General features: G+C 39.2%; 55 protein-coding genes (2 of these 55 cut by a window edge). 1 reads left to right on the top strand and 54 read right to left on the bottom strand.

What is annotated here, in order from left to right; all coding sequences use genetic code 11:
* From IE199_RS02595 to IE199_RS02420, 36 genes are all read right to left on the bottom strand, one after another.
* Positions 1–321 carry the 5' end (the start) of a type II secretion system F family protein gene (locus IE199_RS02595; RefSeq protein ID WP_189767142.1) on the bottom strand. 882 nt of this gene lie to the left of the window's left edge, so 321 of the gene's 1,203 nt are visible here — the first part of the coding sequence; its start codon is at positions 319–321; its stop codon lies beyond the left edge, outside the window.
* The gene (locus IE199_RS02590; RefSeq protein WP_189767141.1) at positions 321–1,976 is read right to left on the bottom strand and encodes a GspE/PulE family protein; all 1,656 of its coding nucleotides are present in this window, start codon (positions 1,974–1,976) and stop codon (positions 321–323) included. Before IE199_RS02590 ends, IE199_RS02595 begins: the two co-directional genes overlap by 1 nt.
* Entirely contained in the window at positions 1,976–2,371 is a 396-nt protein-coding gene (gene gspG, locus IE199_RS02585; protein WP_189767140.1) for a type II secretion system major pseudopilin GspG, read from the bottom strand. Before gspG ends, IE199_RS02590 begins: the two co-directional genes overlap by 1 nt.
* A 66-nt stretch (positions 2,372–2,437) precedes the next feature.
* On the bottom strand, positions 2,438–3,511 hold the full coding sequence (wecA, locus tag IE199_RS02580; RefSeq protein ID WP_229854493.1) for a UDP-N-acetylglucosamine--undecaprenyl-phosphate N-acetylglucosaminephosphotransferase: 1,074 nt from the start codon (positions 3,509–3,511) through the stop codon (positions 2,438–2,440).
* 124 nt (positions 3,512–3,635) lie between these two features.
* Positions 3,636–6,386, bottom strand: a complete 2,751-nt coding sequence (locus IE199_RS02575) for an SLBB domain-containing protein (RefSeq protein WP_189767139.1) — start codon at positions 6,384–6,386, stop codon at positions 3,636–3,638.
* 34 nt (positions 6,387–6,420) lie between these two features.
* Entirely contained in the window at positions 6,421–7,206 is a 786-nt protein-coding gene (locus IE199_RS02570; RefSeq protein ID WP_229854492.1) for an MlaA family lipoprotein, read from the bottom strand.
* A 130-nt stretch (positions 7,207–7,336) separates the two neighbouring features.
* The gene (locus IE199_RS02565) at positions 7,337–7,699 is read right to left on the bottom strand and encodes a DUF2802 domain-containing protein (protein ID WP_189767138.1); all 363 of its coding nucleotides are present in this window, start codon (positions 7,697–7,699) and stop codon (positions 7,337–7,339) included.
* Positions 7,700–7,846: 147 nt separating this feature from the next.
* Positions 7,847–8,338 carry a chemotaxis protein CheW gene (locus tag IE199_RS02560; RefSeq protein WP_189767137.1) on the bottom strand — a complete coding sequence of 164 codons (492 nt, stop codon included), beginning with the start codon at positions 8,336–8,338 and terminating at the stop codon, positions 7,847–7,849.
* 116 nt (positions 8,339–8,454) lie between these two features.
* The gene (locus tag IE199_RS02555; protein ID WP_229854491.1) at positions 8,455–9,252 is read right to left on the bottom strand and encodes a chemotaxis protein CheW; all 798 of its coding nucleotides are present in this window, start codon (positions 9,250–9,252) and stop codon (positions 8,455–8,457) included.
* On the bottom strand, positions 9,253–10,035 hold the full coding sequence (locus tag IE199_RS02550; protein ID WP_189767136.1) for a ParA family protein: 783 nt from the start codon (positions 10,033–10,035) through the stop codon (positions 9,253–9,255). It lies immediately after the preceding gene.
* 25 nt (positions 10,036–10,060) lie between these two features.
* On the bottom strand, positions 10,061–11,167 hold the full coding sequence (locus IE199_RS02545; RefSeq protein ID WP_189767135.1) for a protein-glutamate methylesterase/protein-glutamine glutaminase: 1,107 nt from the start codon (positions 11,165–11,167) through the stop codon (positions 10,061–10,063).
* A gap of 29 nt (positions 11,168–11,196) precedes the next feature.
* Complete coding sequence (locus tag IE199_RS02540) at positions 11,197–13,314, bottom strand: chemotaxis protein CheA (RefSeq protein WP_189767134.1); 2,118 nt, start codon at positions 13,312–13,314, stop codon at positions 11,197–11,199.
* A gap of 13 nt (positions 13,315–13,327) precedes the next feature.
* Positions 13,328–14,068 (bottom strand): protein phosphatase CheZ, encoded by a 741-nt coding sequence (locus IE199_RS02535; RefSeq protein ID WP_189767133.1) that lies wholly within the window; start codon positions 14,066–14,068, stop codon positions 13,328–13,330.
* A 30-nt stretch (positions 14,069–14,098) separates the two neighbouring features.
* A complete protein-coding gene (cheY, locus tag IE199_RS02530; RefSeq protein WP_189767132.1) occupies positions 14,099–14,482 on the bottom strand; it encodes a chemotaxis response regulator CheY in 384 nt (127 codons plus the stop codon).
* A gap of 47 nt (positions 14,483–14,529) precedes the next feature.
* Positions 14,530–15,249: an RNA polymerase sigma factor FliA gene (locus IE199_RS02525; protein ID WP_373304747.1), complete on the bottom strand. Its 720-nt coding sequence runs from the start codon at positions 15,247–15,249 to the stop codon at positions 14,530–14,532.
* A gap of 18 nt (positions 15,250–15,267) precedes the next feature.
* The gene (locus IE199_RS02520) at positions 15,268–16,110 is read right to left on the bottom strand and encodes a MinD/ParA family protein (protein WP_189767131.1); all 843 of its coding nucleotides are present in this window, start codon (positions 16,108–16,110) and stop codon (positions 15,268–15,270) included.
* A 32-nt stretch (positions 16,111–16,142) separates the two neighbouring features.
* Positions 16,143–17,615 carry a flagellar biosynthesis GTPase FlhF gene (gene flhF / locus IE199_RS02515; RefSeq protein WP_189767130.1) on the bottom strand — a complete coding sequence of 491 codons (1,473 nt, stop codon included), beginning with the start codon at positions 17,613–17,615 and terminating at the stop codon, positions 16,143–16,145.
* 64 nt (positions 17,616–17,679) lie between these two features.
* Entirely contained in the window at positions 17,680–19,782 is a 2,103-nt protein-coding gene (gene flhA, locus IE199_RS02510; protein WP_189767129.1) for a flagellar biosynthesis protein FlhA, read from the bottom strand.
* Positions 19,783–19,873: 91 nt separating this feature from the next.
* Positions 19,874–21,004, bottom strand: coding sequence for a flagellar biosynthesis protein FlhB (flhB, locus tag IE199_RS02505; protein ID WP_189767128.1), 1,131 nt, complete (start codon positions 21,002–21,004; stop codon positions 19,874–19,876).
* The gene (gene fliR, locus IE199_RS02500; protein WP_189767127.1) at positions 21,005–21,787 is read right to left on the bottom strand and encodes a flagellar biosynthetic protein FliR; all 783 of its coding nucleotides are present in this window, start codon (positions 21,785–21,787) and stop codon (positions 21,005–21,007) included.
* A 9-nt stretch (positions 21,788–21,796) separates the two neighbouring features.
* The gene (gene fliQ / locus IE199_RS02495; protein WP_189767126.1) at positions 21,797–22,066 is read right to left on the bottom strand and encodes a flagellar biosynthesis protein FliQ; all 270 of its coding nucleotides are present in this window, start codon (positions 22,064–22,066) and stop codon (positions 21,797–21,799) included.
* Entirely contained in the window at positions 22,066–22,806 is a 741-nt protein-coding gene (gene fliP / locus IE199_RS02490; RefSeq protein ID WP_373304754.1) for a flagellar type III secretion system pore protein FliP, read from the bottom strand. Before fliP ends, fliQ begins: the two co-directional genes overlap by 1 nt.
* A gap of 73 nt (positions 22,807–22,879) precedes the next feature.
* Positions 22,880–23,293, bottom strand: a complete 414-nt coding sequence (gene fliO / locus IE199_RS02485; protein ID WP_189767125.1) for a flagellar biosynthetic protein FliO — start codon at positions 23,291–23,293, stop codon at positions 22,880–22,882.
* The gene (gene fliN / locus IE199_RS02480; protein ID WP_189767124.1) at positions 23,294–23,695 is read right to left on the bottom strand and encodes a flagellar motor switch protein FliN; all 402 of its coding nucleotides are present in this window, start codon (positions 23,693–23,695) and stop codon (positions 23,294–23,296) included.
* Positions 23,696–23,707: 12 nt separating this feature from the next.
* Entirely contained in the window at positions 23,708–24,775 is a 1,068-nt protein-coding gene (fliM, locus tag IE199_RS02475; protein WP_189767123.1) for a flagellar motor switch protein FliM, read from the bottom strand.
* 24 nt (positions 24,776–24,799) lie between these two features.
* Positions 24,800–25,354: a flagellar basal body-associated protein FliL gene (gene fliL / locus IE199_RS02470; protein ID WP_189767122.1), complete on the bottom strand. Its 555-nt coding sequence runs from the start codon at positions 25,352–25,354 to the stop codon at positions 24,800–24,802.
* 88 nt (positions 25,355–25,442) lie between these two features.
* Entirely contained in the window at positions 25,443–27,347 is a 1,905-nt protein-coding gene (locus IE199_RS02465) for a flagellar hook-length control protein FliK (protein ID WP_189767121.1), read from the bottom strand.
* A gap of 103 nt (positions 27,348–27,450) precedes the next feature.
* Positions 27,451–27,900, bottom strand: a complete 450-nt coding sequence (fliJ, locus tag IE199_RS02460) for a flagellar export protein FliJ (protein ID WP_189767120.1) — start codon at positions 27,898–27,900, stop codon at positions 27,451–27,453.
* Positions 27,901–27,915: 15 nt separating this feature from the next.
* Positions 27,916–29,298 (bottom strand): flagellar protein export ATPase FliI, encoded by a 1,383-nt coding sequence (gene fliI, locus IE199_RS02455; protein ID WP_189767119.1) that lies wholly within the window; start codon positions 29,296–29,298, stop codon positions 27,916–27,918.
* A gap of 23 nt (positions 29,299–29,321) precedes the next feature.
* Positions 29,322–30,119: a flagellar assembly protein FliH gene (fliH, locus tag IE199_RS02450; RefSeq protein WP_189767118.1), complete on the bottom strand. Its 798-nt coding sequence runs from the start codon at positions 30,117–30,119 to the stop codon at positions 29,322–29,324.
* 27 nt (positions 30,120–30,146) lie between these two features.
* The gene (gene fliG, locus IE199_RS02445; RefSeq protein WP_189767117.1) at positions 30,147–31,196 is read right to left on the bottom strand and encodes a flagellar motor switch protein FliG; all 1,050 of its coding nucleotides are present in this window, start codon (positions 31,194–31,196) and stop codon (positions 30,147–30,149) included.
* Positions 31,189–32,913: a flagellar basal-body MS-ring/collar protein FliF gene (gene fliF, locus IE199_RS02440; protein WP_189767116.1), complete on the bottom strand. Its 1,725-nt coding sequence runs from the start codon at positions 32,911–32,913 to the stop codon at positions 31,189–31,191. The genes fliG and fliF overlap by 8 nt, the downstream gene beginning before the upstream one ends.
* A 50-nt stretch (positions 32,914–32,963) precedes the next feature.
* Positions 32,964–33,308 (bottom strand): flagellar hook-basal body complex protein FliE, encoded by a 345-nt coding sequence (gene fliE, locus IE199_RS02435; RefSeq protein ID WP_189767115.1) that lies wholly within the window; start codon positions 33,306–33,308, stop codon positions 32,964–32,966.
* A 163-nt stretch (positions 33,309–33,471) separates the two neighbouring features.
* The gene (locus tag IE199_RS02430; protein WP_189767114.1) at positions 33,472–34,812 is read right to left on the bottom strand and encodes a sigma-54-dependent transcriptional regulator; all 1,341 of its coding nucleotides are present in this window, start codon (positions 34,810–34,812) and stop codon (positions 33,472–33,474) included.
* On the bottom strand, positions 34,809–35,972 hold the full coding sequence (locus IE199_RS02425) for a sensor histidine kinase (RefSeq protein WP_189767113.1): 1,164 nt from the start codon (positions 35,970–35,972) through the stop codon (positions 34,809–34,811). The genes IE199_RS02430 and IE199_RS02425 overlap by 4 nt, the downstream gene beginning before the upstream one ends.
* A 133-nt stretch (positions 35,973–36,105) precedes the next feature.
* Positions 36,106–37,584, bottom strand: coding sequence for a sigma-54 dependent transcriptional regulator (locus IE199_RS02420; RefSeq protein ID WP_189767112.1), 1,479 nt, complete (start codon positions 37,582–37,584; stop codon positions 36,106–36,108).
* 278 nt (positions 37,585–37,862) lie between these two features.
* On the opposite strand from IE199_RS02420, the gene IE199_RS02415 reads away from it, so the two are divergent.
* A complete protein-coding gene (locus IE199_RS02415; RefSeq protein ID WP_189767111.1) occupies positions 37,863–38,537 on the top strand; it encodes a TylF/MycF/NovP-related O-methyltransferase in 675 nt (224 codons plus the stop codon).
* A 51-nt stretch (positions 38,538–38,588) separates the two neighbouring features.
* Here IE199_RS02415 and IE199_RS02410 read toward each other — a convergent pair whose 3' ends face one another.
* The 18 genes from IE199_RS02410 to IE199_RS02325 all read right to left on the bottom strand — a co-directional run.
* Complete coding sequence (locus tag IE199_RS02410; RefSeq protein ID WP_189767110.1) at positions 38,589–39,692, bottom strand: class I SAM-dependent methyltransferase; 1,104 nt, start codon at positions 39,690–39,692, stop codon at positions 38,589–38,591.
* A complete protein-coding gene (locus IE199_RS02405; RefSeq protein WP_189767109.1) occupies positions 39,693–40,409 on the bottom strand; it encodes a nucleotidyltransferase family protein in 717 nt (238 codons plus the stop codon).
* Positions 40,406–41,899, bottom strand: coding sequence for a PfkB family carbohydrate kinase (locus IE199_RS02400; RefSeq protein ID WP_189767108.1), 1,494 nt, complete (start codon positions 41,897–41,899; stop codon positions 40,406–40,408). Before IE199_RS02400 ends, IE199_RS02405 begins: the two co-directional genes overlap by 4 nt.
* Positions 41,896–42,957 carry a zinc-binding dehydrogenase gene (locus tag IE199_RS02395; protein WP_189767107.1) on the bottom strand — a complete coding sequence of 354 codons (1,062 nt, stop codon included), beginning with the start codon at positions 42,955–42,957 and terminating at the stop codon, positions 41,896–41,898. Before IE199_RS02395 ends, IE199_RS02400 begins: the two co-directional genes overlap by 4 nt.
* Positions 42,954–43,901: a phosphotransferase gene (locus IE199_RS02390; RefSeq protein ID WP_189767106.1), complete on the bottom strand. Its 948-nt coding sequence runs from the start codon at positions 43,899–43,901 to the stop codon at positions 42,954–42,956. Before IE199_RS02390 ends, IE199_RS02395 begins: the two co-directional genes overlap by 4 nt.
* Positions 43,888–44,508, bottom strand: a complete 621-nt coding sequence (locus IE199_RS02385; RefSeq protein ID WP_189767105.1) for an HAD family hydrolase — start codon at positions 44,506–44,508, stop codon at positions 43,888–43,890. The genes IE199_RS02390 and IE199_RS02385 overlap by 14 nt, the downstream gene beginning before the upstream one ends.
* Positions 44,501–47,881 (bottom strand): asparagine synthase (glutamine-hydrolyzing), encoded by a 3,381-nt coding sequence (gene asnB / locus IE199_RS02380; protein ID WP_189767104.1) that lies wholly within the window; start codon positions 47,879–47,881, stop codon positions 44,501–44,503. Before asnB ends, IE199_RS02385 begins: the two co-directional genes overlap by 8 nt.
* Positions 47,882–48,247 carry a nucleoside-diphosphate sugar epimerase/dehydratase gene (locus IE199_RS02375; protein ID WP_189767103.1) on the bottom strand — a complete coding sequence of 122 codons (366 nt, stop codon included), beginning with the start codon at positions 48,245–48,247 and terminating at the stop codon, positions 47,882–47,884. It abuts the gene before it with no gap.
* A gap of 4 nt (positions 48,248–48,251) precedes the next feature.
* Complete coding sequence (locus IE199_RS02370) at positions 48,252–50,138, bottom strand: glycosyltransferase (RefSeq protein WP_189767102.1); 1,887 nt, start codon at positions 50,136–50,138, stop codon at positions 48,252–48,254.
* 75 nt (positions 50,139–50,213) lie between these two features.
* Positions 50,214–50,945 carry an SDR family NAD(P)-dependent oxidoreductase gene (locus IE199_RS02365; RefSeq protein WP_189767101.1) on the bottom strand — a complete coding sequence of 244 codons (732 nt, stop codon included), beginning with the start codon at positions 50,943–50,945 and terminating at the stop codon, positions 50,214–50,216.
* Entirely contained in the window at positions 50,926–52,164 is a 1,239-nt protein-coding gene (locus IE199_RS02360) for a hypothetical protein (protein WP_189767100.1), read from the bottom strand. The genes IE199_RS02365 and IE199_RS02360 overlap by 20 nt, the downstream gene beginning before the upstream one ends.
* Positions 52,161–53,084 (bottom strand): transketolase family protein, encoded by a 924-nt coding sequence (locus IE199_RS02355; RefSeq protein WP_189767099.1) that lies wholly within the window; start codon positions 53,082–53,084, stop codon positions 52,161–52,163. The genes IE199_RS02360 and IE199_RS02355 overlap by 4 nt, the downstream gene beginning before the upstream one ends.
* On the bottom strand, positions 53,081–53,893 hold the full coding sequence (locus IE199_RS02350; protein ID WP_229854490.1) for a transketolase: 813 nt from the start codon (positions 53,891–53,893) through the stop codon (positions 53,081–53,083). The genes IE199_RS02355 and IE199_RS02350 overlap by 4 nt, the downstream gene beginning before the upstream one ends.
* 11 nt (positions 53,894–53,904) lie before the next feature.
* Complete coding sequence (locus tag IE199_RS02345; RefSeq protein WP_189767098.1) at positions 53,905–54,561, bottom strand: class I SAM-dependent methyltransferase; 657 nt, start codon at positions 54,559–54,561, stop codon at positions 53,905–53,907.
* Between the two features lie 8 nt (positions 54,562–54,569).
* On the bottom strand, positions 54,570–55,229 hold the full coding sequence (locus IE199_RS02340; protein ID WP_189767097.1) for a class I SAM-dependent methyltransferase: 660 nt from the start codon (positions 55,227–55,229) through the stop codon (positions 54,570–54,572).
* Positions 55,230–55,237: 8 nt separating this feature from the next.
* Positions 55,238–56,227, bottom strand: coding sequence for a GDP-mannose 4,6-dehydratase (locus IE199_RS02335; RefSeq protein ID WP_189767096.1), 990 nt, complete (start codon positions 56,225–56,227; stop codon positions 55,238–55,240).
* Positions 56,220–56,789, bottom strand: coding sequence for an SIS domain-containing protein (locus IE199_RS02330; RefSeq protein ID WP_189767095.1), 570 nt, complete (start codon positions 56,787–56,789; stop codon positions 56,220–56,222). The genes IE199_RS02335 and IE199_RS02330 overlap by 8 nt, the downstream gene beginning before the upstream one ends.
* 8 nt (positions 56,790–56,797) lie before the next feature.
* On the bottom strand, positions 56,798–57,671 hold the 3' portion of the coding sequence (locus IE199_RS02325) for an NAD-dependent epimerase/dehydratase family protein (protein ID WP_189767094.1). The gene runs 68 nt beyond the window's last position; the window shows 874 of its 942 coding nt (coding positions 69–942); its start codon lies off the right edge, out of view; the stop codon is at positions 56,798–56,800.

Below are 57,671 nucleotides of genomic sequence, written 5' to 3'. Positions count from 1 at the left end.
ATCACGGCTAAGAGAATCCAATAGCATTGCCAAAGCCGGCTTAGCTTTTGTTCTTTTAATGATATCAATACCGCGGTCTATTTTTACTCCAGATTCCAGTAAAAGGCTTAATTCAGAAGTGAGAAACTCTAGGTCGGCGATCGAAACACGATTACCAAATGAAAACGGGGAACCTTTGTTAGCGTCTAACCGCTTTATATCTGACGTGTAAAGGTGCTTTTTAGTGAGTTGCTCCAATGCATGTTTCTTATCGATTGCTTCAATCTGACCGGAAACTTTACCTCCAGACTGATCATATGCCGAGTATTCAAAAATTGCCATTAGCCCGCGACTCTTATAACTTCGTCAATAGTAGTTAATCCAAGTACCGCTTTATATAAGCCATCTTCCAATAACGTTCTTCTGTTTAAATCGTTATTGTGTTCTTTTGCTTTAGTTAAAAAGTTGCCATCTTTAGGCATGCTTTTAATTTGATCATCACAACGCAAGTACTCCGTAATCGCCATCCTGCCTTTATAGCCAGTATGTGCACAAGCTTCGCATCCTTGTCCTAGACTCAAATCAATTCGAGATAAATGAAATCGTTTCGCCAACTCAACTAACTTGTATTTATTTTCCAAGTATTCTGCTTCTGGATGAGCCACCTTGCATTCTGGACAAATTTTTCTCGCCAACCGCTGTGCAACAATTGAAACAAGAGCAGCATTAAGTAAAAACTCTTCAACCCCTAAATCTAGCAAACGAGTATAAGCACTTGCAGCATCATTGGTATGCACGGTAGAAAAAACCAAGTGCCCTGTTAACGCCGATTGTAGTGCAATTTGAGCTGTTTCTTTATCTCGAATTTCACCCAACATAATGATGTCAGGATCTTGGCGAACGATACTACGTAAACCGGCGGCGAAGTCGAAACCTATACCACTATTAACTTGTACTTGGTTGATCCCTGGTAATTGGTACTCTACAGGATCTTCTAATGTAATAATCTTGACGTCTTTGTTATTTAACGCGTTTAAGAAAGTATACAATGTTGTGGTTTTACCTGACCCTGTAGGACCGGTTAGCAAAACTACCCCAGAAGTTGTTTTAATATCTTGTTTAATGAGCGATTCAATGTCTTGTGAAAGCCCCAATACAGACATGTCGTAACGAACATTATCTTTCCTCAAAAAACGTAAAACCATTGATTCGCCGTCATTCAGAGGTAATGCGGAGACACGAATGTCGATTTCCTGATTAGATACTCGCATTTCTATTTTGCCGTCTTGTGGACGACGTTTTTCAGCAATATCCATTCCTGATAAGATTTTTAAACGCGTCACAATTGGCAATTGCATTCTGGGTGCGATAGTCTCAGCTTCATGCAATACCCCATCAACCCTAAACCTAGCTCGATATCGACCTTCGAAAGGCTCGATATGTAAATCTGATGCGCCTTGTCTTAAGGCCTTAGAAATTAAAGAATTTAGAAAGTTGATTGTAGGCGCTTCGGTGGCGAGCTCTCTAAGTTTTTCTTCTTCGTCACCATTATATAGCTCTTCACTTTCTTCAACATCATTCATTTTTTCGAAGAGTAGCTGTAATTGTTGCGTGTCAGCGTCTGACGCGATATAAATTTCAGCCATTATTTGCTGACGGTTAAGCCAATCATTAACGGTGATATCTAAAGGATACTTACACGCAAAAGTCCAACATTCTCCTTCACAAACTAAAGGAAACCAAGCTCGCTCAGTTAAGAATTTTAGTTTGTCTGACTCTATTTTTGGCAAAGCGTCTAGCTGCCAATCCGACAAGTTCAATATTGGGAGCTTTAAATACTTACTGTAGATATTTGGAAGTTGGTCATCTGATAGCCTTCCAATATTTACCAAAATGTTTTCTAGTTGGCCACCATATTTACTTTGATAACTGGTTGCTTTTTCGAGATCGTATGTCGAAACACCAAACTCTTCTATGAGTAGCTCTTCAAATCTCATTAATTATGTACTATATCTTCATTGTTATCAGAGCCACCCAGTTTACCGTCAGCACCATATGACATAATTTTGTATGGTTTTCCATCTTCTCCAGGCTTAGAATATACGTAAGGGTAACCCCATGGATCAACAGGAAGCTCTTTAGGAAGATATGGCCCATCCCACCTTGGCTTGTCACTTTTCATTAATTCTTCAAGTGAATCAGGGTAAGCGCCAACATCCAAGCGATAAGTATCCAGCGCAGTTTCAAATGCGCTCATTTGCGCGGAAGCAATTCCCCTCTCAGCTTTGCCTAAATTCGAGAAAAAATTTGGGGCAACTAATGAAGCTAAAAGTCCCAGAATAACTATAACGATCAATAATTCAATCATCGTAAAGCCAGTTTGTTTCTTCATAGATAATTTCTGTTATTTTTTAATTTAATAGATAAATGCAATGTTAACGAATAACGGGTTTATTTACTACTTAGAGGCTAGTAAATTTCTGTCTTTATGTTCAACAAAGCGCCATGCAAAAATGCTCACTAAACAATAGATAGATAATATACACAAAAATGCAATTAACATGATTGACTCGTGAACGTTCTTATACTCGCCCAATATGCCAATCAAAGCAAAAGCAATTGATAATGTACTAATGTTCCAAAGTGCCTTTCTAGATTTCATCCCTATTCGAAGTAATAAGTGATGAATATGTCCATTATCGGCTTTAAATGGAGAATCACCATTAACAACTCGGCGAATCATAATTGCCAACATGTCCATAATAGGAATTGCGATAATCCAAAGCGCAGTAACAGCATTAAAAGAGGGTTTGCCGATATATGTTTCTTGAGTTCCAACAACTAACAACCAAATAACAGTCAACCCTATAAACATACTGCCTGCATCGCCCATAAATATTTTTTTACCTCGAGGATTGCGAGTACTAACGTTGTAAAACAAGTAAGGTATAGTCGCAACAATAAGTATCATTGGTAACAATAAATCAGCTGTTGTATCGTTCAAAAAAGTTAAAATAGCCACAGATGCTATAGTCACAATACTCATTGACCCCGCTAAACCGTCAATTCCATCTATCATATTGTAAGCATTAATACATGCAATACAGGCTAATATCGTAAACAACATACCATAGCTGCCGATATCAACATTTCCCGTCATGAAAATATTACCAAAGTCATGAATGTAAATACCTGCGCCAAACACCATTATTGTTGCGACTAACCCTTGGAAGATCAATCGAGGAGCCACTTTTAAATCATAAATATCATCCATAGTGCCAATGAAAACCAATAACGCTGACGAAATGAAATAAAGATTAAATAGTTGGCTTTGCTCAAGAAAAAACGTAGAGGCAATTAAAACGCCAGTATAAATAGATATACCACCTATTAATGGAATAGCTCCATCATGTTTTTTTCTGGCATTGGGTAAATCAACTAGCCCTATTTGTGGTGCGAGAGGGAGCAGTATTTTTATTGTTGCAATAGATACGACAAATGTAACGAATAACGCACTTAACGTCTCAATCATTATAAAACCTTGGAAAGTCACTAATAGCAGGCTCAAAAATTGCGCTCATTATAGTCTCGAAGAAAGCTGTAATCAAAGGTGAAATACAACTTTTCACCTTCTTGATTACTTTTTATTACACTTTTTACAGATTGCTGATAGCTGCAATTGCAACAGCCGCTTGATAAATGATTTGCGTAGCTGCTTGCCACAGTGATAAATCATCCATGTAGTAAGAATCTAAAGGTACTACTACTGTATCACCAGGTTGTAACTGACTGTCATTGGCTCCAAACCAACTGTTATTACTCGGGATATGAATTTGACCATTAGCTTTTATGACATAAACTCTGTCTTCGTCGGCTTGTTTTTTCATACCGCCACTTAAAGCAACATAGTCAAAAGCATCCAGTCTTTCTTTATAAATATGAGAAGAAGCAACTTGCACTTGGCCAACAACATTAATCGAATTTTGTTTTGTTGGTATATATAAAATATCGCCATTTTCTAATATCACATCAGCTTGTTGATATTTCACGATATCAGGTATATCAACCACTAAACGACCAATGGGTTCAACTCTAGTTAGATCTGCTAATAGTTTTCTTGCTTGATCATAATCAACGCCTTGTGAACCATCACGACTGGCTAAACTCTTCGAAGCAATTTCCATTCGTAAACTTTCAGAGACTTTGATTAGATTTTCAAGTTCCATCTGCTTAAGCTTTTCTCGAGTGAATAGCGACGCATTAACATCAGCATATTCGGTAAAACCACCGACACGTTCGATGAGTTGGCCTAATGACTCCCCTCTGCGAATTGTATATTTACCAGGAAACTTGAACTCTCCTTTTAGTTCAACAATATGGTTCTCCTGCCATGCGGGAATATGATGTATATTTACTCTATCTTTACTATTTAGTTTAATATTATCTGACGAGTTTCCATTTAAAGCACTTGCCAAATTTATATTTAATGACCTTTTAAACGCTTCTTCGTTTACAATTTCGTCTCTCGTAATTTCCGCTTTACTTAAAAAAGCTGACTCTAATAGACCACCAGCAGCTGCAACTGCATCTTTTAATGTTCCATTGTTTGCAAGTGGATACAACCCGGGATATTTCACCGCACCATCAACTTCAATCAGCATTATCGGATCGCCTGAACCAGCTTGACTTTTAAGCTTGTCAATCACTGGTGCTAGTAATCGTTTTCTTGAGAAAAAGTTTAACTCTCTAATTTCAAGTTCTTTATTGACGACACCTGTCAATTCTTCAATTGATTTATAAGTTTGTTTTAATGTTTCTTCTGCATAATCAATTTCTTCTATCTGATTAAATGCAGATTCCTTATTCTCACCACTGTAATAGTCCCAGAATTTTTTATCTTCAAATTGCTTTTCTGCTAGCTCTTTTTCTCTTTCCAACAATTTTTCTTTTGTTGTGGCAAAGTTATCCAGTGTTGATAAATTATCTAACTGCTTCTCTAAATTAGAAAAAACTAACAGTTTGTCTCCTGGCTCTAATACTAAATTGTCTTTACTTGTTGGATCTGAAAGTGCAGCAAATAAACTGAACTGAAGAACTTCAATATTCCGTCCTAGATCTTTTTCTCTAATAATTATGCTGTATGCAAGGTCCGCGTCTTCTAACAAGTAAGAATTGATGTTGGGTATCAAGTCGATAATACGTTGTTCGGCATGCCACTGATATTTCCCGGGGCGGGTTACTGCACCTATAATAGTTAGAGAATCTTCAAACTGATCAGAAGTAGGCAAAACGTTAACATAGTCGCCTCCCTTAGCAGTTTTTTTCAACTCAACATCTGAACTAAAGTTAAAATTTCTAACCGTTCTTAAGTTTCTTTCATTAAAACGTTCAACAATAGTTGCCGCTGGATATGCGGAAGGTAACATACCTCCAGCCATTTCAATTACATCTTTAAAAGACTCGCCATTTTTTAACTCATAAATAGCTGGTCTTTTAACTTCTCCATCAATCGAAACCTGATCACCAACAGCAGAGATAAATACCACATCATTTGATTTTAATACTACATCACCAGACGAATCCCCTCTAATAAGTAGATCATATAAATCGAGTGTTGACACCAATTTACCAGCTCGTTTAATCTGGATATTTCTTAAAGATCCAACGTCATTAAAACCGCCAGCAGCAATAATAGCATGGGTTACACTAGATAGGGCGTTAAGCACATATTGGCCAGGTTTATATGCCCCACCTAGTACAAATACTCTAATAGACCGAAGCGCACTCAAAGTTACGACCACGTCTACACCAAGAACCTTATTTTTAATTTCAGCACTTAAATATTTTTTGGCCTCGATCAAAGTCATCCCAGATATCGTAAAAGGACCATATTGCGGAAGAATAACCTGTCCTTCACGAGATACTTGAACTTCAAACTCTTCGTTCTCCTTACCAAACATTTGTACGGAGACAGTATCACCTGGTCCAATCAGATAATCTTCAGGAACAGCAATATCCATTGAAGGAGCAAATGAATTTGGCTCATTGGCAAAGATATCGTAGCCAAAAGCTTTTAACTCATCATCTTGCTCTTCTTTTATCAACTCCAACTCACCTTCTAATAAAAGAGGGTTACCAAATTCATCAAATTTCGTGCCTCGAGGATAAAAACTTTGAGATTTTTGTTCTTCACTTTTTCCTTTTTGAGACTTTTTGTTGAGTTGAGCTTTTATCGCGTTAAAGTCCAGCCCCATGCTTTGAGCTAGCGCTTTTTGTTGCGAAGGAGACAGTTTACGAAACTGTTCAAGTTGCTGCGGCGAAATATTTGATGGAAGCGGATTGCTGTTTGCAGTAAACGATAAAAGCATTGCAAGTAAAACCAATGCGATTGAGATATATTTGTTCATTATCAAACCAAGTTTATGCTTATAAAAAGTATTGTTATTCAATGTCGTCAAGCTCTTCCATGAATGCTTCAAAGTCTTCGTCTTCCTCTGTCATTTCTATAGGAGGGTTGCCATCATAGACTCTAAAGCGCATATTCTGAAAATATGCATTTTTTACAAATTCATACGTGTCAGTGGAATTTTCTAGTAACTGCTCTTGATCTTTTAATTGGTGACGCCCTTCTAGCGCGATAATACCAATTCTCACCAAGTTAGGCCAAAAGTCGATAATGGCCAGTGGCCAATAATACCTGTCAACAAAATCCCCAACCTCTTCCCTAACTGAAGAAGGCCCCATACCTGGTAACATTAAATATGGTCCGTCGCCAACGCCATAAGAGCCTAACACTTCGCCAAATTCTTCTTGTTTACGTCCCCAGCCAAAATCACTAGCAGGGTCAAAAAAACCTAACATACCTATGGTGGAATTCAATACAAAGCGCCCTGTGCTTTTAGCTGCATCAGTAAACTTCCCCTGTAGTAAGTTATTAATTACCGTAGAAGGTTCATTTAAATTGAGTGCCATGTTGTATAAACCACCGCGCAAGTCTTCATTTACATTATCAACATAGACTTCTGAAGCAGGCTTTAGTACGTATTTATCAGCATATTCCCAGTTAAAGGTCCACAACGGTCTATTGATCGCCTCTAATGGGTCTTTAGGATCGCTTATTGATGTGTCATTTTGAGTGCTAGGCGTAGCAGAACAACCAACTAAGGTTGCAAAAACAGCTGCAAACAACACTTTATTTGTTAGATTTTTAAACATTGAATACGACAAAGTGGTCAATCCTTACCAAAATTTGTTACGGGTAATTTTTGCCACGGAAGTTTATCACGCACATTTGTTAGGCGATAGCAGCTGAATACATAAATTAACAAGAAAAGTTTATAAAAATTGTAAGAAATACCTATTTTTTCGAGGATGATTGGCGTTGATACATTGCGATTAACATTTCCGCTTCAACTTTGGGTAGTTGACATTCAGCAACGAGTTCGTCAATACCTGCGCCTAGTTTTACCATTTTTTGTGCACGGCTATAAAGCCTATCTTCAGGTTGTTGAGCGTGAAGCTCCTGCATTTCTTGCTTGATATTTTTGATGTTTTCGTTGAATTGCTTTGTTCTATGCTCAAGTTGCCCAGTAACTTGTTCTTGTTCTATTTGCCAACTGTTTAATGCAGCTAAGTTTTGTTCTTGATTTGAGCGAAGCCCATCCAATTGTTCTTTTAATTCGCCAATGAGCAAATCATTTCCTGATAATTGCGAATGCAATATTGCCAAGTTTTTAGACAGTTTAAATACTTTTAGCAGCAACAAAATTAAAAGAATACAAAGAACAATTGCACAGATGGGAATAATATAATTGGAAAGTTGCTGCATAAAAATAAAATGATGCCGTTGCGATAACGGCATCTTTCACTAGAATTGTTTCAATTCGTCCCACTCATCGTCAGTGAGTAGTTTGTTTAAATCTACCAAGATTAATAATTCACCTTCGCGGTTTGATACACCTTGAATAAATTTAGCACTTTCTTCATTGCCAACATTTGGTGCGACATCAATTTCTGATGCTCTTAAATAAACTACTTCAGCAACACTATCAACCATGATACCGATAACTTGTTTTTCAGCTTCAATAATAACAATTCGTGTATTGTCATTAACTTGCGATGACTCCAAACCAAATCTAGATCGAGTATCAATAACAGTAACAACGTTACCACGCAAATTGATAATCCCTAACACATATGATGGCGCGCCAGGCACTGGTGCAATTTCCGTGTAACGCAACACTTCCTGAACTTGCATTACATTGATGCCATATGTTTCACTGTCTAACTTGAAAGTGACCCATTGAAGCACTTCATCATTAGTATCTATGTCATTTGCACTGCGTCTTTCGTCAGACATATTGCCAGCCTCTTTAGCTAAATTTCTCAAAAATCTATTATAAAGATAGATTTACATTGTTCATACATCAAATTTAATCGTAGATTAGATTATTCTAACGATAAAATTTGGCGATATTATTCAGGTTGAACATTATCCCCTTCATTAAGCATAGCAATCATAGCGTCTACATCAACCAATGCACACATTCTATCTTTGACCAAGCCTGCTAACCAAGGGCGTTTATTAGTGTCTGATAACCACTTAACATCTTCTTGTTCTAAAGTTACAGTATCAATTAAGTTTTCGGCCATCAATCCCCAAACACTATTATTTAACATGATAATGTATTGATAGTTCAACGAATCTAACAATTGCTCACTGCATTTTTCTGGCATAACCCACTTTGCAGTATCTACAACGTTTATTTTTTCTTCGCGATGAAGCATAACGCCTTTAAACCAATCAGGTTTGCCCATCAGGCTATTGATTTTATCCACGTTATGAATGCCGCCTAAGCTGATTAGTGGCACAGCAATTTGCAATCCTGCCACGTCAAAAAACATCGCCTGAAATCGGCCTTCACGATAACTTTTTAATGTTTCAGTTTTTAATTCAGCACTACTTTTTGCCGTTGCCAGTATCGGCTCTATGGTAGGCTCTTTTACTGGCTCTTCATTAGTGACTTGCTCTATTTGTTTTAGTGCACTGCCATCTTCTGATTTTGTCGAGGTGATTGCATCAAGTTTTTCTTCATCAATATGATGAGCGACACTCGCTTGTTGCAATAATTTATCAAGCTTCTCTTTTTGAGCTGGCTCAACGCTTTTGGGTGCATCAGCGACAGGTTGCTCTTCGGTCAGCAGTTCTGATAAATAATTCTGCATTAGCTTTTTGCTAGCTGCTAACGCACTGTGTTTTTTAGGGTCCACCATCTAAGGCTCAACCTTTTTTTGCTCTTGAGATATTAAATAATCGAGTAAGTTTCTATATGCAAAAACCCCTCTAGATGACGCCATAAAATCTGAAGGTACTTTTTGCGCTAAACTCGCATTTCGAAAGTTTGTATCAATTGGAATAACGCCCTGCCATACTGTGTCACCGTAAATTTCTTGCAGCTTTCTATAGGCAAGTAACGACGCTTTTGTGCGCTTATCAAACATAGTTGGCACTATGGTATAGGTGAATGGCTCTTGTTGTTCTCCTTGCATAATATCAAGTGTTTTCATCATGCGGTCTAAACCTTTAAGCGCCAAAAACTCAGTTTGTACAGGAACAATAATACGATGAGATGCAGCAAGTGCATTCACCATTAGAACCCCCAAAATCGGTGGGCAATCCATCAACACAAAATCGTATTCACCTTCAAGTTGAGCAATGGCCTTTTTTAACACTAGCCCCATGCCACCTTTAGCACCTAATGAGCGATCTAACGTTGCAAGCCCCATTGTCGCAGGCAGAATATCAATGTTTTTGTATTGTGTTGGACACAAACTTTGCATTATTTGTTCTTTAGTTGAGACCTGAACAAATAAATCATACACACTAAGTTCTAAATCTTCTGATTCTATACCAAAATAATAGCTTAATGACGCGTGTGGATCCGTATCAACCAGCAGAACTCTATGGCCGCGATCAGCCAGCAATCCACCTAATGAGATTGTCGAAGTGGTTTTACCCACGCCGCCTTTTTGATTTGCTATCGTCCAAACTATCACAGTGATACCTTGTATTTGTTACCGGTTACAAACCTATTTCTTTAAGAATAGCCTTTGGAAACTCAGTTATAGAAATATCTTGAGTTGAAATTCCTGCGCTTGCTACCGCTTGAGGCATACCATATACGACACAAGATTCTTCATCTTGAGCCCAAATAGTAGCGCCTTGGTTTTTTAGCATTCTAGAACCTTCTCGGCCATCAGAGCCCATACCGGTTAGTATGATACCAAGCACAGCATCACCGAACACTTTTGCTGCTGAGCCAAAACTGACATCAACACTTGGCTTAAAGGCGACACGGGAAGAATCATCTTCAACTACCTTGAGCCGTGCACTAGGTGGTTTACCTTCAATCAACATTTGGGTGCCGCCTGGGGCCAAATAAGCACAACCAGGTTTTAAAATGTCACCATTTTCTGCTTCTTTAACAGTGATTTGACACAAACTATTTAGTCGAGTAGCAAATGCTTTGGTAAATGCACCTGGCATGTGTTGAACTAAAATAATGGGCAGAGGAAAGTTATTCGGTAACTGCGTTAGAATTTTTTGCAGAGCAACCGGGCCACCTGTAGACGTGCCTATTGCCAATAATTTATAAGACTTACCTGATGCTTTAAAAGAAGCTGTACGTCTTGAAGCTGGTTTTTCCGCAACCGTAGTTGGTCTAGAAAGAGGCGATGTAGGAGTTCTTTTTGTTAGTGGCACAGAAGAACGAGCCGTTCTTGCGTAGCCTTTTCTACTCGCTATTTCATATACTCGCTGCCGTAATATACTACCGGCATCACTATTAGTATTGGCAATTTCATTAAATTTTTTGGGAAGGAAATCTACAGCCCCCGCATCTAAAGCGTCTAGGGTTGCCTTAGCGCCTTGATGGGTTAATGAAGAAAACATTAAGATCGACGTTGGAGCACTGGCCATTATTTGCTTAACGGCATCGATACCATTAAGCACAGGCATCTCGATATCCATAGTGATAACATCGGGTTTTAACGATTTGGCTTTTTCAACAGCTTCCACACCATTAACTGCGACATCAATCACTTCAAGGTTTTTATCACTGTTGATAATGTCGCTTACTCTGCGTCTAAAAAAACTCGAGTCGTCGACCACCAAGACTTTATAGGCCATTTACTACCTCTATGTGTCACGCTCTTGAATTAAGAGCGCAATTTCTTATTTACAACAGATTTTTTTGCATAGAACTTTAACATGCTTGGTACATCGATAATCAACGCAATACCACCATCACTTGTAATGGTAGCACCCGCCATACCTGGAGTACCATGTAACAACCTGTCTAGAGGTTTAATTACCACTTCTTCTTGCCCTATCAGGCTATCAACAACAAAACCTACTTGCTGTGAACCTAATTGAACTATAACGACATGCCCTTTGTCTCTTGGTTTTTCCTGATAGCCTCTGACTAGCCACTGATCTAAATAAAACAGCGGAATCGCTTTTTCACGTACAATGATAGTTAGCTGACCATCAACAATATTAGTTTTCGTTAAATCTAAATGGAATATCTCGTTTACTGCCGCTAATGGCAAGGCAAACGTTTGTTCACCCACAATAACCATCAAGGTTGGTAATATCGCTAGTGTTAACGGCACTTTAATTTCTAAAACTGTGCCGATTCCAAGTTCAGAATCAATATTAACGGTGCCGTTAAGCTGTGTGATTTTTGTTTTAACCACATCCATACCAACACCACGACCAGATACTTCGGAAATTTCTGTTTTAGTGGAAAACCCAGGAGCAAAAATTAAGTTAAATGCATCCTGATCTGACATTCGTGCTGCAGCATCAGGATCTAACACGCCACGATTTATGGCTATGGTTTTCAATTTCTCAGCGTTCATACCCGCACCATCATCTCGGATAGTTAACAGAATATGATCACCTTCTTGGGATGCAGACAAAATAACCGTGCCTTCACGAGGTTTGCCATTTGCTTCCCTAACACTTGGCTCTTCAATGCCGTGATCCACAGAGTTGCGCACTAAATGCACGAGGGGATCAGCTAGTGCTTCAACCAAGTTTTTGTCTAAGTCAGTTTCTTCGCCTTCTAGTACTAGCTTAATTTCTTTATTTAAGCTGCGAGCTAGATCTCTAACAACACGAGGAAAACGTCCAAAGACCTTTTTAATCGGTTGCATGCGGGTCTTCATTACCGCACCTTGTAGGTCAGTAGTAACCGCATCTAAATTGGAAACCGCTTTGGTAAGCTCTTCATCTTCTTTCGTCATGCCTAAGCTGGTTAAACGGTTTCTTACTAACACCAATTCACCAACCATGTTCATGATTTGGTCAAGTCGCTGAGTATCAACCCTTACTGTTGTTTCACCTTGGGCCGAAGTTTTTTCACCTGGTTTTTTAGCCGCTAAACTTGACGGTTTAGCTGGCGCCGCAGGAGCACTCGTTGCAGCAGGGGCCGCAGGTTTTGCTACTGGTTCTGCTGTTTTAGGAGCTTCAACTTTTGGTTGTTCCGCTGGGGTAGGCTCAGTATTAATAGCTTTAGGCGCTTGGCCTTTGCCATGCAATTCATCTAATAAACTTTCGAATTCGTCATCATCAATTTCATCAGAATTACTTGCAGGTTTTTCTCCTGACACGCCTGCATTAAATGCACCTTGGCCGTGCAGTTCATCCAACAGGCTTTCAAATTCTTCGTCAGTGATATCGCCACCTGAAGTCGAAGCAGCGGATTCTGTTTTCGCTGGCTCAGGTGCTTTTGCAGCACTAGGAGATGAACTGCCATGAAGTTCATCTAATAAACGTTCAAATTCATCTTCAGTCATTTCATCAGAAGAAGAATCTGCTGCAGGTTCATGCACTGGCTCAGGTTCTGCAACCGGAGGCGGTGGTGGCGCTACCTCTGCACCTTCTGGTGCACTTAATCGATGTAGCTCAGCTAACAAAGCTGGATCTGCAGGCGTAAGTTGTTCTCTAGCTTGAACCGTTGCAAACATATCGTTGATCGTATCAAGCCCTTGCAAAATAACGTCCATTAATTCTGCATTAACTTTACGCTGACCATTGCGTAACACGTCGAATATATTTTCCGCGCCATGACAAACATCAACAAGCTCGGTCAAAGATAAGAAGCCCGCTCCACCTTTTACTGTGTGAAACCCACGGAAAATTGCGTTAAGCAAATCGGCATTATCAGGATCATTTTCAAGCTCTACTAGTTGCTCAGATAAGCTCTCAAGTATTTCACCAGCCTCGATTAGAAAGTCCTGTAGAATTTCTTCATCTGCTTCGTATGACATCCAGCAACTCCTATTAGAATCCTAAACTAGACAATAGATCATCTACATCATCTTGATCAGCGACCACATCATCTCGTTGTTCTTTATTAACGATAGGCCCTTCAACCAAGTTTTCCCCTACGGTTGGTTTAGCCTTTTTATCTTCATCTTGCGTAACACCAAAAGCGGTTAACATGTTAATTAGACTGTCTTCAACTTCTCTCACCAAGTCTATTACCTTACGTATAACTTGACCGGTTAAATCTTGAAAGTCTTGAGCCATTAGCACGTCAGTCATCAAACCATGCATGCGAGTTGTTTCACGCTCAGTCGTTTTCAATAAAGCGTCAATATCATGACAAAGAGATTTGAATTCCCCTAAGTTTAAGTCATTTTGCATGAGCTTAACCCAAAGAGGTTTCACCGTATTAATTTGGTGTTGAATGGTATCAACGACGGGAAAAATTGACTCGACGGCATCCATTGTTTTATTGGCTGCGTCTTCTGTACGGTCAATAACGTAATTGAGCCTTTCCTTGGCATCTGGAATATCTGCCGTAGCAAGATCATTTAACCTAGAGTCCAATTGGAAATTCATCAGTGAGTCATGCAATTGACGTGTTAATTTTCCAATTTCAGCAAAAAGCTCGGAGTTGATAGGATTTTGAATTTCTGCAATCAATTCATCGGCTTTTTCTTGTTGGCCAGTTTCTAGATACTCAACTAGAAGTTTCGCCTGCTCTAGTGAAACATGGACACCGCTACTCATATTCATAAACGTCCTTAAAACGCAACGATAAAAAAATTAACCTAAACGTTCAAAAATTTTGTCTAGTTTGGTTTTTAGTGTTGCTGCAGTGAATGGCTTAACAATGTAGCCATTGACGCCTGCTTGTGCAGCCATAACGATTTGCTCTTTTTTGGCTTCAGCAGTAACCATAAGTACCGGAATGTGTTGCAACTTAGCATCTGCTCTGATGGCTTTTAATAAGTCAATACCTTGCATCCCTGGCATGTTCCAGTCAGTAACGACAAAATCAAAGTCACCTTCTTTAAGCATGGGTAAAGCAGTACTGCCATCATCTGCTTCTTGAATATTGGTGAATCCCAAGTCACGTAATAAATTTTTTACGATACGTCTCATCGTTGAAAAGTCATCAACAACAAGTACTTTCATGTTTTTATCCAAGGCACCCTCCAGGGAGTTATTTCGAAATACTTTAATTTATATTGTACTTAACTTTGCCAAGATTGCATACGCGCTTTTAACCGATGTAATGCTTGGCTGTGAATTTGGCTAACGCGAGATTCGCTGACATCTAGCACTTGACCAATTTCACGTAGGTTTAGTTCTTCATCGTAATACAGAGACAGTACTAAAGCTTCTCTTTCCGGTAAAGTGGTAATGCACTCTGATAACGATTTTTTAAATACAACTTGCTCTATGTTTTGATACGGATCATTCCCCGTTTTATCTTCAAAACTTGAAATAGCATCTTCACTGACACCTAGGTCATCAATACCTATTATTTTTCCACAATTTACTTCATTAAGAATATGATGGTACTCATTCAATGAAATATCAAGTTTTTCAGCGACTTCAATATCTGTTACATCGCGACCTAATTCCGCCTCTAATTGCTTAATGGCGTCACTAACCATACGACTGTTTTTATGCACGGAGCGTGGAGTCCAGTCACCTCGGCGGATTTCATCGAGCATAGCCCCTCGAATACGAATTCCGGCAAAGGTTTCAAAACTAGCGCCTTTAGAACTGTCAAAATTATTTGCAGCTTCAAATAGGCCAATCATGCCTGATTGAATTAAGTCGTCTACGATGACGCTAGAAGGGAGGCGTGCAAGTAAATGATAGGCGATACGCTTTACCAGAGCAGTGTGCTGCTCTAATAAGGCGGTTTTATCTAGCGATGAACTGTAAGCGTTTGCTTTTACCAAAATGGCTTACTCTCGTATTTAGTTATCGATTAGTTGTTCTATAAAAAACTCTAAGTGCCCAGAAGCTTGATTAGGTATTGGCCACTTTATTACTTTTTGGGCAAGGGCTTTAAAAGCTCTAGAAGCAGGTGAATCTGGAAATGCTTCAACAATGGCCTGTTGTTTTCTTACCGCTTTACGAATATTTTCATCGTAGGGGATCACACCAACAAGATCGAGTGCAACGTCTAAAAACCTGTCTGAAACTTTCGCTAGTTTACTAAACAGCACTTGGCCCTCTTTGGGGCTGCGCACCATATTCGCTACAACTTTAAATTTAAACACTTCGTGATCGCGACTTAATAGCTTCATTAACGCATAACAGTCAGTAATTGATGTAGGTTCGTCACACACCACTAACATAACGTCTTGTGCTGCACGAGCAAAACTTAATACCATATCAGAGATACCAGCAGCGGTATCAACAATTAACACGTCAAACTGAGTTTGCATATCGCTAAACGCGCGGATTAAGCCAGCGTGTTCCGACGGAGTTAAATCAACCATTGACTGCGTGCCTGACGTAGCCGGAATGATTTTAATGCCAGCTGGGCCTTCAATAATGATATCGTCCAACTCACACTCACCTGACATTACGTGAGACAAGTTGCGTTGTACACGTAAGCCTAGCATGACATCAACATTTGCCAATCCTAAGTCAGCATCTAACACTAGGACTCTTTTACCCAGTTGGGCTAAAGCAATGGAGGTATTGAGTGAAACATTTGTTTTTCCAACTCCGCCTTTTCCACCAGAAACCGCTATGACTTTGATTTGATTTTTTGGTTGCATTCTTCGTAAGCCACTCGCCTGATCTAACATTCACTCTACTCTAACTATATGATAATACTTCTTCACATGCCCGCAGCAAAAGATGTGGGCATAGGGCGCCACATATCTTGGTGATTTACTCTTGTTGCAAGTTTATCTGCAAGCGTAACTAACTTTTCAGCATTTGCAACTTTTATATCTTCAGGAACTCTTTGTCCGTCAGTAAGATACCCTATAGCTAAACCATTTTGAATCGATGTTGCAATCAATTCTCCAACACTAAGACTCTCATCAAGTTTAGTATAAATGCATCCTGCTAGTGGTATCTTTTTAAAGCGATCTACATTTTCTTGCATCACGCGTTGTTGAGTATTGGCAGAAAGGACAAGATAGTTGCGGATTCTAACACGAGACTGACCAAACAAGGTAGTTAAGTGCTCAGTTAACCGCATGTCTCTTTGTCCCATGCCTGCAGTGTCGATCAATACCAGTTTTTTTGAAGAAAATTGCTGCAATAACGCATCTAAGCTTTCAGCATCTTTTGCCTGTTTGACCTGACAACCGATGATTCTGCCATAAGTTGTTAATTGCTCAAAGCCCCCAATGCGATATGTGTCAGTAGAAATCAATGCAACTTGATCTGGGCCATGAATTTGCGCAAAACGTGCTGCTAATTTAGCCACTGTAGTTGTTTTACCAACCCCTGTAGGGCCGACAAGTGATACGACACCACCACGATGAATAATTTCATTGTTGGTGGTATTAAGCTGGCTAGCAATTAATTTCTTGGCTTGATCCCATGCTTCTTCTTCACTTTGGTAACGAGGTAAATAGCTAGCCACTTGGTCAGCGACTTCTTCGTTTAACCCCATTTTCATTAAACGATTTACCATTAATGCCTTGGCAGGGTCTTTTTGCGCCATGTCTTGCCACATTAAACCTGAAATTTGGTGTTCAAGTAATTGACGGATTGACGACATTTCACGGCGCATTTGTTCCATTTCTTCACTATTGCTCATCATTGAAGCAGGTCGTTGCGAAACAGCGTGCTCAAATTGTTCTTGCTCATTATCTGCAACTTGGGTTGGAACAGTCTCAATATTAGCAGGTTGTTGACTATGCATACCTTGTTCGAGGCGGTCCGTGAAATCTTTTAACTGCTGTTCGATATTTGAAGGTTTTTCTACTGGCGCGCTTTGGCTACCTTGCTCACGTCTGATTTTTTGCTGCTGTAAAAATGCTGCTAGGTTTTCAGGCTCTGCCGCACTAGTAGGTATCGCCGTTTGTTGCCTCATCGATGGACTAAGCTGAGGAGAGTCGCTTGAACTCCCTAAAGTTACGCGATCACTATCTAGTTCTCGCTCACCTTTGTTTGATACTGTTGGGTTTTCAGGTGCTGCTTCTGGTACTTGTTGGTTATAGTCTACAGCCGCCATTAGTTCGACACCTTCAGGGATTTTTTTGTTCGACATGATAACGGCATCCGCACCTAACTCGTGCTTAATCTGTTCTAATGCAGTTCTCATATCTTTTGCAACAAATCGTCTAATTTTCACTTGAACCCCTTACCGAATGCATAACGGCTGTCAATCAAATATCTATTTCTACGATGTGATGGTGTTACTGTCCAATTGAGCTGACGATTTTTATTTGTTTGTCGTCTGGAATTTCCTGATAGGAAATCACTCTCAATCCTGGAATTGTGTATTTAACAAATTTAGCAAGTACAGTTCTTAACATTCCTGAAGTCAACAATATGGGGGTTTCGCCTGCCATTTCTTGTTGTTGAGCCCCTTCGTTAAGTGATGTTTGTAGTCTTTCTGCTAAACCTGGTTCAATTCCTGCGCCATCATCACCGGCCATTTGCATTGACTGGTGCAACATTTGTTCCAACTCTGGCGACAAAGTTATGACGGGTATTTCTGCGCTAGAACCAACAAGGTCTTGAATGATAAATTTCTTCAAAGTGATACGTACAGCGGCGGTTAATATTTCAGCATCTTGGCTCTTAGGTCCATATTCCACCAAGGTTTGTACAATGCTACGCATATCACGTACTGCAACACCTTCGTTCATTAGGTTTTGCAATACTTTAACCACAGTGCCTAGTGTTAAAGTTTCAGGAATTAACCCTTCAACTAACTTAGGATAATTTTTCGCTAAAATATCTAATAGATTTTGTACTTCTTCATGTCCTAACAACTGCGAAGCGTTATTGGTCAGTACTTGACTTAGATGTGTTGCAAGCACTGTCGCCGCATCAACAACGGTATAACCTAACGATTGTGCTTGTTCGCGTTGTGATTGATTGATCCAAACGGCGTCTAATCCAAAGGCAGGGTCTTTAGTGGCAACACCGTCAAGTTTGCCATAAACTTGGCCAGGGTTAATTGCCAAGTCATGATCATGACGAATTTCCGCTTCGCCAACAGTAACGCCCATTAAAGATATTTGATATGAATTAGGGTCTAAATCTAAGTTATCTCTAATATGAACTGCTGGTACTAAAAAGCCAAATTCTTGCGATAACTTTTTACGAACGCCTTTAATTCGGTTTAACAGTTCACCGCCTTGGCCTTTATCCACTAGCGGAATTAAACGATAGCCAATTTCTAAACCAACGATATCTACGTGGTTCACGTCGTCCCAATCAAGTTCTTTAACTTCATCAGTACGCTGAGCCGTTTCAACTTTTTGTTGTTCTTGGTTTTTAGCGTCTTCTATCGCTTTTGCTTTTTTATAACGACTGCCCATATAAGCACTGCCAGCAATTAATACTGCAAAGCTTAAAAATGCAAGGTGTGGCATACCTGGGACTATGCCCATGATGAACATTACAGCAGCGGCAATATATAAGGACTTTTCTTGACCTAATTGAGTGCTAACTTGAGCACCCATATCTTCACTGGTGTTTTGGCGAGTTACCACAATAGCGGTCGCAACTGAAAGTAATAGACCTGGAATTTGAGCGACTAAGCCATCACCAATTGTTAATAATGTATAAATTTCAACAGCATTACTAAAAGCTAAGTCATGTTGCACCATGCCAATGACTAAACCACCAATAATATTGATAAATAAAATCAAAATACCGGCAATAGCATCGCCTTTTACAAATTTACTGGCACCGTCCATCGAACCATAAAAATCTGCTTCACTGGTAACTTCTTTTCGACGCTCACGTGCTTCTTCTGCATTGATAAATCCAGCATTTAAATCGGCATCAATCGCCATTTGTTTACCAGGCATCGCATCAAGAGTAAAACGTGCGGTAACTTCTGAGATGCGCCCCGCACCTTTAGTGACAACTACAAAGTTAATAATGATCAAAATGAGGAAAACAACAAGACCAACGGCGTAGTTACCACCGATAACTACAGAGCCAAAAGCTTCTATCACTTTACCTGCGGCGTCTGGCCCTTCGTGACCTTCAAGCAGTACTACACGTGTACTGGCAACGTTTAGCGCAAGTCGTAAAATTGTCGCAATTAACAATACCGCGGGAAATGAGCCAAACTCTAATGGCTTAAGCGTATAAACAGTTATAAGAAGTACAACTAACGATAAGGCGATATTGAACGAAAACAAGATATCGAGCAACATAGCTGGCATAGGTAAAATAACCATACCCAGTGCTGCCATGACCAGTAATGGTGTACCGATCCCAGAAAGGTTACTGAATTTTTTCTGTTTTAATTGATTGAAATGTGCTGCAAATTGCATTTAATCATCACGTTGAAAATTTGACGCATACCACGATTTTGCAATAAATAGACCAATTTAGTTTATTAGCTTTTCCAGGAGTAAAATTTTTCTAGTACCTGAAGTCGTCTGGAATGGGAAGTTTTTTAGCAAGTGGTACTGGTCTACCACCCTTTCCTTTTTTAAATTCATTAAGTTGATAAATAAATGCCAGCACTTGGGCAACAGCAGCAAATAGCTCCTCTGGGATTTCCTCATCCACTTCCGAGGTATAATACAAAGAGCGAGCCAGCGATGGCGACGCGATGATTTCTACCCCATGCTCTTTGGCAATAGTACGAATATGTATTGCCATTTCATCTATGCCCTTGGCAACTACCACCGGCGCACCGCCAATAGCAGCATCATATTTAATCGCAACAGAATAATGTGTTGGGTTGGTGATAACCACATCTGAGTTAGGCACTTCTGACATCATGCGTCGTTGCGACATTTCATATTGCGTGCGACGTATTCGGCCTTTGTTTTCAGGGCTTCCTTCCGAGTTTTTTAACTCATCTTTAACTTCCTGTTTGGTCATTTTTAATTGGCGGATGTGATCCCACTTTTGATAGGGTGCATCAACGGCAACAATGACTACAAGAGACATACTTAATGCTAGAAACATCCAAAGCAACATTTCCACCGAATGACCAAAATTCTTAGGTATTGCCTCAATGCTAAGCGCCATAATTTCGTCAAATAAAAATACCAACAAAAGATAAGCACTCAAAACTACCACAAAGAATTTCAATAACGACTTAAGGAGTTCTACCCAAGCCTTGACACCAAACATTCGTTTAAAGCCTGCAATAGGGGATAATTTACTGGCTTTAGGTGCCATAGCTTCCAACGAAAAGTTCATGCCACCAATTAGGGTGTTACCTACAAATGCAGCTAAAACGATAATGGCAAACATCCAACCTAATGGTACCGCAATATTCCAAGCGGAATCGCTCACTATTTTAAAAAGCAAATGTACATCCATGGCCTCTTCGCGTGTTAAGCTAAATATGCGTTTTGTCATCAAACTCATCCGTTCAACAAGCGAATGACCAGTCAGTAATAATGCAACAGCACTACCGACTAAAACAAACATGGTGCCTAAATCTTTTGAACGGGCAATTTGACCTTTCTTTTTCGCATCAGCTAACTTTTTGGCCGTGGGTTGTTCGGTTTTTTCACCCGTGTCATTTTCAGCCATCTAACGAACCTCACAATCAATAAGGTAACAGCTAAAGTCGATGGCACGTTGCCATTGAAGTTCAAAGTGAGTTAAAAAATTCCCCATGGTAAGCCACATTATAAGTAAACCTGCACACATGGTAATAGGAAAGCCAATAGCAAAAATATTTAACTGAGGGGCTGCACGCGTCATGATACCAAAAGAAAAGTTAATCAATAACATCGCAGTCAGTGGTGCAATTGAAAGGGATAAAGCAGTAGCAAACATCCAACTGGCCCATTCCACAATCTCTTTGAACTTGGTTGCATCAAAGTCAGTCATAGGAATGGGCAATGTGTGAAAACTTGCTGTAATAAATTGTAGATACGCAAGATGACCATCCATCACCCAAAATAAAAGCGTAGACAGAATTAAGAAAAATTGTCCTACTGCTGGTACATTCATTCCTGTTGCGGGATCAACCATTGAAGCAAACCCAAGACCTGTTTGCATAGCGATTATCTGACCAGCCATGGTAAAGGTATTAACCACCATCATGGTCACTAAGCCTAACATTACGCCGATAATTGTTTGCTCTGCTACTAATAAGACTGTAGTAAGAGAAAATAAACTATCAACTTTCGCAGGTGGAATTGCAGGCATAATGGCAACTGTTATCGCGAGTGATAAAAATAGTTTGATACGACCAGGCACTGACTTTGCGCCAAGAGCAATCATTGACATGATAAGTGCAGAAACGCGAGAAAGTGGCAACAGAAAGTCTGCCATAAATTGGTTGACGACGGTTTCTGTAAATTCCACGATAAGCTCTTATGCAATAACCGAAGGAATCGAACTGACAAGCCTAATGGTGTAATCCATCAACTTTTGTACTAACCAGTGCGCACCAAAAATTAGCGCTAATAATGTAACGATTAATCGAGGTAAGAAACTTAAAGTTTGCTCATTGATAGAAGTTGCGGCTTGAAACACTGCAACAATTAAACCCACAATTAGGCTCGGCACAATGACCGCACTGACCAAAAGAATGACCAGAAAAAGTGCATCTCTTAGAATATCAACAAAAACCTCTGGACTCATTAGGTGACTCCCATGCCATAACTCGTGGCAATTGTTCCTATCACTAAATTCCAGCCATCGACTAAGACAAACAACATCAATTTAAATGGCAACGACACTATCATTGGTGACAACATCATCATACCCATTGCCATCAAAATACTGGCGACAACAAGATCTATGATTAAAAATGGGATAAAAAGCATAAAGCCAATCTGAAACGCTGTTTTTAGCTCACTGATAATAAATGCAGGAATAATAACTGTCATAGGTAAATCAGTTGGTTTATCGACTTGAGTAATACCAGCCATTTGTGCCAGCGTATCTAAATCCTTTAACCGTGTTTGCTCTAACATAAACGCACGAATAGGCACTTTTGCTGCATCTAGCGCTTCCATAGAGGTTTTTTGTTCTGCGATATAAGGTTGGATAGCTGTATCGTTAATCTGATGGTATACCGGCGTCATGATAAACATGGTTAAAAACAAAGTTAAACCAATAATAACTTGATTTGACGGCGTTTGTTGCAAACCAAAAGCTTGTCGTAAAATCGCCATAATCACCACAATACGGGTGAATGAGGTCATCATAATGATAGCCGCAGGGATAAACCCCAGAGCCGTCATAAAAATTAATACTTGTAGAGTGACAGAGTATTCCTGACTGCCATCAGGGTTTGTTGATAAAGTGACTGCAGGTAATGAAAGTTCTTGTTCAGCAAACGCATGGCCAGTAAATAACGACAAACTTGCTAGCAACATTAACCACAGCATTTTACCATTAAAAAGCCATTGAAACTGTTTCTGTATTGACCTTCGATTATGTTGCATACCCTTACTCGGACTTTTGTTGTTTTTGTTTAAATATTGGTTGAAATGACAAGTTGACGTCATTTACTTGGGAAATTGGTTTATCTAAAGTTTTTAGTAGATTTACTTGTTGGCCACTCACCCCTAATAAGAGTTGCTCATCGCCAACTTGTACAACCATGACCTTTTCCTTTGTCCCCAAAGGTAAAGTTGCAACAACTTTCATCTTCGAAGTTTGTGTTGTGACCATATTAAACTTTTTTAACAGCCAAGCACTTGCAACAATCAATAACAAGACGAGTAAAAGCGATAGTATCATGGTTGTCGCATCGAGGTTTACATTAGCATGTTTTCCTACTTCAACCGAAGTTTGCTCAGCAACAACAGTCAACGGTAAGCTAAATAACATTGTAAATACGATGCGATTTATAGTATTCATTTATTTAAGCTTTTTAATTCGTTCAACTTGGCTTATTACATCAGTTAAACGGATACCAAATTTATCATTAACAACAACCACTTCGCCATGTGCTATTAAAGTCCCATTAACTAACACATCCAAAGCTTCACCTGCGACACGATCTAGTTCCACAACAGAGCCTTGGTTAAGTTGTAGTAAGTTTCTGATGCTGATTTGACTACGCCCTACTTCCATGGAAATAGTGACAGGAATGTCTAAAATGGTGTCTAATTTACGCTTTTCTTCGCCAGTTAACGGCGCATCCTGTTGTAGTTCATCGAGTTCGACAGCTTGAGCTTCAAGCGCATCGCTGGCTTCAGCTTCCGCCTGCTCATCCATCGCTTCGTCCCACATGCTCAGATCTTCATTATCATCACTCATGATTTCGCCTTATTAATACTCTAAATCATCTTCTAGTAGGTGCAATTCAGCATCACTATCTAATCGTTTACCACCTTTGGTTAAAATGGTCAGTTCATTTTTAACCGATTCAGGTCGTTTAATCTTCTCTTCAATTTGTAAGGCAACGTTGTCCCTACTCTTACCTAACTTCGCTCTAAAAGTCGGTAGGTCTTCAATTAATACGGTGATGTGCTCAGGCATTTCAATCGGAATAATATCGCCTGCTTCAAGCTCCATAATCTTTGATAGCGGTAAATCCACTTCTAAGAATTTGGTTGAAAGTTCAACCGGTACATCCATGATTTCATCGCGCAATGCTTTTGACCAGCGCATGTCGGTGTCTTCTTTATCACTTTGCACACCGGCATCTAATAATTCACGGATTGGCTCAAGCATCGAATACGGTAAAGCAACATGAAAATCGCCACCACCGCCATCAAGTTCTATGTGAAATGAACTGATGACAACCACTTCCGTTGGGCTAACAATGTTTGCCATTGAAGGGTTTACTTCTGAGTCCAAGTATTCAAAAGAAACATCCATAACTGGTGACCAAGCTTCTTTATAATCTTCAAAAATTAGCTTGAGTAACATTTGGATGATACGGCGTTCTGTTGGCGTGAACTCGCGCCCTTCAATTTTTGCGTGGTAACGACCATCACCACCAAAAAAGTTATCCACCAAAATAAAGACGAGCCTAGCTTCCATGGTAATAAGGCCAGTACCTTTTAGTGGTCTAAACCTCACCATGTTTAAACTGGTCGGTACAAATAAAGTGTGAACATATTCACCAAACTTTATCATTTGTATACCGTTAATTGACACTTCCGCCGTTCGACGCATCATGTTAAATAAACTAATACGCATGTGACGAGCAAAGCGTTCGTTGACCATTTCCAATGTTGGCATTCGGCCACGAACAATTCTGTCTTGAGATGAAAAATCGTAGTCACTATGACCTTCGGATTTTTTATACTCTTCGACCGCTTCGTCTTCTTCGACCTCATCTACGCCATGGAGTAGCGCGTCAATTTCGTCTTGTGATAATAAATCACTCACCTTGGATACTCTTTATCGTCTGTGTTATTGCATAACAAAACCAGTAAACAATACTTGTTCTACTACTTTTTGTCCTTCAATATCCGTCATGATTTTGTGTACTTCTGCCAGAGACTGTTGCTTAAGTGACGTTTTGCCTGCACTTGTTGCTAAATCGTCGGCATTTGACTGTGAAAACACGGCTAACAATGTACTTTCAATTAAAGGCACGTGTTTTTTTGCTGCTTCTTCGTTGTCAGATCCTCTGACTAACAGCTGTACTCGAATTTCAACAAATCGGTCACGACTTGCGCCAGGTACATTAAACCTAAACGGACGAGGCATTGGCACATAAAGCGCAGAGCCCATGCTAGCACCAGCGTCTGCCGCTGGTTGCCCTTCTTCACCCTCTACAGCTTCGCCAGAATCAAGAGCGGCTTCAAGTTGCTCTGCACTTGGCTCATCACTACCGCCCATAAAGAAAAAAGCTGCACCGCCACCAATTGCCAACACAGCAACTACGGCGATGATAATCACCATCATTTTTTTCTTTTTGCCAGAATTATCTAGTTCTAGCTCTTTGTCATTATCTTCAGCCATGGCTGGTCCTTATCCGATAACTTCAGTTATACCAATTATATACTGCAACTATATCTTCGATTGCAGAATGCGCAACTGCTTTTGTACATTACGCGTAGTAATCAATACCAGTTGATGAAGCTTTATACAAATTTGGATTTACCTGCTCTAATGTTTGACTCATTTCATCGTCAGTTTCAGAACCGTTGTAACGACTTTGTCCTTGAGCCGATGCTTGCTCTGAATTTTGATTATCTCGTTGTTCAATATTAGCATCACCCACATCAACACCACTTTGCGCTAGCATATCTTTTAATTTGCCCATGTGTTGCTCTAGCGCTTCTTTTGCTTGTTGTGATTGCACCACAAAATTAACTGCGGCTTGTTCATTTTGAAGATTTAACTTAACTTGCATACTGCCAAGTTCAGGTGGATCAAGTCTGATTTCCAATTGTCTCAGTTTTTGATTAATTGCCACCATCACCTTTTCTTTAACAGCAACACTAAAATCTTTTCGATTAATTGCAATGGTCTCCTGCATTATCGCTTGTACTGATTTAGCAGATTGTGTCGACAAAGATTCGTGACTCGGACGGTGGGCAGCAGCTTGAATGCTCGCTAACTCGCGCTCATGCGCCGTTTGCAGTTTGGCGTCTAACTCTGCATTGGCACTACCAGTAACAGGTTGAGCATTTTGCGTATTCCTTTCAACAATTTGTTCTGCAAAAGATGTTTTAGCAGATACTTGCACTTGTTCTTTTATTAAAACATCTTGCTGCTGTTTCATTGACTGTTCAGTGTTTTCTTGTTCAGAGCTTGCCTGTTGATTACCTTGTTGTTCAGTTGAAACCACTGAATTCGTTGACTGATTTACCACCCTGACTTCTGCTGCCTTATCCGAAGTCACTTTTGCTGTATTATCGTTAACTACAGAAGCTGGGCTTACCACTTGGTTCACCGCATCAGGTGCCTGCTCTTCTACCGTCTCATTTTGTAAGCTTTGTTCATTTGGGTTTGGCTTTGCAGTAATAACAGGTTCTATATTGGGTTTAACCGGAGAAATACTGTCTTGCTGCTTTTTGTTTTCAGTAAGTACTGACTCACTATCTACCGAACTAATCGAAGCGATATCTTCCGGTGCATTTTGCTCTAATTGTACAGCTTCTCTTGTGTTGGTATTTTCATTATTTATTTGAGTTGATTGATTTGCTGACGCCGCTAAAGCATTTTTTGCTGACTCACTAGTTTTACCACCACCTGAAGTTAATAACTCATCGATTTGCACTTCACCTTCAACAGTAGAAGCGGCGGCGACATTATCTAATGGTTGTTCTTCTGATTGTGTATTTACAGCGACTTCTGCTGCTGCACTTTTCACAGTTTGCGCAGATTTACTGACATCAACGATCGTTTCCGATGTTATCTGTGATTTCAGTTGTGGCTTTGTTGCTTGTAACTCGGTATCATTAGCCTCTTGTACTTCGGTTTCATCAGATATTGGTGCATCTTCTTGTACCAACTGCTTAGACTCACCATTGATTACCGCACTAGGAGTAGCAAACTCTTGTGGTTTTGCGTTAACTTTATCTGTAGAAGTACTTTCTGAAGCGTTAATAAAATCAAGTAATTTTATCGCCACTTCCGCTCGTTTATTGCCAAAGTTATCAGCGCTAGTATCAAATTCAATACTTTCGATTGGCTGCTCTTCATCTGGCGTTGATTGGTTAGTATTTTTTTCTGTTTGCTCAGTAGTCACTGCAGCTTTATCTAGTTTATCAACTGCTGAGCTGGCATCTGGTGATGTCTTGGCATCTATGGCTTTATCTTTGTTCGGCTGTTGCTCATTGCCGCTGCCTTGCCGCTTTTCTGCTTGATTTTTCCCCTGTTCATATGCCATGTAACTAGAGAATTGGCTACCTTCACCTGTAGATTCATTTGCTTTACCACTTGAAATTACTTCTTTATTTTCAGAAGGTTGAGAAATATCTATCGAAAGCGTATTTATCAATGCCATGATTAAGCCTTGCCTTAAAAGTTGAACTAACCTTAGAAGTTAGCAATTGTTGTACCAATAAAACGGCATGTCCTGTGGTTCATGCTATAAGCGAATAGATTGTTTACAAGTGCGCTTGCTTGCGTCTGATAAACTGTTGCGTGGCAATTTCATCAAACATTGCTTGTTCAACTTTAGCTGCTTTGCTCGCTAATAGAGCAAGTTGTTTTTCTTTCAGCTTTTCAACCGCTTGTACTTTTTGCCTTTGTTGTTGCCATTGCAATTTTTTTTGTTCAACTAAGGACTTTGCTTGTCGAATAGCAATTTCCACTTGTTCTGCGGCATTATCGAGCTTGGCGACAAATGCGTGGAAATGACGATAAGTGGCGCTATCTATACCTGATTGAGCACGTTGTGATAAACGCTTCATGTATTCGAGGCGAAACTGACCAACACTTTCCAAACGTGTCAGGTTGTCTTGGTAGTCTTTTTCCGCCAACTGCAACGCCTTAATTGCTTGCTGCTCTTTATCATTTTCGACTTTAAGCAGGGTGTTTATTTGATTCATCGACATGCCAACTTACTCCTATTATTGCTGTCTTGCACCGGCGGCGGCTTGTGACTGAGACTGTGCATGCGCTTGTGCAGCAGCAGTAATTTCTTGTAACTGTGCCAAACTTTGATCATAAGGTACGACTTCATTCATTTTTTGCTGTAAGAAGAAATTGATCACTGGTAATAATTGAATTGACTGATCAATTCTAGGATCAGTTCCTCTGCTGTATGCACCGATTGAGATAAGATCTTTGTTTTGCTGATAAAGTGAATAAAATTGCTTTAAATTACGTGCAAGGTCTTGATGTTCCTCACTGGTCACCATTGGCATCACCCGTGAAATTGACGCTTCAATATCAACAGCAGGAAAATGCCCGCTGTCAGCTAATTGGCGTGACAAAACAATATGACCATCTAATATCGCACGAGCCGAATCAGCAATAGGGTCTTGCAAATCATCACCTTCAGTTAATACGGTAAAAAACGCTGTTATTGCGCCTTGACCATCACCGCCGTTACCCGCACGTTCAACCAACTGAGGTAGCTTTGAAAATACTGATGGTGGATAACCTTTAGTTGCCGGCGGTTCACCAACAGCTAAGGCGATTTCACGCTGGGCTTGAGCATATCGGGTTATCGAATCAATCAGTAATAAAACATTTAGCCCTTGATCTCGAAAGTACTCAGCAATTTGAACGGCGGTTTCACAGCCCTTTAATCGCATTAGTGGTGAATTATCGGCAGGAGCTGCAACCACGACAGATCTCGCTCGCCCCTGTTCACCAAGGATCTCTTCAATAAATTCTTTAACCTCTCGGCCACGTTCACCAACTAAACCAACGACAATAACGTCAGCCGTGGTACCTCGTGTCATCATGCCTAGCAATACACTTTTACCAACACCAGAGCCAGCAAAAAGCCCCATCCGCTGGCCTTGGCCTACAGTTAAAAAGCTATTAATCGAGCGAACACCAACATCTAATGGTTCAGTAATCGCTCGTCGCGCAAGTGGGTTAATCGGTTTGTTTGTTGAAGTATGTTCTTTGTCGGCTTTGATCGGGCCTTTACCATCGAGTGGCTTACCCACGCCATCAACAACCCTGCCGAGCAAATCCATCGATAATGGTAAACGCACTTTAGTAGACAAAGGCACAACTCGAGCACCAGGCATAACGCCCTGTAAACTTTGCTCTGGCATAAGGAATGTTATTTCACCGGAAAAGCCAACCACTTCGGCAATTAAATCGCCTTGAGCAGTTTCAACCAAACACTGGCTTCCTACATGTGCTTTTACACCAACAGCTTCAAGTGTTAAGCCAACCACACGAACCAAACGGCCGGCGACAGAAATTGGCTGACGATGAATAAATTGTTGGCAGTTAGACAACCGCTCATTGAGACGCTGCACATTAATCATCAAATAATTGACACTTTAAAGGTTTATTTTTGATGTAATGCTTCTTGCAAAAAAGATTCCAATACTTCTTTAATACGGGTTTTCATCGATAAATCTATGTTGGATGTGCTGTTTTCGATTTGACAACTTCCCGGAGTTAAATGTGGTGCAGGTAATAACCGCCAGCCCTGTTGCTGAATATCGTCGGCTGAAAATTGCTGTTCAACTACTTTGATATCGTCAGGGTGCAATAAAATATGTGTTTGTGCTTCTTGGCTAGGCAAGGCCTTAATACCAGCATTAATCGCTGATAACAAAATATCATGATTTACTGAAACTTCATGATGCGTAATGGCTTCAGTTAATTGCACCGTTAGTTGAATCAACTGCTGTTCAATATTGTTTTCCACCACCTTTAATGGATGATGAAGTTGATCAACTAATTGTTGCCACTGCTCAGCCAACGCCGTTACTTGCGTTTGTCCTTCTGCTAACCCTTGATTTATGCCTTCCTCATGACCTGTTTTAACACCTTCTTCGTGACCTGCTTTTTGACCTTGTTCAAACCCAGTGGCAAAACCTTCTTCTTTACCTTGGTTAAAGCCTTCTTCATAGGCGGCTTGTCGTATTTGTTCAATATCTTCAGCAGTTAACGGCGCAACTTCTTCCTCTGCCTCTTCAGGAGGTTCATATCGCCACGTCGGTTTTTTATTGAGTGCATTAGTCACTTGTTCAGACTCATTAACCTCCTGCTCAACAGAAGGTAAAGCCCATACATTAGAGTCAGCATCATCTGATTTAATGACTTTTTTATGAATTGGTGTTTTAGAGTAGTTTTTCATGATGTTACTTCTGGGCATTATGCCTCATTACAAGAACTCGTCGCCACCACCAGCGCCACCAAGCATAATCTCGCCTGCGTCAGAAAGTCGTCTAGCGATAGAAAGAATTTCTTTCTGTGCCGCTTCAACTTCACTGATACGTACAGGTCCCATGGCTTCTAAATCATCAACCATCATTTCTGCCGCACGTTTCGACATATTCGACATGATCTTCTCTTTCAGTGCATCGTCTGCACCTTTGATGGCTTTCATTAAGGCGTCTTGCTGTACTTCACGTAATATAGCTTGAATACCACGATCATCTACGTCAGCTAAGTTTTCAAACACAAACATAAGATCTTGAATTTGTTGACTCATTTCCTCGTCATGTTCACGAATTGAATCCATCAACATGCCTTCAATGTTAGTGTCTAGGTAGTTCATAATATCGGCAGCTGCTTTTAAGCCGCCCATTTTCGCCGCTTGTGCACCCGCTTGACCAGCAAACTGTTTCTCCATGATCTCGTTAAGTTCTTGCAATGCTGCTGGTTGAACTTCTTCAAGGTTGGCAATACGCATCATAAGATCAAGGCGCGTTTTTTCTGCAAATTGACTTAATATTTCAGCTGACTGTTCAGGCTCTAAGTAAGACAAAACAATGGTTTGAATCTGAGGATGTTCATTGCGAATGATATTCGCCACTTGTTTTGAATCCATCCACTTCAAAGAGTCTAGACCTTTTGCACCACCGCCCATGACGATTTGGTCAATTAAGTTTCCGGCTTTATCTTCACCCAATGCAGCGGTTAAGGCTTTACGAACAAATTCTTCGCTTTGGAAACCAATGGTACTGAAATTTTGGATTTCATTGATAAAAAGTTTGTGAACAGCAGTAATTTTTTCTTGAGTAAAATCTTCCATTGCCGCCATCACAGTACCTACCTGTTGTACTTGTTTTGGCTCTAAATGTTTTAATATTTGCGCGGCATCTTCTTCTGAAAGGCTTAGCAGCAAAATTGCCGCTTTTTCAGCGCCTTCAAGTTTATCGACGTCAAATCCACCTTTTACAGGTGCTATTTCTCGGGTTTCATCACTCATCTTCAATCAACCAACTTTTCACTACTTGAGAGGATAACTCTGGCTCATTAGCAACCAAAGCACGCACCGCTTTAAGAATATCTTCATCACGATGCAGGTCTGGTAATTGTAGACTACCATCAGCGGCAAAGCCTACTGCACCTGCATCAAAATCTGCAGTTAGCATATCCATTGTTTCATCACCTAAGTCTACATGACTATCAAGTGATTTATCACCATAATCGTTCGGCGATTGATTTGGATTAATTAGACGGTTCAGCATTGGACGAACAACAGCAAAAATAAGTACGATGATAATGAAAACACCACCGCCAAGTTTAGCCATTTTGAAAAACCATGCTTGCTCGTAAAATGGCAATGCTTCTGGTTCTTCCATTTCCATGCGAGAAAACGGTAAAGTAACAACTTCTAACGCATCACCACGCTGTAAATCAAAACCGATACTGCCTTGCAATAGGCGGCGGATATTGGCCAGTTCTGCCACACTGCGAGGACTTGGCTCGACCTTCCCTTCAGCATTAGGTTTGTTTAAATAATCTAATGCTACCGAAACACTAATGCGACGAATCACACCTGTTTGCTGCTTGGTATAGCTGATAGACTCATCTAATTCAAAATTCTTTGTTGATTCTGAATGTTTGCGACTAGGTACCGATTTTTGCGCATTAGCACCCGTGGCATTTTCAGGAATGTTAGAATCTAATGGCGGTTGGTTGGTAAGTGCCCCAGGAATGCCACCTGCACTTCCACCAATTGATGTTTCTTCCACCTTCATTTCACTTCGAAGTGCAGGTAAATCTGGATTATAACGACGCTGCGTTTCTTCGCTGTTGGTAAAGTCCATGGTAACGTCAACTTGCGCAGTGTAGTTACCTAAACCAACAACTGGGATCAAAATGCTGTCGATTTTGTCTAAGTATTCTTTTTCACGTTTTTGTTCAATTTCAAATTCTTTGCGTGAACGTGAAGAAATTGAATCTTGTGAACCAGAATTAAGCAGTCGACCATTTTGATCTGTCACCGTTACACGGTTTGGATCTAAGTTTTGAACAGCAGAAGCAACAATATCAACGATAGAATCTACTTCTTCCTCTGATAGCAATCGGCCTTTACGTAACGTTAGCACTACTGTAGCTGAAGGATTTTTTTCACGTTTAGCAAAAACATTGTCACGAGGAATAGCGAGTAGTACACGTGCACGGCTAACAGTTTGTAACTCTTCGATAGTTCTCGCCAGTTGTTTCTCACGAGAGTGTTTTAAACGTTCACGCTCTAATCGTTGGCTTACGCCAAACCCCATATCTTGCATAATGATTTCGTCGCCAGCTTGAGGCTCTTCGGTTAGGCCTTCACGGGCTAACATCAACTTTATGTCTTGATATTGGTCGGCAGGAACAGAAATTGTGTTGTTTTCTTGTTTGTAATCCTTAACGCCATTGGCATCAAGAAAGTCCATGGTTTTAATAAGTTGGTCAGTTGGAAGTTTAGCTAAGTAACGATATTCAGGCTGGTTTGCCCACATAATAACAAACACCGCTATCGCCAAACAGATAGCTAATGCCATGATCAAAGTAATTTGACGTAAGACATCAACATTACCCATTGCCGCAGCAAAGCCAGATTTTTGTTCTTCAATATCAGACGAGTTATCGTCGGCCGCCACTAGATCTGAGCCGCTATTGGTAGTTGCTAGTGCTGTATTTGATGAATCTGCCACGTGTAACTCTCCGCTAAACTACTGTAATACACTTAATACTGAACAATTGCCTAAACAGGCATACTCATGATTTCTTTATACGCTTCAACAAACTTGTTTCGTACTTGCACCGTTGCTTCAAAAGCAATACCCGATTTAGCAGAAGCAATCATAGTATCTGACAACGACACACTTCTATCGCCCATTTCAAAACGGTTACGTAATTCACCCGTTTCTTTTTGTAAATCGTTGACCGTGTTGACCGCGTTTTTTAACAATGTGCCGAAGTCGCTACCCGAGGTATTCGCAGTTTCACTAATAGCTTCTACATTGTTATTTGTGGTCATTCGATTACCCATGGCTTCAAGCTGCATACTTTGCATTTGGGCATACAAGGAGTTGCTTTTAATATCCATAGTGTTTTCTCGCGTCAAAATTTTGTAAAAAGTGTTAACTAACACTGATTAAAGCAATCTTGATGCCAACCAGAAAAGCAGAGGAAATGTATATATTATTCAAACAGATAAATCTTCACCAAAGCGACGACTTTGGTGAAGATTTAAAGAACTAGGAAGGAAATTATGCTGGTATTTGAATACCACAGTCACGCATACGAGCGATTTTATATCTTAATGTTCTCGGGCTGATCCCTAATTGCTCTGCCACAGCTTTTCTACTGCCCTGACAGGCTTGCAGTGTATCTAAAATAATTTGGTGTTCTTGCATTTTCAGCTCGTTGCCCAACTTATCTTCACTAGGTTTAGATGATGCAACTTCACTAATTGGCGAAGTGTTGAAGTCGTCAATCAATAAATCAGATGATTCAATCACACCGTCGCTATGCAGAATAAGAGCACGTTGCACCACATTATCAAGCTCTCGCACATTGCCAGGCCAATGATAAGCAGTAAGCTTACTTCTAGCTGAGGCTGTAAATTCAGGAATCGCTTGTCCATCTTTATCACAGATACGTGCAACAAGATGTTTAGCCAAGGGCACTATGTCATCTTTGCGCTGTGCTAATGGTAACCAATTAAGTGGAAATACGTTTAAGCGGTAGTATAAATCTTCACGGAAGATACCTTCTGAAACCGCTTCTTTTAAATCACGGTTGCTGGTTGCGATTACGCGAACATCAAGTTTAATGGTTTTTCTACCACCTAAACGTTCTACTTCTCGCTCTTGTAAAACACGCAATATCTTGGCTTGTAAACCAAGATCCATTTCGGTGATCTCATCCAATAAAATAGTGCCACCTTGGGCTTGCTCAAATTTGCCTGGGCAAGCCTGAATTGCCCCAGTAAACGCACCTTTTTCATAACCAAACAAGGTTGCTTCTAACATATTTTCGGGAATAGCGGCGCAATTAATGGCGACAAAAGGCTGATCTGCACGTGCCGAGTGATTATGTACATACTGCGCAAGTACTTCTTTACCTGAGCCACTTGGCCCTAACACCATCACAGAGGCATCTGTTGAGGCAACTTTACGCGCCAACTTTAATAACGCAATACTTTGGCTGTCTTCAACCACAGGTTCAAAATTTGATTCACGTTTTTGTGGCACATACTGATTAACCATATTCAGTAGCACTTCTGGCGCAAAGGGCTTTGCCATATAGTTGCAGGCACCGTCTTTAATCGCTTGAACCGCATCATCAATTGTGCCATAGGCAGTCATGATCAAAACGGGTAAGTTAGGGTGTGTGCTTTTGATGCTTTTTAGCAGATTTAACCCACTCATACCATCCATATGAACATCGCTGACAACAAGATCAATTTGATGATTTTTTAACAGTAATAAAGCACGTTCGCCTGATTCGGCTTCTACCGTCTGATAACCTGCAAGTGAAATAGTATCGATGAGTGCTTCACGTAACCCCGCATCATCTTCAACAACTAAAATTTTACTTTGGCTCATTGCAGTTCTCCCCCATTTTTTTGCGCTACTTGCTCCGTTGCATCCATAGGCAGCATAGGTAATGAAATAACAAAATGTGCGCCTTCGCCTGGTTTACTGATCAAGTGAACTTCGCCTTGATGCGCATTAGCAACCGATTTTACTACCGCTAAGCCAAGACCTGTGCCTTGTGATCTGGAAGTATAAAACGGTTCAAAAATTTTACTCGCTTGTTCAGCAGCTATGCCTGGCCCATTGTCTTGAACACTGATATAAACACGCTGATCACTGCAATAACAGGCAATTTCTATATGCGCAGCTGTGTTTATCACCTCAAGACTGTTGTGTACTAAGTTTTGGATGGCACCTGCTAGCGCCGTTTTATTACCTAAAACATGGCAATCGTCTGGACATGGTTGAATTGCAATTTGGGCATTTGCTTTTTCAACTAAGGGTTCAAGTAACTGTACCGATTCGTTGACAAGCTCGTTGATAGACAAAGGTGCGACAACTTGTTGCTGCCCACTTTTAGAAAACAACAACATATCATTTACTGTTTGCTCTAAATCCGCTAAACGAGACATTAACTTTTCTTGAAACTTGTTTCGCTCTTCGGTTTTAAGCTGTTTATTCTTTAAGTTGGCGCCATACAACATCGCTGCTGAAAGGGGTGTACGCACTTGGTGTGCTAATTTTGACACCATTTGGCCTAAAGAGGATAAACGCTGCATTTGACTTAGTTTATCTTGCAATAATCGCGTTTCAGTTAAATCAGTGATCATGATCAACTGACCCGGTTGATCAACTAACGCGGTAATTTCTAGCTTAACGCGACGTCCGTCTTTTAATGAAACTTCATGCCAGTCATCAGCGCGGGGCTTAAATGAACGGCGAATCACATCAAACCACGGATGCCCTAAAATAGGCTCTTCGAGAAGTTTACTGGCAATGGCATTAATTTTAACCACAATACCGTTACCATCTAACATGATCATGCCTGTTGGCATAACATCAATTAGCTTTTCTAATTGGCTTGATTGCTGCCTCAACAAGGCGAGCTCACCTGGGTAAGCTTCAGTTTCTAATGCGTTTTGATTAACTGCAAGCGGCTGCTCAACAAAAGGAAATACTTTTTGTTGATAGTGTGCAGATACAGATTGATTTGAAACGGCAACAACCATAATACTTTACTCGAATTAACATTACATTCCGAATAAAGCATTATTTATGCCAAAGAATTTTTTCTATATTTTTCTGTAGGTTAAAGAGCAAACATTAACGCTGTCAATTATTTGTCTATTAAAACAACAGTGTTTAGTCTTCTTGTTTTTGCAGGTTATATTTACGCATTTTTTCCACTAGCGTGGTACGTCTCATACCGAGTAATTCTGCAGCGCGAGCAACAACCCAGTCGTTCTTATCAAGTGACTGAGTGATCAAGGAGACCTCTAAATCGGCTAAATACTCTTTAAGATTTAACCCATCATCAGGAAGAACACCATTGTCACCACTAGCCTGCGTTTCTTCAAAGCCAGCAGAGAAATCATCAAGCTCTTCTTCATCACCATAATCAAATCCAGAAAACAACTCGTTGATCGCCTCGCGCTCTTGCAACGACTCAGGATATTCCGGCATATATTCTTCAACGTCAATATGACGATACTTCGACGGAAGTTCACTGACGTCAACGACTTGATCACCATACATGATGATCATACGTTCAATCAGGTTTGATAATTCTCGAACATTGCCTGACCATGAATGCTCTTGTAAAGATGTGATTGCTCGTTCAGTAAAACGTACCGTGTGACCTTGGTCATGTTCAAAACGCGACATTAACTCTTTTAATAGTAAAGGGATATCTTCCTTTCTGTCTCTTAACGCTGGTGTTTCAATTGGAAAAACGTTTAAACGATAATAAAGGTCTTCACGAAAATCGTTGGTTTTGATCATCTCTTCTAAATTTTGGTGAGTCGCCGCAATAACTCTCACGTTAGCTTTTATGCTTTTTGCACCACCAACACGTTCAAAGGTACGCTCTTGCAATACCCTCAAGAGTTTAACCTGCATAGGGTGCGGCATATCACCAATTTCATCTAAGAACAACGTACCGCCATCAGCCAACTCAAAGCGACCTTTACGCGTTGAAATAGCACCAGTGAAGGCCCCTTTTTCATGACCAAATAATTCACTCTCAAGCAAGTCTGGCGGAATAGCACCACAGTTAACTGGTACAAATGGCGCACTACTTCTATCCGACAAATTATGGATATTACGCGCAACAACTTCTTTACCTGTTCCCGACTCACCTAGAATGAGTACATTTGCATGAGTAGATGCCACTTGTTCAATTAAAAACCTGACATGTTGCATCGGTTCACTAATGCCAACCAAAGAACGGAACAAAGCGCTATTGCCAGCACCTCGTGATTGCTTAGGTATTTTATTGTGGTATTGGTGGCAGTGATGCACCATTTCAGTTAACTGAGCGTAGTTTAGCGGCGCAGACAACTCTCCAATAACATTAACATGTTCAATAAGTGCTGCTGGGTCAAGTACATCATGTAGCAAAAATGGACAGGCAGGATTATTGCTAACAAGATCTAAAACAGCTTTGGATACATCACCACAAACGATGACGGTCAGAATATTCGCTTGCTGAGAAAAACGCTGGGAAATTTCATCGTGCCCACATACTTGAAAGTGTTCTCCAATAAAAGACAACACTGTTTCGAGTTGTTGAATACGAGCAATATTATTATCTACGACAAGAATATGTTTCTGACCATGCATAATTCTTTGATAATCCTGTTATTAACGGTTACATAAAAGATTGTAACCGCTGATCCAGTTTATTCAACAAAATTTTGACGGCTTTTAATATATTCGTCATTTAATTGACAGGAAATCCAAATAAATTGTTAAATTTCCTGTCCGTTTATTTAGTTTTAATCATATTAAATTTTTTAATCATCTACCAAAATTCGTTGACTCGTAATTAACATAGTTATTTTTTGAAGTTGGCACGTTTTGAGCTTAGAGTCTTACAAATTTGAAAATGAGTATTATGTATGACAGTTGAAAATTGTTATTGGGAAGATATCAAACAACACCTAACATCTACTGTACGCTATGCTTTAGGCTCTGCTGTCGAAGGCGATATCGTAGAATTTGGAACGGGAATTGGGCGAACTGCAGGTTACTTATCTGAGGCCTTGTCTTTCTATGGAGAATTTTTCAAAGAAGCCATGCAAAAGCATGGAGTCGATAATAAAAACCTATATTTGTTTGATAGTTTTGAGGGCTTACCAATAGCAACAAGTGAAGAAGACCTAACGTCACCACATGTTAAAGCAGGAGTTTGGGAGAAGGGAACTTGCTTAGGGCTCAATGAACGTCAATTGGTTGATCATTGCAATCAATGGCTAGATAAGTCAAAGATCCATACAGTTAACGGCTTTTTTGATGAATCTTTAGCATCCATTAAAGACAATCAGAAATTTTGCCTTGTACACATAGATTGTGACCTATATTCATCGATTACATCTGTATTGGAATATCTTCACAAAAAAAGCTGTTTATCTGACGGGTGTGTATTGCTATTCGATGATTGGTTATGTAACCGCGGTAACCCTAACTTCGGAGCTCAAAAAGCTTGGAATGATTTTACTGCTAAAAACAGATTAAATTATACCGATCTGGGTATCTATAACATGAAGGGCAAAAGTATAATTGTTCACACATAGAGAATAAAAGGAGCCCACACCATAGAATTAGCTCCTTCACAACATAAAATGCTAGCTTTGCAAAACAAATAATGGCTCTGGAAGTTTGTCATAACCCCTAATTTCTTTACTCAAGCTTCCATAAAAACCATATTGAGCAATTTTATTATTACTTATCTTCAATGATTTTAATTGCTCAAATATTGCTTCATAGGCCTGACTTGCAATAACAATATAATCAAAATCTGTGCTAATCAACGTTTCTGGTGATATCACCAAACAACCATTAACTTTAGTGCCTTGCTTTTCGATATTGTTATCAACAAAATAATTAATCTTATCGTTTTTTCCTAAGGTGTTGAACGCTTCGATACCAAGTTGACCTGTACCAAAAATAATCCCATTTGTTAGCTTAAATGTTACATAGTCAGGATAGACCTTTGAGTGCTTACTTTTATTGTTCCAAGCCTTTTTATAGAAAGATTGCTGCGGTATGACGTCTGATACAGTATCGTGATTTTTCTCAGCAATACACCATATTCCGAGCATTTCTCCTTCTTCAAACCCACCAAACGACAAATGATCGAGAAAACCTGGCGAATAATCATAAACCCTCCATGCAGTGTTAATATGATCTTTAGCATAAGTAAATATCTGACAGGTAGATAAGTGCCATTTATTTGCCAAATAGTAATCACAAAACAACGTTGGTGAAAACATGTAAAAACCATGGTCTACATGGTTATTTGAAGGGGCGCCATGTATCACTCTCCCTCCCACTTTTAACATGTTAAAAATATTTTCTAAAACCTGAGGAATATGAAAGCAATGTTCCATGGTTCCACCGTCAAATATCGCGTCGAACTGATTGTGAAGCTCTTTAGGAACGGGGTGATTTAAATCAAATATAATATCCGCACGTTCATAATCACAAAAGTCTAGACTTCTAACTTCATCAAAACCCAGAGTTTTAAAAAAGGCTGTATCATTAACTTCAGCATTCATATCAACAACAGTCAAACTTGCACCTAGCTGATTTGCTTTATGGACGTTTTCACGCAATTTGCATTCATCAAAATAAATATCTTGTCGACCGAGCTGGAGTACAGAGCCTGAAAATGGTTTTCGCGTTGCTTCTCTGATGAGTAAGTTTGCTGTTTGTATAGAAATGCCCATTTAAACTCTCTTGTTATCTATTTTTTCTATATAACTATTCGCTTTAATTAAGCTTTCAACCGTACCAATGTCCCTTAAATAACCATCATTTCTCCATGTATTTAACCGCCCTATTAAATGTGGTATCAAATCTAAACTAATGTCACATGTACCTTCTTGCAACTCTGTTATTAAGCTGAGCACCTTACTTTCAAATATGTAGATTGCTGCATTCGCTAAATTCGAAGGCGGCGATTGGACTTTTTCGTGGAATGCCTGTAAAACACCTCGTTCGTCCAATTCAACAATTCCACAAGATTGGGGCGAGTCAGTCTCAAATAACATCATAGTGCCTAAACAATCTTCAGGACGCTGCTTAAATGAGGAGATAAATGACTGCCAATTACAGAGACACAAATTATCCGCATGAACAATAATAAAATCGTTATTTTTAATAAATGAACTACTTTCTCTTAAAGTATTTAATGTACCTAATAATACGGGTTCATAACTAATCCTAATATTCGCCCTGTAGTTAGACGAAAGTATATATTGTTCAACTTTATCAGCTAAATAATGGGTATTTATTAGGATTTCGTCCACGCCAATACCAACTAATGACTCCAACCAGTACTCAAGCAAGGGTTTACCAGCTATTGGTACGAGACATTTAGGAATATCATTAGTAATGGGCTTGAGGCGTGTACCTAAACCTGCGGCAAGTAATATTGCTCTCACACAGACTCCCTAAAAGTCAAAGAAAGGACTTCAATGAGTTTTTGTTGTGCTAGTGGGCGATTTCCTATTCTTCCTACCTGGCATGCCGACGCTACGCTTGCCACATAAAATGCTACCCACGGTTCAGCCCCAGCAACTAACATTAATGACGCGGCGGCGAGGAAACAGTCTCCTCCTCCAGCAGGATCAAGTGCGTTAGTATTAAGAGCAGGTAGTTGGTCGTTTTCCCAGCTAAGCTTCTCAGTAAAAGGTTTATGAATAAAAACCCCTTCCTCTCCTAATGTAATCGCAATATTTGCAGCACGAGATTTACGATGCAGTTTGTCCGCTAAAATCACTAAGCCATCATCGTAGTTATTAAGTGCCAACCTAACTTCTCGCTCTGTAGGCGTAACTAACAACATGTTGTGAAAGCGAGAAATATCACCTAGCTGAGAGGATGACTGACTATCCGCGACCATTGAAACTTTGTGTGTATCACATAGTATGCAGATCTTATCGACGAGTGCTTGTGGTAACATCCCATAGTTAAAATCAGAGAAGACAAATAAATCAGCTTTGGAGATTATTTTCGTGAGTTTTTTTAGAATTGAATCTTGAATATCGGCAGAGATTTTATGTTGACGTAGTTGATTGACACGCAATAAGGTTTTATTGCCAACTCGATATCGGGTTTTAAGCGGTGATGGGCGGCTGTAATCTCTAAAAAGTGTCGCATTAACTTGATATTCATCACATTTAGTTTTTATAAAATCAGCAACATCATCTTCACCAACAACCGAAATAAACTCAACATTATTTGCACCAAGTGCTTTAATATGACTTGCTGTGATCGCAGCGCCGCCCAAGTACTTTTTACTTTCTGTTGGTGTCATAACAATAGTAGGATCTTCTTGAGACATACCTACCGCAGTGCCGTTGACATATTCGTCAACGATGACTTCACCTATAACGACAACGTTGATCTGTTGGCATTTATCAAGCAACTGATTCACACTATCGAGATCAAAAGCATGCCGCTGCGCATACTGAGGCAATTCAGAAAAATCAAAATGCGAATACTTTTGATCTACAGAAGAGAACAGTGATGACTTTGTTGATAAAAGCTCACCAGAGCCAAAAATTAGTTTACCACCATATGCATTTAACGCTTCTAATTCAATATTGTTTGCATCAGCGAACTCATGCCCTTTGACCACTGCCCACGGTTTAATTTGACGAATATTTTCTAATATAGACTCTTGATTAATAAAAGCGTGATCAACACAATCAATAGACTGAACAACTTCTAAGCGATGTTTTGCACTCAACCTATGTTCGCCTTTGTAATCTTTATGATCATTAACACCTACAATCAATACATCACCACATTCTTTGGCGAATTTTAGTAAGCGAATGTGACCTGGATGTAAGACATCAAATTCACCATGTACCAATACAATGCGATCATTTCCGTTCAATTTTTCAAGATAGAGGTGATATTCGTTCATTCAGCTGACACTTCTTTAACTAACGATGGATTTATATCAATCAATGCTCTATTTATTTTACGCTCTGCTAAATCCCCCAATGCTTGATTAATTTCAACTAAAGGATACCGAGCAGATAAAATCTTTTCTAATGGTAAACGGTGTTTAAAGTACAGGTCAGACAGCTTTGGGATATCTCTGTCGGGTAAAGAACCTCCCCCCCAGCTACCACGAATGTTTTTACCTCGATGCATAGTAAGAGGATCTATCTTAATTAATTCGCCCTCAGGAGGATGAGAGGCGAAAACGCACAGGCCACCTCTATCACGAACAGACAAAAATGCTTGCTCGATAACATCTGTTTTACCGCTAGCTTCAATGGAGTAGTCTACCCCTCCTTCTACCAAAGCATTAATTGCATCAACTGGGTTTTGCTCTTTCAAATTAACAATGTCAGTTGCACCAAGCTCTTTTGCCAACGCTAGTTTTTCATTTTCAATATCTAGTGCAATAATTTTTTTGGGTTTATATAGCTGTAATGCAATAAGCGCACTTAAACCTATGCCTCCCAAACCAAAAACGGCAAAAGTTTTATCTTGTTCAGGGTTTAACTCATTAAGCACTATACCCGCTCCAGTGGGTAAAGCACATCCCATTAATACCGCAATATCTAACGGTAAATTTTTAGGCACTTTTACTAACCTGTTTTCCGCAGCAATGGTGAATTCGGAAAATGTTGTTACGCCACCAGAGTTAATGGTTTGACCTTGGTAATCGTATAGTCCACCTGGCGCTTCTTTACCTTCGCCTCTAATCCAACCTAAAATAACAACATCGCCAGACGTAACTTTAGTTACACCTTCCCCCACTTCTCTGACAATACCCACACCTTCATGGCCCAACATATGCGGTAAATATTTATCTTCCCCTCTACCGCCTGTCGCTTCCATCACTTGAGAGTGGCATAAACCAGAATAAATCATTTCAACTTTTACCTGACCAGTTTTTAAGTTGGGTAAGTTAGGGATATCAATTATTCTCAACGGTTTATTTAACTCAAATAAAACAGCAGCTTTCATCGCGCTAATTCCTTCTCCAATGCTTTCCCAACTTGCTCATATCGGCCAGGAATGGCATCAAAATAATCTTTTGCTTTAAAAAATTTAACTTCGTCTATAACGATCGTCTCACCTTGCACGACAAACGAGTGCTTCAATATCAGCAAGGCCCACTTTAATAAAGTTAAACGGTATACATGTTCGAATGCCCTTTGATTAAGTCTAAAAGTATTTCTTCCAAGCAAGGCTACAAAATGGGAAATATATTTGGCTTCAATGAGGTTTTCCGGCTGTGAAAAAAAGTCACTAACCAGTTTCCAAGCACTATCTTTACCCGCATACTCAAAGTCGATAAACACAATCTGCCCATTGGACAGTAAGGCATTGTGTAAACCGAAATCCGATGGTGAAACAAAATCTAAGTAAGTTAATTCTTCTAGCACACTTTTTTGCTTGCAAAGTTTAGTATAAGTAAACTCTATATCGAAAATAAGTTGTTGAGCAATTCGGAAATTTTTAGTTAGGGGCTTTAATGCATCTAGTCTGACGTTAACAATTTTCTCAAACTCCATGATTGTATAAGCATGCTCAGAAGCATACTGCAATCGATTATTATCACTTTGATTAATGTTTTTAACGAATGCGACAGCACTTTCTACAAAGTCATTTTGTTCTATTATTCTTTGTTCATGTTCTATCCAGTCAAACAATATGCAGCCATACTGCTCGAATACAAAGTGAATATTTGGCACATACTTTATGTTCAGTGCACAGCAATGTTCGATAAACTGACGCTCTCTTTCCATTCGGATAATTTGGCGACTATCATTAGGGTATTGTTTAAGAAAATAAATTGATTCCTTAGTTTCTAACTTAAACCCTTGGCTGTTTGCACCACTGTTATGTCGAGTTAGCTTATGCTCACCAAACATTTTGTGCAAAAAAGTGGGATCAACTCGAAGCATTAACCACCTGTTCAATTTCGGACCAAGCCGTTAATCTATCATCGAAAAAGAGCTCGTTTTTACTTTGTGATAAAGGATCAAACAATATTTTCTTTGTTGCTGAAGGGAAATCAGAACGCTGAAAAATCGCAGGTAAATCGTCAATAAAATAGTCACAACCTAGTTGTGAGATTCGCTCTACTTTTTCTTGCTGAGTCAAATTAAAAAACACTTTGTCCTTTGCGATTTGTTTACTCCCCTCTCCAACAATCTCACGATTTATCAACCAATTTAATGCCGCATCGTGTAGCGAAACTTTTTCACCTATTACAGGATAAAGCGTCTTATGAGAAACTATATAAAGTGTGACACCCTTTTCTAATAGCAAAGTAATCGCCTGTTTGACGCCATCGTAAGGGTGCGCTAAAGCGATATGTTTGCCGTAAACAATACCTTGTAGTTCTGTCCATTTTTCAGGGTTGACATGATCTTGCAAAAAATGCTTTACGGCATTTTTTGTTGGTTCTATGTTTTTAGGGATCCAGTCAAGTTCTCGTCCTATTTGATAAAACGAAGAAGAGTAGTTTGCAATCGTATTGTCAAAGTCAATTCCTACGATTTTAGTCATGTTTTTGCACCTTAGTCACGTCTCGAAGATAAAGTTGAGAAAGCTGTTGTTCCAAAACTGCTGTAGAGTAATTCTCAGCAATAAAATTAAGGGCTTCTTTTTTCATTCTGTTTAACTTGCTTTCATCCCGCAGAAGTAATAATACTTTTTCAACTACACCATCTATATCGTCGTCTTTTAATATAAACCCACTTTTTTCATCTGATACCGCTTCTCTAGCTCCTCCACCTGCCTCGGTTGACACCACAGGAATACCTGACGCTTGGGCTTCTATTAGTACATTTGGGGTTCCTTCACCAAATCCAGACGTCAATAACATAAAGTCAGACGCCGCGAGAATTCGTCTCACATTTTTTACTCTTCCAAGGTAAATAACTTGTTCTTCAAGAGCTAACTTTTTTATCGTGGTTAAAAAAGAAAGTTGTAGTTGTCCATCACCTGCAACAAGCACCTTAAAGTTGCCACCAAACCTTTGCTTTATCTGGGATATAACCTTCAAAAAGGTATGTGGTCTTTTGTATTTTTCCAGTTGAAAAATTCCTGAAATACATTTGACATCTATACTCAAACTTAATGCTTGCCGAGCTTCAATGCGCTCAATATCTGTAATAAATGAATAGTCGCGTTTATTAATAGCATTGCGAATCAATAAAATTTTGCTTTTAGGTACTTTTAGCCAATCGGCATAATCATTATTACCAGCAATAGAGTTCCCAGTTAGTATGATGCGTTTAGATTTAATTAACTTATTATAATACGGTTTTAACCAAGGTTGAGAGTAGGAAAAATGGGTAGGGTTTTTGTTTCGAAATGAAAAAACCACTTTTCTAATATCAAATAAAAGCGCTGCTAACCCACCAACGATACAAGATTCATCTACAAAACAATGAAGAGCATCAGCATTCATCCTAGATAGCATGGTGATCAGGTTCCAAACTTGGCGCTGAATAGGTAGCGGTAAACCTACCAATATATCGATAGAATTTCGATTCAAAGCACGGTTTATCTTGCACTCATCTAAATTAAGGTTGGGATAAAAGCATGTTGAAACTGCGATATCATGTTCTTTTAGCAAACTAACATAGTGAATATTTTTATCAACTAAACGCCTTAAAATGACGACAGATACTTCACACCCTATATTTTTTGCAGCAATTGCATTCAAACATAACTGCCTTTCTGCGCCAGCAGATGCTAGATCGTGCATTAAAAAAACAACATGCTTTATAGGCGTATCAGAATCTATAAGTCCGTTATCTGCATTGATCAGTTTTTCAATCATAGAAAAATGCAATTGATTGTTAACTATGTCTTTTGCATAAAAGATTATTTCTTTAAATAATTGCCAAGTACGTTTTGGGGTATGCCTGTTGAATAAAGGTGTTGGCGCTAAGGTTAATGTACCACCTTTCTGCCTTTTTGAGATTTGCCTTGAAAAAACATGCTGCTTCAAATCATCGAAAGCCTCTTGTTTATTGAAAGGGACTAGGCACTTCAGTTCAGAATCATAAATCAAAGGAAGTGACTCTGCTAACTTTTCACTCTTTTTTTCACTTACTTCAATTCCATTAGCCGCAAGCCAATCACTATATTCTATAGGTATCTGTTTATAGCCCTTTCCATACCTTTTTAAGTAATTCAATAAAACAAAAGCACTCCACAATTGAAATAAGTTTTGCTTATCAACGAGCTTATTTATTGAACCTTTAACAAACCAAGTGTCATATGAAATTTGTGATTGAGAGGAAAAAGATTTGATGTTTTCTCTAAGTTTGTTTTCCCATGCTTTGTCGTAAGGTACGCTAAAGCCCATTTTTTTTCTATCAATCCATTCTGCTGGCAAATAACGTTTAGCAAGAACTTTCAATACTCTTTTACCACTGGTAGTTTCAAGCAGTTCTTGCTCAGAAAGCTTTTGTGCAAATCCAGCAATGGCTTTATTTAGAAAAGGCGTCCTAACTTCTAAACCGAATTGCATACTCATTCTATCTACTTTCGACAATACTGAGCCTGGTAAATAGTGTTTTAAATCAGTACATCTTAGCTTATTTAGGATAGTTCCCTCTGGTTTATCCACTTCAGCATATAACTCATCTTTTACTCTTTGAAATTGAAAAACTCTACCTTTAATTGAAGAGGTAATATCGTCTTCGGGCCAAACACATAAATGGCTATCGTAATAGGACTGACCTATTTTGACTGGAATACCAGACTTATTTAGTGCAACTGTTTCTGAAAATCGAGAATAACCAGCAAATAGCTCATCCGCCCCATCTCCAGTAATAGCAACTTTGATATGTTTAGAAGCAAACTGACTCAATAAATAATAAGGTAAGCAAGAAGTATCTGCGTTAGGCTCATCCAACGCATTCATGATGTCAGTAGCAATTTCTAATTCTTTTGGCGAAAGAATCTTTTCATGATGTTCGCACCCCAAAAATTCAGCTATTTCGCGTGCAAATTGATGTTCAGTAGCATCCGTATCGCTAAATCCTATTGAAAAAGTTTTTAAAGGTAACTTTAGTTTTTTCCTAATTAAAGCTACAACTAGTGCAGAATCAACTCCACCGGACAAAAAAGCTCCAATCGGAACATCCGCAATAAGGCGTTTTCGTATACTATCTAAAAGTATTTCTTCTAATTCATCAGCTAGCGTTTCAATATCCCTATTAATCAAATTTTCTTCTGGTGAAAACTCATAATAAGTACTTTTTTCGACTATGGTTCCATCCTTAACTACTAGAAACGTGCCAGGTTCTAGTTTTTTAGCGTTTGTAAATATTGTTGATGGTGCATCGACGTATTGTAGAAATAAATATTGCGCAACCGAATTTTCATTTATTGTGTTATCGAAACCATCTAAGCGAATTAAAGCAGTCAGTTCAGAGGCAAACGCAATCCCCTTGCCAATGGAGCAGTAATAAAGCGGTTTTTCGCCAAAATTGTCTCTTGCTAATAGTAACTCTTTCTTTACCTCATCATAGAAGGCAAACGCAAACATACCATCTAACTTAGGTAAAGCACTGACCCCCCATGTTATCAAAGCTGCATATAGTACTTCGGTATCAGAATTAGCATCAATGTCACACCCCAAATCTTCTAACTCTTCTTTTAACTCTTTAAAGTTATAAATTTCACCATTAAACACCAAAACAAAGGACTTACCTTCTTTGCGATATGGTTGATGAGCTTTTTCTGTTAGTTCAATAATAGACAAACGGCGATGTGCAAACCCTGTGCACCCATCTGAAGATAACCACATTCCTTCATCATCAGGCCCACGGTGAATTAGCTGAGCATTTACTTGCGTCAACTGCTCTTCTAATTTCTGCTTGTTGTAAGGTCCATTGACGACACCTGCAATGCCACACATCTAAAAATGTCCTACAATAAACATAACAGCCAAAACAATAACAAATAAAGTAATTACAGCATCCCAAGGAAATTTAGGCTTTGGAGTGAGAGAGGCACTCCATTCCGTTACCACTTTATCTTTTGGTACTCCCATCCCGATTAGTTGATTGTATATCTCAACCACATACATACTAGAGATGAAAATTCCGTCATACTCAATGTCGTTAATGGCTCCGGGAGAAATGATAGGAATACCTTTAATATTACTACCTTGTTTTTTAAGATCATTATCGGCAAACGCTAAAATATCGACTTTGTCTTTTAGTGATTCAAACGCTTGGAGCCCAGCAAGACTAGCACCAAAAAAAATAACTTTAGCTTTCATTCATTCACTCAGCTTTTGATTGAGCCACCATGGCTAAAGTTAGCTTCTTAAAACTCTCTTGCCATTGTTGAACAAATTCTTGAGGAAACAAAGCTTGATATTGATCTGAGCGCATCATCGAAGCTGCTTTATCAATGATTTGGAAAGATTTCTCTTTGTCTCTGTGCTGGCTTCCACTAAAACTGTTATTAAGACAGGTAAACATAGCGCCTGGATGAGGTGTATAAACAGCTCCAGAATCAAGTGCTAAAGCGCGTATTGCAAAACTATCAGTCCAATGACCTAAAGACTCCTCAAACCCTCCTATTGCTTGTAGAGCTGATCTTTTGTATATCGTACTAGAGGAGAGTGAGTGATGAGGGTCTTCACTTTTAAAGTAGCCTTTTAAGCAAGATTCTTGGTCAAAGTACCCTGGTGATTGCCATCGAGCAACCTTATTGTGTGATATTATTTTGCCATCCGCATCAACCGAATAAAAACTTGCCATTCCCAAATTAGCCTTTGGGTACTTTTCTAATAGCTGCAATACATTTTCAAAGAAAAGCGGTAACACATAATCGTCTGCGCCACCAAAATAGATATATTGACCAACAGCTTCTTCTAACAATCGATTTAAGGTGCCAACTACCCCTAGATTTTTTTTGTTTCGAATTAGCCTAATGATTGGAAACCTAGCCCTAAGTGCTTCTAGTTTTTGCCAGCTATCATCAGTTGAAGCATCATCGCAAATTAGCAGTTCATCTGGAGGACATGATTGATTCACCATAGCAACTACTGCCTGCTCTATAATGTCCCCATCATTATAGTTTGGTAAACACGCACTAAACTTAATTGACTTGTCGTTGGAAAATGGCAAAAAGCTATTAGCAAATTTATTTTCACTGTAGAGTTGATGATTTGATCCCTTAAACATGGCATCAAATTGTTGCCCTAACGGGGTTTGGACTTGCAAATCTGATTTGCGCTTTTCTGGCAGGAATAGAGCAAACGCAAACCCTCCCCACATCTCTCGATATGAACTTGTATTAAAATGCAAAATACCCGGAACAAAATCAATATTGACAAAATGAACATGTGGATTTCTTGACCAATCAACAGCTAGCATTCCTGCTCGACATTCCGGGTTAGCAGAGTCGTGTAACAAAACTACCATTGGCTTTTTAGGCGTAAAATCTAACAAAGCATTGATATCTGACTCAACGCCAAGTTTAGTATGGCAACCATCGATTAACACAAACTCAGGAGAAGGATGATCAATATCATTAGATATTTTAGTTAACAATTCTGGTAAAGTTCGTTGTGACGAACCAACAATAAAGGTTGTTTTTGGCAACTCATCAGCTAAATTAACTTGACAACTAGGATCAATATCTAAGCTATAACACAAATCAGAAAAGTGATGAATAACTCTAAGGGAATCGCCTAAATACGTTCCTACTTCAATCGAACATTTGGGATTTAAAGATCTCAAAATTGATGTGAGCACCGCTTTTTCAGCTGGCATTCCATGCCAATTAGGCATTTCAGGCAAATCTGAGCCAAGTAGTGCACTCATTACGTTTAAATCAATATGAGATAACGGTTTGATTACCTCTGATTCAGGAGGATATTTATCTAAAAAGTCTACGTTATAAACTTTTATTTTGCTTTCACAAATACCCAAGTGAGAAAGCTGTTCAGATATTTCGTCAACATATTGACTAGTGATATAGATAAAATCATATTCAAGAGACTGCAATTTGTCTGGAGTATGTATAACTTTCCCTTGAAAGAGTGAACCTGATTTGGCGCTATCATTGTCAATAAAACAAACAATATTTATATCCTCAGGAGCTTCCCTAAATGCTTTTTCACCTAATTGGCTTGCACCAAAAAAAATTACATTTTTCATTTATATACCTAATAGCACGTAAGTTATTAAATCAAGCAAGGCTCGTACCAGAAGAAGCTTTAACAAAATTGTTAATCAATAAATTGTTGGGTCAGTAGATACCAAACAACCACCGAGTATCCGTCTCTGCGACGTTACCAACGAGTAGATAAATTCTGAAACTTCATCAGTGGTTTGTGGCCTTCCTAATTTTTGTCCTGTGACCATTTTGCTATATTTATTTGGATCACTTTTCTTAATTTCAGCCCAGTAGTTTCCATGACCTTCAACAGCTGGAGGCATTATGGCAAATAAGCATATATTATCTGCCAACAAAACTTGACCGCTATCTACAACATAACGATTTAGAGCCGCTTTTGCACATGCGTATGGGGTAAAAGCTTGACCATTTAATGCCGCTGATGATGACAAATGAACAATAGTTCCCACTTTTCGTTCGACAAGCTTTGGAATAAATTTTTCATTCATTCGAACTATCGAAAGAAAATTTAGGTTCAAAGAATCTTGCCAAGGATCTTGCCCTTCACCAACAGAAACTCTTCCACCTAAACAGTGAATAATTAAGTCCGGCAACTTGTGCAAAACTTCCTTAACTAAGAAATCTTGCCCTAATTTTGACGTAAGGTCGCAAGCGATAAGTTCATGGCCAGCACCATCTAGCTCGCCTAAAACTTCTTGAAGCTTTTTGCGATTTCTTGCTACTAAAACAACGCTGTAACCAAGCTTCGCAAATAGACAAGCACAAGCTTGACCGATTCCTCTACTTGCCCCAGTAATTAGTACGCGTTTAGGATTCGTGGGAGTCAAAATTTTTCTCCGCAAATAATTTTATTCTCTCTTCAAAGCTATAGATTTTATCTTTTGGCAGTGAGTTTAAATGAGAGACATTAATTTCTTGGTTACTCCATGAAAATGTGTTTAAAACCTCTGATAAGACAGACCCTAGTTCCGAAAATTCAACATCATAAAAAAAAGCAAAGTCAGTTTTATTTTGATAAATCGCTCGATCAACTTGGTCTATATACCAATCAACTTTTTCAATTCTTGTAAGGTTAACCCAATCTTTATGAGACATCTCTCCCACTGTATCTGCTGTTAAACGATTAGGAGCAAAATCTCTTTCAGAATAATGAAAGTTACGATCTACTATGGAGCTAATCAAATCGCTTTTAGTTCGGTTTACTTTAATTACAGCGCATTCAAACCATTGAAGAGAGCTGACATAGGGTAATAAAAAACAGATTGGATTTCCGCCCAAACAATCACTTTCATCTAATATTATGGAGGTTATAGCCAACATAACCTGCTCGCTATACCCAAATTGATATTTAGATTTCAATAAATTATATATTTCTGTTGAATAGCCTTCGTGACTAACGTGTAAATTCAACGCGATTGATTGCAGCGCCGATGTGATTGAAGTTCCGCCACATCTGCCTGCTGACGGAAACAATAACTTTTTAACAGGTATACTTGTTTGTTGAAACAAATCTAGTCGAAGTTTCAAGTAGATACTTGAAAGCTGTTCAATTTGCACAAGATTAGATTGATTTGATTTTGCAAAGGTGTCGTTTACCAACAACCACTTTTGTAATGCTTTTTTAATATGTAAAAAAACATCAGCATCGAATGTTACTTGTTGCTTATGAATATAAGGTTTCTCACTATCTTCAAGAGGTAATAAACCATAAGTCTTTATAAGCCAATCGTCTTGCTCACTTTCCAATGCATCCAACAGACTTAGCCAAGGTATGATACTTTCCTTTTTAACTCCTTTATTAATTAAGATCTCACAAACTTCTGGCGTAGGTGATGCAGCGACAATGTATAAAACCTGATTATTTACTGGCGCATCAAAACTACTATAATTATGTATAGAGCTTACATCCAATCGATAACGACCAAATAAATAAGCTTTCATTTTTCTATACAAAGCTCCTTGCCCTATTATCAAAAAATGTTGTTTATCTTTGATAATTGACAAGATTAATGTCTTTGCATCAGCTGAAGTTAGCGCTTTTTTCAAACGACTAGTGCCTTATTTTTTAGTTTATTCAATATAAAATCAAGGCAAAGCCTTGCTTTGATGCGGGCAGATTGTGTACTGCCAACTTGATCTATAAATTTGTCATCAATGGCAAAATGACTAATATTTAACATGACATTGTTGTCTATTTGCCATTCAAATATCGCACTTCCGGCACCACAGTGTTTACTATGTTCCTCCAATATGATCACCTGCCGATACTGATTGACTAAACTTAGCAAAAACTCGCTATCGAGAGGCTTTACAGTATGAAAACTAACTAACTGAACGTCTTTACCTTGCTCTTCAAGCTTATGTTGTAATTCAACCGCTAAATCAATAATGGTTCCTACCGCTAAAATACATACATCAAGACCGCGCTTTATAATGTTAACCTTGCCTATTGTTGCCGATGGTTCTTGTACATTTATCAAAGGCTCATTTTTTTTGCCTATTCTCAAGTAACAGGGTTTACCACTAGCAATCGCTTGGGGTAATAGAGCAGAAAGCTCATTTGAGTCACATGGACAAACCACTTGCATATTAGGCAGCACACGCATTAATGCTATATCTTCGAAAGAGTGGTGAGTCGGACCTAGATTTGCATAAGCAAGCCCAGACCCTGTTCCAACGATCGTAACGGGTAAGTTTTGATAAGCAATGTCAATTTTGATTTGTTCGAAATTACGGGCAGTCGTAAACGGTGTAATGGTATAGATAACCGGTTTCAGCCCCATTTTTGCCATGCCTGCCGCCATGGAAGCCATATTTGCTTCGGCAATACCTGCATTGATGACCCGATCAGGAGCAAGCTCTTTGTGTTTGTTAAACAAACGGTTACCAATATCGGCATATAGAAGAACAACTTTATCGTCTTGTTCCATTAGCTGTAACAAAACTTCCGCAAACTTATTTCTCATGAAATCCCCAATTCGTCAGCAATAATTGGTAGTTCTTCTTGTGAAGGAATTCGATAGTGCCAGTTGTTGTCTCCCTCCATAAAAGAAATCCCGTCTCCTTTTATTGTATCGGCTATGACAACACTTGGTTTATTTTGCTGTAATTTACACTGATTAAAAGCATCTTCTAATTCTGTTAGACAGTGGCCATTTACTCTTTTAACAAACCAACCAAACGACTTAAACTTTTCGTCTAATGGTTCAAGCTGCATAATATTACAACTTTCACCTGTACCTTGTAACTTGTTAAAATCAATAACCAAAACAAGGTTAGACAATTGATGCGCGGGGGCAAACATGGCGGCTTCCCAAATAGTACCCTCATTTAGTTCGCCATCACCGACCAGTACATAAAATGTGTTGCCCAAATCTTGTATTTTAGCTGCTTTAGCCATCCCTGTTGCTAAAGAAAGGGCGTGACCAAGAGACCCAGATACCGCTTCCACACCCGGTGGCGCGTTGACCCCCGGATGCTCTTCAAAAGCAGAGTTATCTTTGCCATGTTCCATCAGTTTATCTATGTTAAAAAAACCTCTATAAGCAAGCACGGTATAAAGAGCTGAGGCTGCATGACCTTTACCAAGCAGGAAGTAATCACGTTCCGCATGTTTTGGATTATCTGGATACAAATTTAATATGCGCCAATACAAGGTTATTAACAGATCAACAGACGATAAACAGCTTCCCAAATGGGGAGTTTTGGTAAAATGTGAGACTTCAACTAGCTTATATCTAATCTCTTTTCTAAGATTTTTTAATTGGTTATCCAAGGTATATCTCGCTACTTTATGCAAAGTGCTAATAAATAGTGTGCCATCGGATAGAAACCAGTGTGCACAACTTCATCATTCATAGAAAACAGAAAAACATGCTTAAAATGCTTTTCACAAACCTTCTTAAAATCTAGTCCTGACTTGCAATTAACATGACCTTCGATACTCTCAGGAGATGCGTACTTTTGCGACTCCAATGACGGAATTCCAATAATGGCAACGCCATTCTCGGTTAAAGAGCTTCCAAGGTTTTGTAAATACACATGTTCAAGTTCAGGGTCTATATGCTCAAAGACATCTAATGAATATGCAGCGTCATAATTTGCAGGCAGAGCCCCATCTAGAATGTTGTGACAAACAGCCTTTAATGGCCAACGTTCACATGATCGCTGCTCAATGTCTTGTATAAATGTTTCATCTACATCTAAAACCGTCAACTGCTCAACGTCTTGTTGTACTATTCGACTGGCAAATGCATCACCACAACCAACTTCAAGTACATGAGATTTTCCAGCTAGCATTTTTGCAACAAACTTATAACGAGCAAGAACAAAGGCAAAACGTTTTGGATCTTTATACCAAGTACCAGCACTCATTAAACCGAGTTTTATCTCAGGCGTCTCATTTAAAAAATCATACTGAGGCTCAAAAAACGACTTACTCATAACTGCTCCTATGGAATAAACCAATAATAGTCTCCGCTATATCCTGCTTCTTCGAATAAAGCGACCCATTCATCAACATGAAGAATAGTTTTAGCCGTTAATGCCCACTGAAACATTCTCTTTTTTTCTTCTTCGTTGCGATATGCGTCAACCGTGATAAACGCTTTTCCTTTGCTAACCCTTTCGATTTCTTTTATTGCATTAATGCACTCTTCACGTTCTAAGTTGTGCACTGTATTAATGCTAAAAACAACATCAAATTCGTTATCTTTAAAAGGGAGGGCTTTAGCATCGCCGATCTGTAAATAGGGTTTTACTTCTTCTTTTGCTTTGCTAATCGCATATTCAGAAATATCTAACCCCACTAAATGAGTCTGGGGTAATGCCTGTTTCAAGTCATACAGCATAAAACCCTTAGCGCAACCTATATCTAATATTTTTTCATTTCCTGATAACGAAAAATGTTCAATAAAATCTGGTATTACTGGCTGCCAAAATCTTGGGGCATAATGAAAGCCGCCATAACCATGAGTTCTATCACCATCAAAAAAAGCCTCACCATACTCCCTTGCGATTTCACGGTCAGCTTCGGTAATAACGTTTGCTCTTTCAGATGTATTTCGCTTAGCTTTTGGATAGTTTTTTAATAAATCTATTTCTATGCCCATATTATCTTTTATGCCTTATGGATATATTCTAATGGTTGTAAATTTAACACTTCTAAATTTCTTGTAATCCAATCAATACAGGAATCAATACCTGATTCCAAATCTATAACATCACTCCAGCCAAGTTCGTTTCGAAGCTTCTCTGAATTTAACCAATATGCGTGGTCTTTGCCTTTTCGATCGCCAGTTTCTTTAACTACCAAGTCAAAATTTTTGTTTAATTTTTTACAAATTAACGATACCAACTCTCTAATACTAACAAGCTCATTTGTAGAAATATGATATATATCCCCTAAACGCCCATTTTCGCCAATAAGCTGCGTCGCTTTTGAAACATCGCTTATATCTATGAATGAACGCTCAGAGAAGCCCCCCCCATGCAGAGCCAATTGCCTACCAGTTAGGGCATATAAAATTGTTCTAGGAATAATCCTATATAGCTGCTGCCCTGCACCATAAACATTCGCTGCACGAGTAAAAATAACGGGAAACTGGTAAACATCAAAAAAGTTGTGCAAACTCATATCAGCCGCAGCTCTAGACGTCGCATACGGTGTGCTTGGTTGATAAATTTTGCTTTCCAATTGTTCACCATTGGTAGTGCCATACACCTCAGGTGTAGAAATATGAATATAACGCTCTAAATAGTCTTTCTGTCTCAATATATTATGAAGCTTTATCGTTGACACAGTGTTAGTCATAAACCAGTGTTCAGGAAAATCCCAACTTTGCCCCACCATACTTTGAGCTGCAAAATTATAAATGTGACTTGGTTTAAATTTATCAATTAAGCTTTCTATTCTTTCTAAATGATGGTTTAGGTCAAGTTGGTGAAATTGCAGTGGCTTATTACCGTTCAACTTATGTGGTAAAAGCTCTTTAATTGGTTCTTGTGAGCGACTAATTCCAATAACTTCAATATCTTGTGCCAACAAGTGTTCACAAAAAGCAGAGCCTGAAAAAGAGTTACTCCCAATGACAAAAACAGGTTTAGTCATGTTGTTGATTCTCAAGTTGTTCGTTAAGTTGACGCATTAGCCAATGACCGATGATTACTTGTATATCTTCGGCAATTTGCATGTCATTTATATCATTATGAATAACAATATCTGCAAGCTCTTTGGCTTTCCCACCATTATAACCAACTAAGGCAATGCTGATTACCCCTAACTCCTTCGCTTGTTCAAGAGCATTAATAATATTGCGAGAGTTACCACTTCCAGAAAGTACTAATAAAACGTCGCCAGCTCGAGCTTTAGTGAGAAGTTGGTAGGCAAAAATATTGTCGTATCCTGTATCATTTGCAAGACAAGTAATAACTGAAGAGTTAGCAGGAAGTGCCTCTACATCAATTGCTCTCCCTTTAGGGTTAATACCGTAAGAAAAGTCATTGGCAAGATGTTGTGCATTACCAGCACTCCCACCATTTCCACAAATAAAAAGTCGCTTGTGTTCACGCCAAACACCAACTAATAAAGCTACAATAGCATCTACTTTTTGTTCATCAATGCGTTGTAGTTGTTGATACAACTGATCACTATATATTTGATAAAAACTCACGTCAGGTCCTAATGTAATTGATGCAATTGCATCCACTTTAAGTTGTACCAGCGATCTTCATCTATTAACTGCTGACTTTGATATGCTTCAATAATCTCTGTAACGGCATCTTCTACCGTTTTTTTAGGCTTAAATCCTGTGGCGAGTAATTTATCGGAGTTAATGCGGTAAGAGCGAGGGTCATTTGAAGGCGTTACTGTTATTTTAGCGCCTATTCTTTTAGCAACGTATTCAGCGATTTGTAAAATGGTTAAGTTTTCAAAACCAACATTATAAACGCCTGTTACATCAGGCCTTTTCAATAAAAATAAATACAAGTCTGTAATATCGTCAATATGCACATTAGGTCTAGATTGTTCACCTCCAAACACTGTAATTTCACCATTTTTAAGTGCTTGCATCGTTAACATATTAACTGCAACATCCAATCTCATTCGAGGAGACAAACCACATACGGTTGCAGGACGTACGATTTGCACTGTCATATCATTTTGATAACTCAACAATACCCGTTCTGCGACCATCTTCGTTTTGTTGTATTCTGAGATCGGCTCTAAAGTTAAATCTTCTGTTACTTGTTCTTCATCTTTTACACCATAAACGCTGCCAGATGACGCATAAACAAAATGTTTAATTCCTGCACGTTTGGCTTTATCTGCTAATTGCATAGTGGCAAGGGCGCTTACCTCCCAGGTTAATTTGGGATTGAGATCGCCACATGGATCATTAGCAATTGATGCAAGATGAACAATGCCATCTATACCTTCAAGGTCACCTTGCTCAATGTCTCGCACATCTTTTTTAACAACCGTCAAATTTTTGTGAGGGGTTATTTCACAACCAAACCATTGTGTATCCCATGCCAATACTTGGTAGCCAGCT

This window comes from Thalassotalea marina (assembly GCF_014656435.1).
GTDB classification, from domain to species: Bacteria; Pseudomonadota; Gammaproteobacteria; order Enterobacterales; family Alteromonadaceae; genus Thalassotalea_C; species Thalassotalea_C marina.
This window is presented reverse-complemented; position numbering and strand designations above follow the sequence as displayed.

Bases quoted from the DNA above. Each gene is read 5' to 3' on its own strand.
- IE199_RS02545 (WP_189767135.1), bottom strand. From the start codon at position 11,167: ATGGCCTATAAAGTCTTGGTGGTCGACGACTCGAGTTTTTTTAGACGC.
- IE199_RS02415 (WP_189767111.1), top strand. From the start codon at position 37,863: ATGACAGTTGAAAATTGTTATTGGGAAGATATCAAACAACACCTAACA.
- IE199_RS02385 (WP_189767105.1), bottom strand. From the start codon at position 44,508: ATGACTAAAATCGTAGGAATTGACTTTGACAATACGATTGCAAACTAC.
- IE199_RS02355 (WP_189767099.1), bottom strand. From the start codon at position 53,084: ATGAGAAATAAGTTTGCGGAAGTTTTGTTACAGCTAATGGAACAAGAC.
- IE199_RS02375 (WP_189767103.1), bottom strand. From the start codon at position 48,247: ATGAAAGCTAAAGTTATTTTTTTTGGTGCTAGTCTTGCTGGGCTCCAA.
- fliP (WP_373304754.1), bottom strand. From the start codon at position 22,806: ATGTTGCTAGCAAGTTTGTCGTTATTTACTGGCCATGCGTTTGCTGAA.
- IE199_RS02575 (WP_189767139.1), bottom strand. From the start codon at position 6,386: ATGAACAAATATATCTCAATCGCATTGGTTTTACTTGCAATGCTTTTA.
- flhA (WP_189767129.1), bottom strand. From the start codon at position 19,782: ATGCAATTTGCAGCACATTTCAATCAATTAAAACAGAAAAAATTCAGT.
- gspG (WP_189767140.1), bottom strand. From the start codon at position 2,371: ATGAAGAAACAAACTGGCTTTACGATGATTGAATTATTGATCGTTATA.
- fliH (WP_189767118.1), bottom strand. From the start codon at position 30,119: ATGAAAAACTACTCTAAAACACCAATTCATAAAAAAGTCATTAAATCA.
- IE199_RS02335 (WP_189767096.1), bottom strand. From the start codon at position 56,227: ATGACTAAACCTGTTTTTGTCATTGGGAGTAACTCTTTTTCAGGCTCT.
- fliJ (WP_189767120.1), bottom strand. From the start codon at position 27,900: ATGTCGATGAATCAAATAAACACCCTGCTTAAAGTCGAAAATGATAAA.
- IE199_RS02540 (WP_189767134.1), bottom strand. From the start codon at position 13,314: ATGTCATACGAAGCAGATGAAGAAATTCTACAGGACTTTCTAATCGAG.
- IE199_RS02395 (WP_189767107.1), bottom strand. From the start codon at position 42,957: ATGAAAGCTGCTGTTTTATTTGAGTTAAATAAACCGTTGAGAATAATT.
- fliE (WP_189767115.1), bottom strand. From the start codon at position 33,308: ATGGATATTAAAAGCAACTCCTTGTATGCCCAAATGCAAAGTATGCAG.
- IE199_RS02520 (WP_189767131.1), bottom strand. From the start codon at position 16,110: ATGTTAGATCAGGCGAGTGGCTTACGAAGAATGCAACCAAAAAATCAA.
- fliG (WP_189767117.1), bottom strand. From the start codon at position 31,196: ATGAGTGATGAAACCCGAGAAATAGCACCTGTAAAAGGTGGATTTGAC.
- IE199_RS02425 (WP_189767113.1), bottom strand. From the start codon at position 35,972: ATGGTTGTTGCCGTTTCAAATCAATCTGTATCTGCACACTATCAACAA.
- IE199_RS02390 (WP_189767106.1), bottom strand. From the start codon at position 43,901: ATGCTTCGAGTTGATCCCACTTTTTTGCACAAAATGTTTGGTGAGCAT.
- fliN (WP_189767124.1), bottom strand. From the start codon at position 23,695: ATGAGTGATGATAATGAAGATCTGAGCATGTGGGACGAAGCGATGGAT.
- fliQ (WP_189767126.1), bottom strand. From the start codon at position 22,066: ATGAGTCCAGAGGTTTTTGTTGATATTCTAAGAGATGCACTTTTTCTG.
- IE199_RS02340 (WP_189767097.1), bottom strand. From the start codon at position 55,229: ATGGGCATAGAAATAGATTTATTAAAAAACTATCCAAAAGCTAAGCGA.
- IE199_RS02400 (WP_189767108.1), bottom strand. From the start codon at position 41,899: ATGAACGAATATCACCTCTATCTTGAAAAATTGAACGGAAATGATCGC.
- IE199_RS02370 (WP_189767102.1), bottom strand. From the start codon at position 50,138: ATGAAAAATGTAATTTTTTTTGGTGCAAGCCAATTAGGTGAAAAAGCA.
- fliO (WP_189767125.1), bottom strand. From the start codon at position 23,293: ATGAATACTATAAATCGCATCGTATTTACAATGTTATTTAGCTTACCG.
- IE199_RS02560 (WP_189767137.1), bottom strand. From the start codon at position 8,338: ATGTCTGACGAAAGACGCAGTGCAAATGACATAGATACTAATGATGAA.
- IE199_RS02555 (WP_229854491.1), bottom strand. From the start codon at position 9,252: ATGGTGGACCCTAAAAAACACAGTGCGTTAGCAGCTAGCAAAAAGCTA.
- IE199_RS02420 (WP_189767112.1), bottom strand. From the start codon at position 37,584: ATGCATGGTCAGAAACATATTCTTGTCGTAGATAATAATATTGCTCGT.
- IE199_RS02345 (WP_189767098.1), bottom strand. From the start codon at position 54,561: ATGAGTAAGTCGTTTTTTGAGCCTCAGTATGATTTTTTAAATGAGACG.
- IE199_RS02535 (WP_189767133.1), bottom strand. From the start codon at position 14,068: ATGAATATGAGTAGCGGTGTCCATGTTTCACTAGAGCAGGCGAAACTT.
- IE199_RS02410 (WP_189767110.1), bottom strand. From the start codon at position 39,692: ATGGGCATTTCTATACAAACAGCAAACTTACTCATCAGAGAAGCAACG.
- IE199_RS02430 (WP_189767114.1), bottom strand. From the start codon at position 34,812: ATGAGCCAAAGTAAAATTTTAGTTGTTGAAGATGATGCGGGGTTACGT.
- IE199_RS02590 (WP_189767141.1), bottom strand. From the start codon at position 1,976: ATGAGATTTGAAGAGCTACTCATAGAAGAGTTTGGTGTTTCGACATAC.
- asnB (WP_189767104.1), bottom strand. From the start codon at position 47,881: ATGTGTGGCATTGCAGGTGTCGTCAATGGACCTTACAACAAGCAGAAA.
- fliI (WP_189767119.1), bottom strand. From the start codon at position 29,298: ATGATTAATGTGCAGCGTCTCAATGAGCGGTTGTCTAACTGCCAACAA.
- IE199_RS02465 (WP_189767121.1), bottom strand. From the start codon at position 27,347: ATGGCATTGATAAATACGCTTTCGATAGATATTTCTCAACCTTCTGAA.
- flhB (WP_189767128.1), bottom strand. From the start codon at position 21,004: ATGGCTGAAAATGACACGGGTGAAAAAACCGAACAACCCACGGCCAAA.
- wecA (WP_229854493.1), bottom strand. From the start codon at position 3,511: ATGATTGAGACGTTAAGTGCGTTATTCGTTACATTTGTCGTATCTATT.
- fliL (WP_189767122.1), bottom strand. From the start codon at position 25,354: ATGGCTGAAGATAATGACAAAGAGCTAGAACTAGATAATTCTGGCAAA.